A 56002-nucleotide genomic window follows, 5' to 3' on the forward strand; every position below is an offset into this window, starting at 1 on the left:
GAAGCCGACGACAATGCCCATCTATGGGAAATCCTGGAGCGGCTGTCATAGCGTCGGGCCTCCAGTTTTATCGTGCGCAATTCCGGACGGAAACGGCTACAACCTTTCCCCGGAGTTGCTTTGGGGAGATTTGATATGGCGACTTCAAGCGAACGCGCGGTGCTTGCCGGCGGCTGTTTCTGGGGCATGCAGGATCTGATCCGACGCATCCCGGGCGTCCTGTCCACGCGCGTCGGCTACAGCGGCGGCGACGTGCCTGATGCCACCTACCGAAACCACGGCACCCATGCCGAAGCCATCGAGATCAATTTCGATCCCGCCAGTGTGAGCTACCGTACGCTGCTGGAGTTCTTCTTCCAGATTCATGATCCGACGACACGCAACCGCCAGGGCAACGATGTGGGGATGAGCTACCGTTCGGCGATCTACTACACCAGCGATGAGCAGAAGCGCGTCGCCGAAGACACTATCGCCGACGTCGACGCCTCGGGCCTGTGGCCCGGCAAGGTGGTCACCGAGGTGGCTCCGGCCGGCGCGTTCTGGGAAGCCGAACCCGAGCATCAGGACTATCTGCAGAAATACCCGAACGGCTACACCTGTCATTTCGTCAGGCCGGGCTGGAAGCTGCCGGTTCGCGAAAAGGCTGTTTCGTAGACGGCGCCCGAACCGAGACGAAGGCCGATGGCGGTTTACGTCTCAGGCGCCTGCCTGTTCGGCGAGGGTGAAACATAAAGAGACGGAAACGCCACGGAACAGACGCCCCGTGGCGTTCTCCAGCAGTTTCGGCGAATGGCTACTTGCCGCAATGCTTGTCATTGACGGTCGGCGAAGCGGTGCCCGGAGCGGTGTGGCTGGCATCCGGCTGAGCACCTTGTGGGCTGGCCGGACAGTTCCGGTCCGCGTTCGAATTCATGCCGTCGGGCATGACGGTCGTGCTGCCGGTCGTGCCAGGATCCACCGTGTTCGGCGATGCCGGCGTGTTCGGGTCGACCGTGACCGACTGGCCGCTGCCGGGCCCATTATTGGCGCCGTTTCCGCCAGCACTTTGCGCCATCGCCGAAGTCGCGAGACCAATGGTAAGAGCCGAAGCTGCGAGGATTTTCATGAGCATGGTTTGTCTCCATTTCTGTGAAGTCTTCGCTCGTTTCCACGAAGTTCGTCGCGTTTGCGACTATAGGGACAACCACTCGTCGTGGCTAAGGTTCCGGACAAATTTCCCTCAAGACCGGGCCCGACGGAACCGCCCATAAATCAGGCCTGGCGCAATGCATTTCCGGCGATGGTCCTGAAAAAACAGCTTTCATAGCCGCCCGATTGGTGCTTTAACGCGTCCATCCACAGGGGTGCTCCGTACGGTCGGGGCTGAGACGGGGGCGGCAAGCCCACAGACCCTAGAAGCTGATCTGGGTAATACCAGCGGAGCGAGGCGGGCGATGTTTTCAGGCGCACAGATTTCCCTATATCCCATGTCCAGCGATTTTGTCGGCGTCATCCTTGGCGCGCTCGGGGCACTGGACCCTTATCGTGATCGACTGCGGATCGAGACCGACGATATCTCGACCTTGCTGGTCGGACCGCCCGAGGTGCTGTTTCCTGCCATGCGCGACCTGTTCGTGGCGGCAGCGCGCAGCGGCAAGCATTGCGTGCTTTCGGCCGCCATCTCGCGCGGCTGCCCGGGCGAGCCGGACGATCTGATCTGCCGCTCCGACGCGTTTGGCGGACCTGCCGGGCCGCTCGGCCCGCGCAAGGAAGCCGCTATCGCCGCCGTGCGCGGCGTGGCCGCCACCGGCCAGCCGGCGGCGGCGCAGTTCTCGCTTTATGTCATGGGCACCGACGACCACATGGACGAGATCTATGGCTGCATCGACTTCCTGAAGCAGTCGGGCGTATATGAGCGCTCCAAGCATTTCTGCACAAAGTTGCGCGGCGACGCAGGCGCCATTTTTACCGCACTCAACGAGGCCTTTTGCCGCTTCGGGCCGGGTGCCGGCCACGTAACGCTCGACGTCACCGTCTCGGCCAACAGCCCCACCGCCGTCTGACGGCGCGCCGCGCGCCATCCGCTCCGGGTACCTGCGTGTCCTCCCCGTCCGCCCCTTCGCGTCCGATCGTGGACCTCATCGCCAGAACCGCTCCGGCGATGCTTTCGGTGGGGCTGCTGCTAGCCGCGTGGGAACTCTATGCGCGCTTTGGTGGCATCAAGCCGACAATCCTCCCGGCGCCATCGCGCGTCTTCGCTCAGGCAATGCTCAACCGGCACGCGCTGGCCGATAACGCCGTGCCAACCCTCCGTGCCACGCTCGCAGGCTTTGCCTGTTCGCTCGGCGGTGCCTTTGCGCTGTCGATATTGATCGACTTCTCCCAGCCATTGCGGCGCGCCCTTTTTCCGGTCTTCGTGGTCAGCCAGACCTTGCCGCTGGTGGCGATTGCACCGCTGGTGGTGCTGTGGTTCGGCTTTGGGCTGATGCCCAAGATCATGCTGGTGGCGCTGGTCACCTTCTTTCCGATGTTGGTGGCTTTGGCCGAAGGATATGAGGCGACGGAGGCTGAGATCGGCCAAATGCTGCGCGCCATGGGGGCAGGGCGCTGGCGTGTCTTCGTCCTGGCGCGGCTGCCCTCGGCGCTGCCCTACTTCTTCGCCGGTGTCAGGATCTCGATCACCTATGCTGTCGTGGGCGCCATCTTCGCCGAATATGCGGGCGCGGCGAAGGGCCTCGGCATCTACATGCTCAACGCCAAGAACAACTTCCGCCCGGACCTGGTGCTGGCCGCCGTCGCCGTCAGCGCCGTGCTGACGCTCGTCCTGTTCGGGCTGACGATGCTGGTCCAGCGCCTTGCCATGCCATGGGAACGGACCGCCGGCGGGCGGGCCGCAGGAAAGGGGCCGTGGCGATGAACCGGCTCGAACTGCGACATGTGCGCAAGGCCTTCGAAGGACTCGACGTGCTTGCCGACATTTCGCTCAGCGTCGGCGCCGGCGAATTCGTCTCCATTCTGGGCCCCTCCGGCGCCGGCAAGTCGACGCTGTTCCAGTTTCTGACCGGCGCGCTTCACGGCGAGGGCGAGATATTCTTCGACGGCAAGCCGCTCGATGACCACGGCCGGCATTTCGCTTTCATGCCGCAGCGCGACGCGTTGATGCCTTGGCGGCGCATTCTTGACAACGCCACGCTCGGGCTTGAGGTGCAAGGTGTCAGGCGCAAGGCTGCCCGCGCTCGCGTTGCTCCGCTGTTCGAGGAATTCGGGCTTGCCGGTTTCGAACGGCATTTTCCGGCGCAGCTTTCCGGCGGCATGCGCCAGCGCGCGGCCTTGCTGCGCACCGTGGTGCAGGAACGCGATATGCTGCTGCTCGACGAGCCGTTCGGCGCACTCGATGCGCTGACCCGCGCCGCCATGCAACGCTGGTTGGAACAGATGTGGCGGCGCCACTGCTGGACGGCGCTGCTGATCACCCACGACGTGCGCGAAGCTGTGTTCCTGTCCGACCGCATCTATGTGCTTTCGGCGCGGCCGGCGCGCGTCGTCGCTGAGATCACCGTGCCGCTGCCGCGTCCACGCGAACTGGCCGGCGGCGCTGCACGGCAGGCCGGCACCCTCGAAGCCGAGATCCTCGACATCCTCCTCAACCCGAGCCACCAGAAGGACACGGACCATGACTGACCTGACGCGCCGGCAAGCCTTGCTGCTCACTGCCGCTGCCGGCCTTCCCCTTATAGCCCGGCCAGGCCGATCTCTTGCCCAGGCGGCCGCCCGGAAAGTAACGGTGGCGCTGGACTGGACGGTCAACACCAACCATATCGGCCTGTTCGTCGCTCGCGACAAAGGGTTTTACAGCGAGGCCGGCCTCGAGGTCGACATCCTGCCCTACAGCGATACCGGTGCAGGCACGCTGGTTGCCAACCGCGTTGCCGATTTCGGCATCAACGGCTCCATCGGCCTCTTCACCCAGAAAGCCGCCGGCGCCGATCTCAAGGCGGTCTATGCCGTGGTGCAGTCCGAAACCGGACGGCTGGTGTTCAATGCAGCGCGTGACGAGATCAAAACCCCCAGGGATCTTGACGGCCTGACCTATGGCGGTTTCGGCAGTGCCTGGGAAAACGCGCTGATCTCGACCATCATCCGTCACGACGGCGGCAAGGGGGCTTTCGAAACGGTGACGCTCGGCACGTCCGCCTATGAGGCGCTGGCCAACGGTTCGGTCGACTTCACGTTGGAGGTCTCGACCTGGGAAGGCGTCGAGGCAGAACTGAAAGGCGTTAAACAGCGAAGCTTCGTCTATGCCGACTACGGCGTGCCCGACGAGCACACCACGCTGATCTCCTCTAGCGATGCGTATCTGCGTGCAAATCCGGAATTGGCGTCGGGCTTCATACGGGCAACGCGGCGCGGCTACCAGTTCACCGTCGATCATCCCGAAGAAGCGGCCACACTGCTGATCGCCGCCAACAAGGACGCCCTGACCAATCCGGCATTGATCCACGCCTCGCTGAAGACGCTGATCGACGGGCACTATCTGCGCCGGCGAAACGGCGCCATAGGCAGCATGGACCCGGCCAAGATGGAAGCGATCGGTTCCTATCTCTTCGCCGCCGGCATCCTCCGGAACGGGGACGGCGAGCCCGTTGCCCGGCAACCGGATTTTGGCAACTATTTCAGTAACTTCTATTTGGGGTAGGGATCAAACCGCATCGGGCGCCAGCGCTGCTCAAGCTGATTGCCTTTCGTCAGCCTCGTCAGAGCTGCGCCCAAGGCAAAACCTTTACCGCAATAAAGCACAGAGCGGCGACTGCCATTACGCCCAAACCACTCCAACGCAAAATCCGCGCCCTCCCGAAAAGCCCGTCTAATCTACCCCAAGGCTCAGTGCCTTCTTGCGATCGGCCTGAGCACGCTTGCGGTTGCCCTTGGCTTCCCACGCCCGGCTCCGCGCCTCGTAAGCGGTTGCGAAATCCGGCTTAAGCCTTATCGCCTGGCTGAAATCCGCGATGGCCCCTTCATAGTCCGCTCTGCTGGTTCGGATCACGCCTCGACCGAAATAGCCAAAGGGGTTCTTGTGATCGAGGCTGATGGCCTTTTCGAAATCGTGCAGCGCGGCGACGTCCTCGTGCCCTCCCATCCATAGGAGGCCTCGATCGGCATAGACCCTTGCGTCCGCGGGGTTGAGATTGATGGCCTTTTCGAAGTCGGCAAACGCCCCGTCGTAGTTTTCCTGGAAACTGAGGTTCTGGCCGCGACTGTAGTAGGTCTCGGCTATATTCGGATTGATCGCGATCGCCTGCGTGTAATCGGCAACAGCATGAGCATAATCGTTCTTGGCCTCCCAAGCCATGGCCCGGGCCAGATAGGCGTCATGAAATGCCGGGACCAGTGCGATCGCCTTGCCATACAGGGCTATGGCGCCGTCATAGTCATTTTTCTCATGCAGCCTCCGACCCTTGGCGAAAAGCGCCTTGGCGGCCGAATCAGTATCGCTCGGTGCGGCCGAACCGGCGGCTGAACTGGCGGTGGCCGCCGCCGAGCTGACGGCGCCGAGCGTGGCGGCCGCCATATCGCCCTGTCCCTTCGCAGCCACAGCCGCCTTGCGGGCGACCGCGTAATCGCGATTGTCGGGATCGAGCTTGATCGCCTGGCCGAAGTCGGCGATTGCCTCGTCATAGTCCTTCCTGTCAGCACGCGCCATGCCGCGCCCGTAATGGCTGGCGTCGTCTTTCGGATCGATCTCGATGGCTACCGAATAGGCGGCAATCGCGCGCCCCGCGTCGCCCTTGGCGTGCCAGGCCATGCCCATGCAGAAGTAGGCGTCGCGCGCTTTTGGATCGAGTGTTGAAGCCCGGCTGCAATCGGCAAGAGCGCCTTCGGCATCGCCTGACGTGATCTTGGCGAGGCCCCGGCGAGAATGAGCCGCAGCAAAATTGGGGGCGAGCTGGATGACCGTGTCGTAATCGGCGATCGCTTGCTCGTAAACGCGTTTGGCGGCCTGGGCCTTGCCGCGGCCGTAATAGGCGAACCGGTTGTTCGGATCGAGCGCAATCGCTTTGTTGTAGGCGCCGATCGCCTGATCGTACTTGCCCATGTCCAGGAAGGCATCGCCGCCAAGGATCGCTTCGAGGGCGCGCGGATCGGTCGCCTCCAGAACCCTTGCGGCCAGCGTGTCTTGGGTAGCAGTGATATCCGGAACGACGGCTCGCTGCTTTTGCTGTTGGGTGTCCGGCAACGGTGCCGGCTTGCTTTGGTCGGCGGCGAGCTGAGCGCCGCAGCTTCCTGCCCGCGTCGGATCAAGCTCGATGGCGCGCAGGCAATCCGCCGCCGCTCCGGCGCTGTCTCCCTTGAGTGTCCTTGCGCGGCTGCGCCCGAGATAGGCGTCCGCATTGTCGGGATCGAGGCTGATCGCCTTGTCGAAATCGAGAAGCGCGCCTTCGAGGCCATATTTCGACAGCCGCATCCCCGCACGCTCGATCAAGGTCTTTGCGGCTGCGCGATTGCTGGTCGTATCCTTGGCGGCGGATAAGTCCTCGCCGGGCGCCTGTTCAGCATCGTCATCGGTGACAGTGGGATCGAACTCACTCTCGGCGGCGCGGGCGATACCGCGTTTGACATTGGCCAATATGTTGTTGGGATCGATACGGACCGCCTCGTCATACTCGGCCAGGGCCTGTTTCGGGTCGCCCATCCTGTCCCAGGCGATGCCCAGGCCCGCATGCGCCTTGCCATTCTGAGGGTCCGCCTCGATTGCCTGTTGGAAATCGATGATGGCCGCGTCGATCTTGCCCTTGTGCAGGAAGGCGAGGCCACGGTTGCTGTAGGCATCGCTGGAAGACGGCTCCAGGCTGATGGCGATGTTGAAGTCCGCGATCGCACGGTCGTCGTCTCCATTGCTGAACCAGTCGGCGCCGCGGTTGAGATACGCGGAAGCGTCGTTCGGATCGAGCGCGATCGCCTCGCTGTAGTCGGCGATCGATCGGTCGTATTGCTTCTGGTCGCCGAGAGCGACGCCCCGTTGGAAATAGGCTGTGGCGCGGCTGCGCGCCGGCTCTGCGGCGTCCTCCGCAATCGCGGAGCAGGCAACAATGCGCTTGTCCGGCTCGATGTCCTCGCCGAAGCAGGTTGCATAATCCTTCTCGGCTGCGAGCGCAGGCGTGTTCCGGGCGAGAGCGGCGCCAAGCCCGGCTGAGGGCCACCGGTCGGGCGCAAGGCTTGTCATCGCGATCGCGGCGGCGAGGAGCCGCGCATCCTTCCACCTCATCATATCGCTGGTCCCCCCAAAACTTTAATCCGCCTTGGCAGCTAGGTTCCCTACTGTTCCTTATTTGTTCCAGAAATGCAAGCATGAATTGCAAATCCGCTCTCACAGATCTGACGATGCAAGATCGAGATAAGTCGAAGTGGATCCGATCTTGACGCTCAACTGCCTGTTTTTGCTGTCGGCTTTTTCCTTCTACAATCTCGCCGTCCACGTCGTGATCACGTACCTTCAGCTGTATCGTATCCTGCGCGGTGGCCGGTCGGAAAGCCCGCCGTTGCGGCAAGACTGCTGCACGAATTGCGCCGTCGCCTTCTCGACGTCCTGCATTAGGTGGAACGCGAACGCGTTCAAAGCGTTGTCTGTGAGCAACATTCTCAACCCAGAAGTGCCGAACCGGCGCGCAAGTGCCTGCGGGAGTGGAAGCCATGAGTCTTGGAACCATCCTTATCATCATCCTTATCCTCGCCCTGCTCGGCGGCTTCAGCGGCCTCGGCGGCGGTCCGTTCTACGGAACCGGTTATTATGGTGGCGGCGGGCTGGGGCTTGTGTTGCTGATCGTCATTATTCTGGTCGTGCTCGGACGCATCTAAAGCGCGTCGTGCACGTCGTTCTCACAAGGCGAGAGCCCGCTTTTGGGCGACATGCATCGTTTGGGCGTCATGCATTGGTCGCTAATCGCGATCCCGTGACCAATGTCGATGCCGGTGCGCACCGGATCGTGATGCGGGCAAACAGGCTTGTGATCGGGCCTCTGGCGAAACTCCCGTAAGGTGATTTCGGTCCACACCCCCCGTGGAAAGCAAGAGGAGAGGTCCCACCCCTTGTCCTCCTCCAAGGCCCGCCCCGGTTCCCGGAGCGGGCTTTCGTTCTTCTGCCGGTAGGGTCACCGCAGCAGGATCGCGACACGGTGCGACGCGTCCAGCACTGGGGAAATTCCTTCTTCGTTGCCGCCTGCGGCCGGCGGATCGTCGAAAGCAGTGCATCGGGGTACATGACCCGTCCCATTGACAAGTCCGCTATACGAGGAGAGATTAAACAGGACTAGACAGGTTCACTATACAGGTACGAATATGAAGCGGAGCGCGATCAAACTGTCTCCCGGCACGGGCAAGCCCGAGCAGATCGCCACCGTTCTGGAACACGAGATCCGCTCCGGCGTGCTGGGTTTCGGCGACCGTCTGCAAAGCGAAAACGAACTCGTGCAGCGTTTCTCCGTCAGCCGCAACACGGTGCGCAAAGGCTTGGAGGAACTTTCCAGCCGCGGATTGATCACCACAAAGGTCGGTATCGGCTCCTTCGTCACCTTTGACGGCAAGCCGGTCGATGATGCGATCGGCTGGTCGCGCGCGCTGGCCAATGCCGGCGCCAACGCCGATACCCGGACGCTGCGACTGGAGGTGATCGAGGACCCCGAGCTTGCCGTGCTGTTAGGCATCGAAAGCCCCCTCTTCATCGCCGTCGACCGGGTTCGCACCAATGCCAGCGACGGCCATGCCATCTCCATCGAACGCAGCCGCCTGCCGCTGTCGCCCGAGCTGGAGGACGTGCCGCTGCGCGGCCTGCGCGAAGGCTCGCTGCACCAGACGCTGCGCGAAGCGGGGCTTGTACCCGACCATGGCGAGGAGTGGGTCGACATCGAGATGTTGAACGCCCATGACGCCGCTATCCTCGGCTGCGCGCAAGGCACACCCTTCCTGCGTGGCCGTCGCCTGACGCGCGCGGCCGATGAGCGGCCGGTCGAATATGTCACCAGCCTGCTCAATCCCGCCCATTTCGCGCTGCATATGAGGTTCTGAGCGATGCCGGAGAACGAGCTTGAGATGGACCGCGCCATGGGTGCGCTCGTCGGCGGGGCGCTGGGCGACGCGCTCGGCATGCCGACGCAGCTTCTGTCGCCTCAGCGCATCGCCGAACTCTACGGCCATGTCGAGGATTTCGTCGCGCCCTTTGCCGATCATCCGGTGTCGAAAGGGCTGCCGGCCGGGACTATCACCGACGATACCGAGCAGGCGCTGCTGCTCGGCCGCATCCTGGTTGCCTCAGGCGGCCGCTTTGAGCATGCGCGCTGGGTCAACGCGCTGCTCGACTGGGAGCGCGAGGTCAAGGCGCGCGGCAGCTACGATCTGTTGGGACCGTCGACCAAGCGTGCCATCGACGCCATCAACAAGGGCGTGCCGGCCGAGGAGGCTGGGCGCGGCGGCGACACCAACGGCGCGGCCATGCGCATCGCGCCGCTCGGCATCATGATGCAGCCGGAGCCGCTGGATGCGCTCGTCGACAAGGTGGCCGAAACCTGCCGGGCGACACACAACACCTCGATCGCCATTGCCTCCGCCGCGGCGGTCGCGGCCGCCGTCAGCCGCGGCATCGCCGGCGGCGACTGGCGCGCCGCGTCCGACAGCGCCGTCGCGGCGGCGAGGCGGGGGGCGACACACGGCCACTGGGTGACCGGCGGCGACATCGCCGCGCGCGTCGCCTGGGCGCAGGATCTGATCCGCGGCAAGGCGCCGCAAGATGCGGTCCGGCTGATCACCGATCTGGTCGGCACCGGCGTTGCCAGCCAGGAGTCCGTTCCGGCCGCTTTTGCTGTGCTGGAGGTCGCCGGCGGCGATGCTTGGCAAGCGGCGGTCATCAGCGCCAATCTCGGCGGCGACACCGACACGATCGGCGCCATCGCCGCAGGCATGGCCGGCGCCTGCACCGGCCTTTCACGATTGCCGCAGGACCGCATCGCCCGCCTCAAAGGCTTTGACATGGCGGGCGTTCGTGCGCTCGCCGCCGATCTCGTCGCGGCGCGGACTTCGAACAGTCGCCTGGAGCAGGCCGGCCCCGGCAAGGACGCGGCGGCATGAGCGCGCGTCTCGTCCATATCGGCAGCGCGGTGGTCGACTATGTCTACCGTATCGATGCCTTGCCGGCGCCGGGCACGGAGAAGACGGCTTCGAGCTACGCCCAGGTCGCCGGCGGCGGTTTCAACATGATGGTCGCGGCAATCCGCACCGGCATGAAGGTGGTATTCGCAGGCCAGCTCGGCAGCGGACCCAATGGCGACTTCCTGCGCGCCGCCTTCAGTGCCGAAGGCATCGAGACGCTGATCCAGCCATCGCCACTGATGGACAGCGGCAATTGCGTCGCCATGATCTCCAGCGATGCCGAACGCACTTTCGTGTCGTGGCCGGGGGCGGAGAGCGTGCTCAGCCTCGATCTGATGGCGCCGGTTCTGGTGGCACCCGAGGATTGGGTGTTCACGTCAGGCTACACGCTGAGCTATCCCGGCAGCCGCGAGGCGCTCACCGACTGGATCGAGACGCTGCCGGCGGACATTCCATTTGTCCTCGACCCGACGCCGGTCGTTTCGGACATTTCGCGCGCCACCCTGTCGCGGGTGCTCGCCCGCACGACATGGCTGAGCTGCAACGCGACGGAAGCCACCGACATTGCCGGCCCGGGCGATGCCGACGCCCTTGCGGCGCGATTGCTTGCCGATCATTGTCCCAACGCCGACGGCGTCGTCATCCGCTGCGGCGCCAAGGGCTGCCATATCCGACTGGCGGGCGGCTCCGCCCGAACCATTCCCGGTTTCAAGGTGGTGGCGGTCGACACCAACGGCGCCGGCGACACTCATATTGGCGCCTTCGTAAGTGCGCTCGCGCGTGGCATGCCGCCTTTCGAGGCGGCGCGCTACGCCAATGCGGCGGCGGCCATTTCGGTCACCCGCCATGGCGGTTCATCCGCGCCCGCCGACGCGGAAATCCAGACTTTCCTGAGTCGTGCCGACGGTCCCTCGACCGGCGCGCGAGGCCAGGACCGGAAGGCCCATCAGACAGCCTGACAAAGCCCGGGAAGCGGGCAAACAAAGAGAGGAACGAACATGCGCATGCCTGACCTGACTGCTCTTTTGACGGCGACGGCCGTCTTCACCTCCGCACTTACCTTTGCCGCCAAGGCCGATGAAGTGCATGTGCTCAACTGGAAGGGCTACGGCGCCGACGAGCCATGGGCGATCGCCGCCTTCGAGAAGGCGACCGGCCATAAGGTGGTCAACGACTTCTTCAATTCCGAACAGGAAATGCTGACCAAGATCCGCACCAATCCTGGTCTCTATGACGTCGTCATGATCAACGCCGCCTTCAACGACCAGGCAATGGCTGAAAAGCTGATCCAGCCGATCGACACCTCCAAGCTGCCCAACTATGCCGACATCAGCAAGGACAAGGCGAGCTCGCCGATGCTCGACCATGACGGCAAGGTCTATGGCGTGCCGTGGGTGTGGGGCCTGACCGCCCTTGCCATCAACGAAAAGTCCTTCGACAAGCCGCCGACGTCGATCGCCGAAATGTGGAACCCCGCCCACAAGGGCCGCGTCGTCATCCGCGACGACGCCGTCGAGGCGGTGCAGTTCGGCGCCATCGCGACGGGCCAGAACATCAACGACATCAAGGATATGGACGCGGTCAAGACGAAGCTCACCTCGCTAATGCCGCAGATCAAGACCTTCTGGAGCTCGGAGAACGACTGGAACCAGATGGTGGCTTCCAACCAGATCGACATCGGCACCTATTGGAGCGGTTCGGCCGACCGCGCCAAGACGCATTTCAAGCTGCCGGTCTCGCTCGTGATCCCGCAGGAAGGCGCCGTCGCCTGGCTGGACGCCTTCTCCATCCCGGTTGGCTCCAAGAATGTCGCGGGCGCCGAAGCCTTCATCAATTACATGATCGATCCGAAATTCTATGTCGAATGGGTCACCAAGGTCGGTGCACCGGTGTCGGCCAACACCAAGGCGGTGGAAGCGTTGCCCGAGGATTCGTTCAACCGCAAGGTGATGGGTGATCCCACAGTCGCCAAGCGCATCCAGTTCCAGGCTCCGATCACCGATGCGCAGCGCAAGGCCTATCTGGCGCTCTGGCAGCAGCTCAAGGTCGACGTGAAGTAAAACCCGCGCCAGGGCCAGCCGGCGTTCGCGCCGGTTGGTCCTTCCAATCCGGGGAGGAGGATAGCATGGCAGCAGAGGGTGCGGTCGCAGTGCGCGGCGGGCTGAGGTCGGCACTGCCGCTGCTGGCGCCCGCCTATCTCTGGCTGACGGTGGCGATCTTCCTGCCGTTGTCGGCCATGGTGTTCTTCTCGTTCATGACCGACCTGCCGCTGACGGGAAAGCCGTGGGCGTTCACGCTTGGCAACTACGCCGCCTTCTTCTCGCAAAGCCTGTACCTGACACTGCTGCTTGCCTCGCTGCGCCTCGGCCTCGAGGTGACCTTGTGGTGCATCGTCATCGGCTATCCCGCGGCTTATGTACTGGCCAAGGTGCTGAAGGGGCGCAGCCGCGAGGCGATCTTCCTGCTCGTCATCCTGCCGTTCTGGTCGAACGGGCTGGTGCGCATCTTCTCCTGGGCGATGGTTTTGCGCGAAGGCGGCATTCTCGACACCGCGCTCAACGCTGTGCTGCCGTTCAAGATCAACATCGACCTCATGTATTCCTATCCGGCGATCATCATCGGACTGGTGCACTCCTATGTGCCCTACATGGTGCTGACCTGCTATCTCACTTTGCAGGCGATCGACGATTCATTGCTCGAGGCCGGACGCTCGCTCGGCGCCTCGCGGCTGCAGGTGCTGAAGCGGGTCATTGTCCCGCTATCGATGCCGGGCCTGGTGGCGGGCGCGGCCCTCATATTCGTGCCCGTCGTCGGCTCCTTCATGGAGCCGCGGATCCTCGGCGGCCGCAGCGGCACCTTTTACGGCACGGTGATCGAGGACCAGTTCGTCGCCGTGTTCAACTGGCCGCTGGGGGCCGCACTCTCCTTCATTCTGCTGGCCGTCGTGCTGATCATTCTGGCGCTGGCCGCACCGGTGCTGCGGAGGGTGGCGTGATGGCGACGACGCGTATCCTGGAGTGGCTCGGCCGCCTCTATATCGCGGTGCTGCTCGCCTTCCTGTATTTGCCCATCATTATCATGGCGCTGATGTCGTTCAACGTCTCGCCATTCTACCAGCTGCCATTCGAGTGGACGACGGAATGGTACGCCTCGCTGTGGCAGAACGACCAGCTCATCGCCGCCACCTGGAACAGCATCGAGATCGCCGTCATCACCACGGTCATCTCGACCGTGCTCGGCTCGGCGGCGTCCCTGGCGCTCTACCGCAATGAATTCCGCGGCAAGAAATTCCTGCAGGCGCTGTTGTTCCCACCGATCGCCATTCCCTGGCTGATCACCGGCACGGCGATGCTGATCTTCTTCTTCGGCATCGGCATTGGACGCGGCCTGTTCGCCATCCTGCTCGGCCATGTCGCGCTGGCGCTGCCCTATGTCATCGTCGTCGTCTCGGCCCGGCTGCAAACCTTCGCGCCGGAGCTGGAAGAGGCGGCACGCTCGCTCGGGGCGAATCAGTGGCAGGTGACGAACCGGGTTACGCTGCCGTGGATCATGCCGGGTGTGATCGCGGGCGGCTTGTTTGCGTTCGCCGTGTCGTTCGACCAGTTCGTGGTGTCCTACTTCCTGGCGACGCCGGGGCAGACGACGCTGCCGGTCGAGATCTACGCCGCGATCCGCAAGGGTTTCACGCCCGAGATCAACGCGGTCTCCACCATCATCATCGTGGTGTCGATGGCGCTGATGCTGCTCACAGCGCGCTTCTTCAAATTCGGCGGAGAGAAATAATGGCGGGCGTCCAGGTATCAAACGTCTCGCGCAGCTTCGGCGCGCACAAGGCGTTGGACGACGTCTCGATCGATTTCGTCGATGGCGGCTTCTACGCGCTGCTTGGGCCATCAGGCAGCGGCAAGACCACGCTGCTCAGGCAAATCGCCGGCTTCGATTTTCCCGACAGCGGCCGCATCGCCATCGGCGGCGAGAGCGTCGAGCGGGTACCGGTCGAGAAGCGGCGCATCGGCATGGTGTTCCAGAACTACGCGCTGTTCCCCAATATGAGCGTCGCCGACAATGTCGCCTTCGGCCTGTCGGTGCGCGGCGAGGCCAAGGCGGCGATTGCCACCGAGGTGCAACGCGCGCTCGACCTCGTTCAGCTCGGCTCGCTCGGCGGTCGCAAGCCGCATCAGCTCTCCGGCGGCCAGCGCCAGCGGGTCGCGCTGGCGCGCGCCATCGTCACCAAGCCACGCGTGCTTTTGCTCGACGAGCCGCTCGGCGCCCTCGACAAGGCGCTGCGCGTCGACATGCAAATCGAGCTCAAGCGCATCCAGCGCGAGATCGGCATCACAACCATTTTCGTCACCCACGACCAGGAAGAGGCGCTGACGATGAGCGACCGCATCGGTATCTTGCGCGATGGCCGGCTGGTGCAGGAAGGGCCGCCGGAGGAGATCTACGACAGGCCGAAAAGCGAATTCGCCGCCATCTTCCTCGGGGATGCCAACATCTTTCGCGGCGATACCACCGGCAACGGCATCCGCTTAGCGGACGGCACGACGATCGCCGCCGGGGCCGGCGCCAGGCTTGCCGCCGGCGCAAAGGCAAGCTGCGCCGTGCGTCCGGAGCGTATTCGGATTGCCCTTGATGCCGGAACTTCGGAGGGCGATGCCAACATACTGAAGGGCCAGGTTTCCAAACGCATCTTCGCCGGCAACAACAGCACCTACTTTGTCGAGCGTGCCGGCCAGACGCTGAAGGTCATCGTCCAGAACACCGGCGCTGACAGGCTGGCGGAAGGTCAGCATGTCGTACTACGCTGGTCGCCGCAGAGCACGGTGTTGATCCCTGCGGGGTAGTTCACTGAACTGCTGGCGTTCCTTCGCGCCATAAGATCGAGTAGGGGCCAGAGCGGCAATGACGTTGGAATTGACTGCCGAGGACCAATCCATGCTCGACGGCGAGCAAGGGCCGTCGGCGGCCGCGGCCATGAAGATCCTCGTCGCCTTCTCCAAAGCCGTCGGAGCGGACAGCCTCCTCGACATTGCCGGCGCCCATATCGATGGCTGCCTCTACCATGGCACGGCAGGGCTCGATTTCGTCGAACGGCTGGTCGAGGGCGGCGGCCGCGTGCAGGTGCCGACGACGCTCAATGTCGGCTCATTCGATCTCATCCATCCCGGCATGGTGAAGATGCCGGCGGCGGAGGAAGCGCCGGCGCGGCGGCTGATGAAGGCGCATATCGAGCTCGGCTGCCAGGCGACCTTCACCTGCGCGCCCTACCAGACGCGGTTCCGGCCAGGTTTCGGGCAGCAGATCGCCTGGGGCGAATCCAATGCCATCGTGTTTGCAAATTCGGTGATCGGCGCGCGCACCAACCGCTATGGCGATTTCATCGACCTGTGCTGCGCCATGACGGGCCGCGCGCCGGCCTGGGGCCTGCATCTGAGCGAGAACCGGCGCGGCCGCATCCTGTTCGAGCTGAACTTTGCTGAGCCAGAGCCGAGCGACGCCCTGTTCGTCGGCGTCGGACTGATCATCGGGCAAGCCAGCGGCGATCGCGTTCCGGTTGTCACAGGTCTGCCACGGCCGCGCGACGAAGACCAGCTGAAGGCGCTGGGCGCGGCAGCAGCGACTACCGGCGCCGTGGCGCTGTTCCATGCGGTCGGCATCACGCCGGAAGCGGGAACGCTCGACGAGGCGTTCCATGGTCAAGCGCCGGAAGAGACGATCCGCATCACGCGCGCCGATATCGATCATGCACTGGCCAGGCTGTCGCGCGTACCCGACGGGGCGCCGCTGGCGGCCGTGTCGCTGGGCACTCCGCATTTCTCGCATGCGGAATGGATGCGCCTGCTGCCCTTGCTGCGTGCCATCGCGCCGGGCAGGGGCATCCCGATCTATGTCAACACCGGTCGCGCGACGCTGACGCGATTGCAGGAGGAGGGCGCGCTTGATGGCACACAGGCGTTCGGCCTGATCCCCGTCGCCGACACCTGCACCTATGTCACTGCGATTCTGGAACGGCTCGACGGCGTGGTGATGACCAATTCCGGCAAATGGGCGCATTACGCTCCGGGCAATATCGGCGTGACGGTTGCGTTTGCGGATATGGCGGATTGCATCCGCTCCGCCGCGGTGGGGCATGTCGTGCGGGGCGCGTCATGACCGCGCCGGTGGAACCGGGCGTCGTCCAGCGATCCGGCACCTTCCAACTGGCCGGGAGTGCCGAGGGCCGGGCGTTGGTATTCTCGAAACCGCTGAGCTTCTGGGGCGGCGTTGATGCCACGACAGGCGACATAATGGATCACTCGCATCCTGGCCTCGGCCAGAACGTCGCCGGGAAAATCCTGATCATGCCGAGCGGGCGCGGCTCCTCGTCCTCATCCTCGGTGCTGGCCGAGGCAATCCGCAGGGGCACGGCGCCGGCCGGCATCCTCCTGGAACGGCCTGACCCGATCCTGGCAGTGGGCGCCATCGTCGCGGAATTTCTCTACGGGATCAGCATGCCGCTGGTGGTCTGCGAGATTGACGGCATTGTTTCCGGCGAGCGGATCGCGATACGCGTCGGCGGGGATGACAGGGCAATTGTCCGCAAGGAAACCGTTTCCTGACCAAGCTCGACGCGGACGACGAAGGCAGTTGGCGCTTCGCTCCCCGCCAAATCTCATTTCTTTCAAAACGGCCTTCCGTTCGAACAAACTTTTCGCCCGGCCCGAAACATTGGCACGATATTCCAAGCGGCGCGGTTGACCGGAGGCGGGTTGTCTAGCCTATAATTCTACTAAATTCATAGACTAACTTCGTCCGGCGCTGCACGGCATGGTCCATCTGAGCGGCAGCAAGAAGGGAGCGCATCGATGCCGAAGACAGAATCCAACTCGATCGAGCTTGGCACCAAAGCGGCCGATTTCCTGCTGCCCGACGCACAAGGCGTGCTGCACCGGCTCGGCGATTTCGATGCAAAGCCTGCCTTGCTCGTCGCCTTCATCTCCAACCGCTGCCCTTTCGTCGTGCTGATCCGCGAGCAGCTTGCCGCTTTTGCCAGGGAATATGCGGGCAAGGGGCTGCAAGTGGTGGCCATCAATGCCAACGACCATGAGGCGCATCCCGAAGAGACGCTGGCCCGCATCGGCGAGGAAGTGGAGAAATTCGGCTATTCCTTCCCCTATCTCAAGGATGCCTCGCAGCAGACGGCGAAAGCCTATGGCGCGGCCTGTACACCCGACTTCTTCCTGTTCGGCGCCGACCGGCGGCTTGCCTATCATGGCCAGTTCGACGATGCGCGGCCGGGCAATGGCAAGGCGGTGACGGGTAACGACCTGCGCGCGGCGGTCGACGCGGTGCTGGAGGGCGGCAGGCCCGCCGCCGGCCAGGTGCCGTCGATCGGCTGCAACATCAAATGGAGCGCCGGCAATGAGCCGGCGTGGTTCTCGGGCGCTGCGCGCGCTGCTTAGCGCCTCGCACTCCTTCGCAGAGCATCCATGTCCATGCCTCAAAGATCCGCGTCCGACAGGCTGCAACTCCAGACCGACGTGCTCGTGCTGGGCGGAGGCCCGTCCGCAGCCTGGGCGGCGGTCGCCGCTGCCGAAAGCGGCGCGCAGGTGGTGCTGGCCGACAAGGGCTATCTCGGCACCAGCGGCGCCACCGCGCCGTCCAATACGGGTACCTGGTGCGTACCGCCGGGCGACAACAGGCATGCGGTGGTCGAGCGACGCTGGCAGCGCACCGGCGAGCTTGCGGACCAGCGCTGGATGCTGCGCTGCGTCGACACGGCCTATCGCAACCTGCTCAGGCTTTCCGAGTGGGGCTATCCGTTCCCGAGCGAGGATGACGGCCGGCTCTACATCGCCAATCTGCGCGGGCCCGACTACATGCGCTTCATGCGCCGCCGTGTGCTTCTGGCTGGCGTTACCGTGCTCGACCATCATCCGGCGCTGGAACTCCTGTCGGATGGCGATGCCGTCGTAGGCGCGGCCGGTATCGGCCGGCAGGCCGGCCAGGACTGGCGCGTCGACGCCAACGCAGTGGTGCTGGCGACCGGCGGCTGCGCTTTCCGTGAGCGCATCCTCGGCGGGACTGGACTGACCGGCGACGGCTATCTGATGGCGGCGGAGGCCGGTGCCAGCCTGTCGGGCATGGAGTTTACCGGCAAATACACGTTGGCGCCCTTTGGGTCTTCGCTGAACAAGGGGCTGCCGTTCCGCTGGGCCTCATTCCATCGCGAGGATGGATCGCCGATCCTGGGCCCTGCCGGTGAGCCGCTGCGCAACGGCATCGGCGACCGCGAGGACGAGGTGGCGCGCGCATTGATCGGGGGACCGGTCTATGCGCGGCTCGATCAGGCGGAGCCGGCGCTGCAAGGCTGGTTGCGCCAAGGGCAGCCGAACTGCTTCGTGCCTTATGACCGCGCCGGTGTCGATCCATTCACCGAGCTGTTCCGCATCACCCTGCGCGCCGAAGGCACGGTACGCGGTACCGGCGGCATCGACATCGTCTCCGACGACTGCGCCACCGGCGTGCCCGGCCTCTATGTCGCAGGCGACGCCGCCAGCCGCGAGATCATGACCGGAGCGGTATCGGGCGGCGGCGCCGTCAATTCCTCCTGGGCGCTGGCCAGCGGCTGGTGGGCGGGCAAGGGCGCCTCGACCCATTCGAAGCGTCGCGGCGGCAGGGCGTTCCGCGACACCGTCGAACCACTCGGTCAGGCCGGCCTGCGCCCGGCGGCCTCGCCGCGTGCCGACATCGCTGCAGGCGAGGTCATCGAGGCGGTGCGCAACGAGGTGACGCCGCTCGACAAAAATTTCTTCCGCAACGGCGAGAGCTTGGAGAAAAGCCGGGGGCGGCTGGAGAGTGTCTGGCGCGACGTGCGCGACCATCTGCGGGGCGAAGGGGTGGACCGGGTCCGCGCGCGCGAGGCGGCGTCGATCGCCGCCGCGGGGCGCTGGTCGGTGGCGGCCGCGCTGCATCGGACAGAAAGCCGCGGCATGCATCGGCGCACCGATCTGCAGGGCAAGAACCCGGCCCTCGCGCATCGGCTGGTCATCACCGGCGTCGACGACTTCCGCATTGCCGGGGCGCCGGAGCGCCTGGCGGAGCTGGCGTCATGATCGAGATCGTCTCGGCCGCGCGCTGCGTCGAATGCGACATCTGCGTCAAGGTGTGCCCGACCAATGTGTTCGACGCTACCAAGGACGGCGCGCCTGTGATCGCCCGTCAGGACGACTGCCAGACCTGCTTTCTCTGTGAAATCTACTGCCCGACCGACGCGCTTTACGTGGCCGAGTTCGCCGAGGGGCCGACCGGCATCACGGAAGCGCAGGTCGAGGCACGTCAACTGTTCGGCGGCTACGCCCGCGCGCTCGGCTGGAAGCGCGGCAAGGCCGGCGGCTCTGAATTCGACCCGACGCACCGCATCCGCGTGGCGCAATAGGAAGCGACAGGACATGGACCGCATCGTCGTCAGCGATATCAAGAAGACCTTTCTGCTCAAGCCGGGGCAGTTCGTCACCGTCGACGGCGAGGAGACCGACCGCGTCACCGTGCTCGACGGCGTCGATCTTTCGATCCGCAAAGGCGAGTTCATCACTTTGGTCGGCCCGAGCGGCTCGGGCAAATCTGTGCTGCTCGACATCATCGGCGGGCTGACGCAGGCGAGCGGCGGCGATGTCCAGCTCGACGGCCGGCGCATCACCAGGCCGGATCCCAAGACCGGCTATGTCTTCCAACAATATGCGCTGTTTCCCTGGCGCACGGCGCTGGCCAACATCGAATACGCGCTGGAGGTGCGTGGCGTCGCCAAGGCCGAGCGCACGGTGACGGCGCGCCATTTGTTGTCGTTGTTCGGTCTTGCCGGTTTCGAGGACCGTTTCCCCAACCAGCTCTCCGGGGGCATGCAGCAGCGCGTGGCGATCGCCCGCGCCTTGGCGAGCAACCCGGAAGTGCTTTTGATGGATGAACCCTTCGCCGCACTCGACCAGCAGACGCGCGAGCTCCTGCAGGGCGAGTTGCTGCGGATCTGGGGCAAGATCAAGACAACAGTGATCTTCGTTACCCATTCGATCGACGAGGCAATCTTCCTCGCTGACCGCGTGGTGGTGATGACGGCGCGGCCGGGCGCGGTGAAGGAGATCATAGACATCGACCTGCCACGGCCGCGCGACGGGGACATCCGCGCCAGCGCCGGATTCAACGGATATCGCGGCCGCGTCTGGGACGCGCTGCGCGATGAGGTCAACAAGGCGCAAAAGGACTGGACGCTGTCGCCAGCCTTCAGTCATTGAGGAGGTAGAGCCATGGCTTATCTTACCGAAAAGTTCGGCCCTGCCGGCGCTCTTCATCTGTTTGCCGGCGCCGGCGAGACGGCGGCCGCCGCAAGAGTCCCGGCCATCACCGCCCACAGTGCCAAGGTCCGGCGCAAAGGGACGAGCCACGGGACTTTCCTTTACGGCTTGCCGCTGCTCGGCCTGTTCTTTCTCGTGTGGGAAATCGCGCCACGGCTCGGCTGGCTGAACCGCATCTTCTTTCCGCCGCTGAGCGAGGTGCTGGTCGCTTGGTGGAACCTGCTCGCCTCGGGCGTTCTGGTCGAACATATCGGCATCAGCCTGCAGCGCGCTGCGATCGGCTTCGCTTTCGGCGTGGTGGTGGCCATTCCGCTCGGCCTGCTGATGGGGCGCTACTCGCTGTTCGAGAAGGTCTCTGACCTGCTTGTGCAGACGCTGCGCAACACCTCGCAATTCGCGCTGCTTCCGGTGTTCATCCTTTTGCTCGGCATCGGCGAGGAATCGAAGGTGGCGATCACCTTCTACTCCTCGGTCTTCTTTCTGCTGGTCAACACGATCAGCGGCGTCAAGTCGGTCGATCCGCTGCTGATCAAGGCGGCGCGCTCGATGGGTACGTCCGACTTCGACCTGTTCCGGAAGGTTATCCTGCCGGCCAGCATCCCCTCTGTTGTCGCCGGCGCAAGGCTGGCGGTGAAGTCGTCGCTGTTCGCGGTGATCGGCGCCGAGATGCTGGCGGCCAAATCCGGCCTCGGTTTCCTTATTCAGAACTCGCAGTTGATGATGGAAACGGCGGACATGTATGCCGGCATCCTGACGCTGACCGTCATCGGGCTCACCGTCAACTATTTGCTCGTCTGGTTCGAGCGCTGGGCGACCGCCTGGAAAGGCCAGTCCGAGTCCTCGCTCATCTGAGCCGTTCACTCATTCCAATCAGCAAGGATTTTCCTCATGTCCAACATTGCATTCGACGGATTTCGCCGGCTGTTCCTGAAGGGCGCCATTGCCGTCGTCATCGGCCTTGGCGGCATGCCCGCCTTCGCGCAGGACAAGCCCGAATTCATCCGCATCGGCAGCACCGCGCCGGGGCACCTCAAATTCGTCCTCGCACAGAAGGACGGCTGGTGGGAAAAGGAGTTCGCCAAGGACGGCATCAAGGTCGAACTTGTCACCTTCAATGGCGGCTCCGAGGCGACGACGGCGCTTGCGACAGGCGCCATCGAATTCACCTATACCGGCAACAATCCCGCGTTGCGCGTCGCCGCCTCCGGCGCCGATGTCAAGCTGATTGGCCTGTCGAGCTATGTGCGGTCGGGCGGCTCGTATATCGTGGTCAAATCCGACTCTCCACTGAAGACGCTGCAGGACCTCAAAGGCAAGAAGGTCGCCTATCTCACCGGTACGGTGCGGCACTCGAATTTCAGCAAGGCGCTGAACAGCGTCGGCCTGACGACCGGTGATGTCGAGGGATTGAACCTGCCTTTCGAGGCATCCGGCCCGGCACTGCTGCGCGGCGACATCGACGCCCTCGTCGAAACGGATTCGACCGCGGCCAAGCTGGTCGACACCGGCGAGGCACGGGTGCTCTTCGACACCAGCACCCATCCGGAATGGAACGTGCCGAACGTTATTTCGGTCAACGGTGCCTTCGCGGCGAAATATCCCGACCTGGTCAAGCGGCTGCTGAAGGTCGACATCGAGATTTCGCGCTGGGCCGATGCCCATCCCGACGAGACGATCAAGACATTCGTCGAGGCGACCAAGTCGTCGGAGAAATCGGTACGCAAGACCTATGCCGACGGCGTCTTCCACCAGGATCCGAGGCTGCCCGACGATGCGATCGAGGCGCTCAAGGGCGAAGAGAAATTCATGGCCGGTGCCGGGCTTTTGAAGGGCTCGATCGACTACGGCAAATGGATCGACAAGAGCTTTGTCGACGCGGCCGGCGCGGAAGTCGCGGCCGTCCAGTAGCGGGCGTGCTGAACGGGCAGGGGTTCCGGCGCCGCTCCATTTCAGAGAGTGTTAGATCTCCGGGATGTTCTCCTTGAAGATCACCTGGAGCCTCGGCTGGTGCAATTCGTAAGGCAGTCTCCGGACCGCATGGGTCAAGGTGTTGAGCGCTTCGCGCGCTTCGACGCGCGGGTTCTGGTCGATGACCGCGTCGAGCGTGCCGTCGAGCAGAAGCTCCTTGGTGCCTTCGGTTACCTCATGGCCGAGGAAAACCATCGATATCGCACGGCCGCGCTCCTTGAGCGCGCGGGCAATGCCGGTGTTGCCCGCGCCGACATTGTAGATCGCGGCCAGGTCGGGGTGCCGCTCCAGAAGGGCTGATGCCTCCGAATAGGCCTTTTCGCGGTCGTCAAGCATCTCGCGCATTTCGACAATCTCCAGATTGGGCGATTCCTCGGCCAATATGTGCCGGAATCCCATCTCGCGTTCCTCATGGCCGCGATAGGAGAGCGAGCCGGCGAACAGCGCCACCTTGCCAGGACGTTCCGAGCCCATGAAACGGTTGAGCAGATAGCCGGCCAGGCGCCCGGCGGCGCGGTTGTCGATGCCGATATACGCGACCCTTGGCACATGCAGAATGTCGGAGGCGATGGTCACCACCTTGACGTCGTTGGCCGACAGCGAGCGGATCGCCTCGCGCACCGTTGGATGGTCGAGCGCGATGACGCCAACGCCCTGCGTCTGGCCGCGCAGATCCTGCAAAAGGCGTGCGAGCCGGTCGGGATTGAAGCCCTCTATGGTGGCGATATGGACATCGAGATCCGGCCGCGCCAAAGCTTGGGTTTCGATGTGGCGATGCAGCATCTTGATGAAGGAATTGGTGCCGGCCGGCAGCGCGAAGTCGAGCCGGATGACATCGCCGGACAAGGGCTTGAGAGGTGCCCCGTTCGCGCCTTCGGCGATGTAGCCAAGACGCTGCGCCATTTCGAGCACGATTTCGCGCGTGCGCGCCCGCACCCCCGGACGGTTGTTGAGAACACGGTCGACGGTGGCGGCGGAAACGCCGGCTTCCCGGGCTATGTCAGTCAGGGTGGAACGCACCGTCTTTCATCTCCTCAATGCATCAGGATCACGCAATGCCGACCGCCGGCCGGGTGGCGACTGCTCTTCGCCATCCGCGATTCTGATGGGAAATGATGTATCCGGCCTTGGCCGATGCGCAAGCAGCCAGGCTAAATCAGATCGCCCGGCAGGATCGCGTCGGCATGGGAAAATAGATTTCCCATCAAATCGAGGCATCATGAGCGCTAGATGGATCTCCGTATGACGCATTTCCCTGCCTTGTTGCGATGTTATGAGGTGTTTTGATTATTTATGATGTTGACAGCCTTCCGTGACTGCCGTCAATATCCCTCATGGGCTGTGGAGGAAACATTGGCCCTGAGGGAGGAATTCCAATGCCTGATCCGATCCGCATGCCGCGGCTCCGGTTGCTAGCATCTGGAAGCGCGTTGGCGAGATGACGACGGCCGCGAAGACAGATTCTGGGAGGAAGAGATGGCAGGCAAAGGCTTCGAGCCGGACGTGAAGGTTCGCACCAGGGAATTCAAGATCGGCTGCGTCGGCGCCGGCATGATCATGGCCGAATGCCATCTCGCGGCCTATAAGGAAGCAGGCTTTCCTGTCGTGGCGATCGCTTCGCGCACAAGGGCGAATGCGCAGAAGGTCGCCACGCGCTGGGGCATTCCGACCGTCCACGACACGCCGGAACGACTGATCGAGGATCCGCAAGTCGAGATCATCGACCTGGCTTTCCCACCGGACCAGCAGCCGGCGCTGATCCGCCACGCGCTGGAGCAGAAGCACATCAAGGCGATCCTGGCGCAGAAGCCGCTGGCGCTGTCGGTCGAGGAAGCGGTGAAGCTGCGCGACGAGGCGGCGAAGGCTGGCAAGATCCTCTCGGTCAACCAGAACATGCGCTACGACCAGTCGATGCGCGTGCTGAAGCAGATCATCGACAGCGGCGCGCTCGGCGACGTCGTCTTCGCGCAGATCGACATGCATGCGATCCCGCACTGGCAAGGCTTCCTCGAGGAGTACGACCGGCTGACGCTTGCCAATATGAGCGTGCATCATCTCGACGTGCTGCGTTTCCTGTTCGGCGATCCCGATGAGATCACCACGCTGACGCGCAAGGATCCGCGCACGACTTTCGAACACACCGACGGCATCACCGTCTCGACGCTGCGCTTCCCGTCCGGCGTGCTTGCCGTGTCGCTCGAGGATGTCTGGTCCGGCCCACGCCAGGAAGGCTACAAGGACGACCAGCACATCAACTGGCGCGTCGACGGCACCAAGGGCGTCGCCAAGGGCACGATCGGCTGGCCGACCGGTGCGGCCTCCACGCTCACCTATGCCTCGGCCGAGACGACGGATGGCGAGTGGGTGAGCCCAAGCTGGGACACGATGTGGTTCCCGCATGCTTTCATCGGCGTGATGGAACAACTCCAGCACGCGGTGAAGACAGGCACGCCACCGGCGCTTTCCGTCGCCGACAACGTCAAGACCATGGCGCTGGTAGAGGCGGGTTACCGCTCGATCGCTTCGGGCCGCACGGTCAAGCTTTCCGAAATCTCGACAAACCCGATCAATTGAAATCACTGGTAACTGAATCGCTTACAGGGAGGAATTCACACCATGATGCAGGCAGGTATTTTCACGGGCTATTTCCCGTACGGCCTCGAAGAGACGGCGAAGAAGATCCGCGGGCTCGGTTTCAACACGGTGCAGCTCGATCTGCATTTCAGGGATATCGACCTGTCGGCCGGGCAGATCACCAAAGACAAGGCCAAGACCGTGCGCGATGTCTTCCGCGACCACAACCTGCCGGTCTGCTGCGTGTCGGGCTACACCAACATCATCCATCCCGACAAGGCAGAGCGCGACAAGCGCGTCGGCTACCTCAAGGAAATCATCCGCAACGCCCGCCATTTCGGCTCGCCCTACGTGATCTCGGAAACCGGCACCTACAACACCGAATCCGACTGGGTGCACCACCCCAAGAACAAGACCGAGGAGGGGTTCGAGGAATGCCGCAAGGTGATCGCTGATCTTGCGCAAACCGCCTATGACCATGGCGCGGTCTTCCTGCTCGAAACCTATGTCAACAACGTCGTCGGCTCGGTCGAGGAAACGGTCAAGATGTTCGCGCAGGTCGACCATCCCGGCCTGGGCCTCTTGATGGACCCGACCAACTACTTCGAGACGCACAACATCGACAGGATGGACCAGATCCTGAACCAGGTGTTCGACACGTTGACGGACAAAATCAAGATAGCGCATGCCAAGGACGTCAAGCGCTCGGGCAGCGACAAGTCGGAAAAGCACGCCGACATCGGCGATGAGGATGCCATGGAAAGCCACACCTTCCGCGGCGTCGGCGAGATCGAACTGCCGGCGCCCGGCCTCGGCTCGCTCAACTACGACCTTTATCTTCAGCGGCTTGCCGAGAAGCACCCGAACATTCCGGTCATCATCGAGCACCTGTCGGAAGACGACGTGCCGCGCGCCAAGACATTCCTCGACGGGAAGTTCCGCGCCAACGGCCTGTGACGGCCGGCCGCGCCGCCTGTGCATGGCGGCACGGCTCCAAACAAGGAGGAAAGCAATGTTGAAATTTGCATTGAAATTGGCGGCCGCCGCGACTGTGCTTGCCGGCATCGCGTTCGGGTCGGCCGCGCAGGCACAGGACGGCCAGAAGACCTTTTATCTACTGTCGCATGGCGGCCCGTCGGATGCGTTCTGGATCGACTGGAACGCCGGCGCCACAAAGGCCTGCGACCAGCTCAAGGTGACCTGCAAGATCTCCTTCAGCGGCGGCGACATGGCGGCGCAGAAGGAAGCCTTCAATTCCGCGCTTGCCGCCAAGCCCGATGGCATCGCCACCACCTCGGCGCAGCCTGGCCTGTGGACCGAGGAGGTCAAGGCGGCGAAGGCCGCCGGCATCCCGATCGTGTTCTTCAACACCGACGATCCGGCGACGGGGCGGCAGGCCTATGTCGGCGCCGACCTGAAGGAGGCCGGCACGATCTGGGCAAAGTATCTTGTCGACCACAAAATGGTGAAGCAGGGTGACAAGGTCTTTCTGCCGGTCGAAGTCCCCGGCGCAAGCTACCAGCAGCTCGAGACCGAAGGCATCGCCAGCGTCTTCGATCCGCTCGGCATCAAATATGACGTGGTCGATTGCGGCACCGATCCGGCCGGCATCATCGCCAAGATGACCGACTATATGGTTGCCAACAATCCGCCGGCGATCATCGCGCTCGGCGATTCCGTGGCGGCCAGCGTCAAGCGGGTCTTCGACGGCGCCGGCGTGCCGGCAGGCAAAATCCCGGTCGTCGGCTGGGGCAATTCGAAGGAGACGGCGCAAGCCGTCCAGGACGGTTTCGTCAACGCTGCGGCCTGGCAGTACCCATCGGCGCAGGGCTTCATGCCGGTAGCACTGCTCGGGCTTGCCGCCTCGGGCGAGCCAATCGGCTACGACATCCACACTTTCGGTCTCTACGACGCGTCGAGCGTCGAGCCGATCCTCAAACTCTACGACAAGAAGTGAAAATGGACGCCCGCCGCGCCGGCGGCGGGCGCCTGCAAACAGCATGGTTCAGAACGTCATGGCAGTCACCGCGGAAGAGGGCGCAGCAAGCGCCAGGAGCAGGTCGAGGCTGATGCGCTCGCCGCAATTTTCCTCGTTCATCATCCTCGTCGTCCTTCTCGTGGTATTCGCGATCGCGGACGGCAATTTCCTGTCGCCGCTCAACATCTCCAACATGATGGCGTTCCTGCCCGAGCTCGGCATCATCGCGCTCGGCATGACGCTGCTTCTGACGGCCGGCGAGTTCGACCTGTCGGTCGGTGCCGTATTCGGCCTGGCGCCAGTGGTCGTGATGCTTCTGGTGCAGAACGGCGGGGTGGATATCGGCGTCGCCCTTCTGGCTGGACTTTTACTGTGCATCGCGATTGGGGCGATCAATGGGGTGATCGTCACCAAGATCGGCATCTCGTCATTCCTGGTGACCCTGTCCATGCTGCTGATCGTGCGCGGCGCGGCCCTCTACATCACGCAGGGTTTCCCGCTGAAGTCGTGGGACCAGCCTGGCTTCTTCGTGACGCTGCTTGCCGGCAGCTTCAATATCGGCTCGTTCCGCTTCTACACCTCGCTGTGGTGGTTCGTCGGCCTGTCGTTGCTGGCAATCTACGTCCTGCGCTATGCCAAGCTCGGCAACTGGATCAGCGCCATCGGTTCCAACCGCAACGCGGCAGTGGCCCGCGGCGTGCCGGCGGACGCCGTCAAGATATGGCTGTTCATCGCCACCTCGGTGCTGGCCGGGCTTGCCGGCATGATCAGCGCCTTTCGTATTTCGGCCGCTTCGCCGGTGGCCGGCACAGGCTATGAGCTCGAAGTGATCGCCATGGTGGTGGTTGGCGGCACGGCGCTGACCGGCGGACGCGGCACCATCCTGGGCACCATCGTCGGCGCGCTGATGCTGCGCGCCATCCGTAACGGCATCGTGCTCGTCGGCGTGCCCGGCCTCGCCTACAACATCTTCGTCGGCGTGATCATCCTCGCCATGCTCATCCTGCATGCTTTGCTGCAGAAAAACGCGGCAAGGAGCTGACTATGATGCAAGAAGTGCTTCGGCTGCAGAACCTGCAAAAATCCTTCGGCAGCGTGCGCGCGCTGAAGAATGCCTCGCTGACGCTGAGAGAAGGCGAGATAGTGGCCCTGCTCGGCGACAATGGCGCCGGCAAATCGACGCTGATCAAGGCGATCTCCGGCGTCTTCCCGGTCGATCGCGGTGACATCTATGTGCGCGGGCAGAAGGTTTCGATCCGCTCGACGCGCGACGCGATGGATCTCGGCATCGAGACCATCCACCAGGATACGTCGCTGGCGCCGGATCTCAGTATCGCGCGCAACCTCTTCCTCGGCCGCGAACCGGTCAATTTCAAATGGTTGGGCGTGTTTGCGCCGCTCGATCTCGCCAAGCTGCGCGATGCTGCCTCCTCCCTGCTGAAGCGCGTCGGCATCTCGAAGAAACTCGACGCCGACGCGCTGGTCTCAACGCTGTCGGGCGGCGAGCGCCAGTCGATCGCCATTTCGCGGGCCATGCAGTTCGCCGCCAAGGTGATCATCCTCGACGAGCCGACCAACAATCTCGGCGTCGAGGAAACCCATGGCGTGCTGCGCTTCGTCAAGGAGATGCGTCAGGCCGGCCATTCGGTGCTGCTCATCACCCACAACATCCATCACGTGTTCGAGGTTGCCGACCGCATCATCGTCATGCGCCGCGGCGAGATCGTTGCCGAGCAGACGGTCGCCGATACCGATCTGCTGACCGTGGAAAGCATCATCACCGGCGCCGACCTGTCGGCTCTGATGAAGAGGGCGCAGTGACGGCATGGTAGAGCTTTACGGCAAGACGCTCTCGCGCCGGCAGGTCTCGGAACGCTCCGGCATGCTGTCGCAGTTCGCCGGCGTGCGGCTGATGACGCTCGGCGACGGGGTGGAGCGCGGTGTCCGCATGCTGGAGTTCCGCACCGGCTCCGGCCTGCGCTTCACCGCACTCGTCGACCGCGCGCTCGACATCGCCGATTGCGACTTCAAGGGCCAGGCGATCGGCTGGCACTCGCCGGGCGGTTTTCGCAACCCCGGTCTTCACGACTATGAGGGGGAAGGGGGGCTGGCCTGGGCGCGCTCCTTTTCCGGTTTGCTGGTCACCTGCGGCCTCGACCATATACTGGGTCGGGAAGAGGTGCCGGCCGAGAACTACAACTATCCCGGCAAGAAGACCGTGATCCATTCGCTGCATGGCCGTGTCGGCACCATCCCGGCGCGGCTGACCGGCTACGGTGAGGCGTGGGACGGCGACCGCTGCGTGCTGTGGGCCGAAGGCATCGTCCAGCAATCGGCGGTATTCGGCGAGGATCTGCATCTGATCCGGCGGATCGAGGCGGATGTCGGCGGCAACGAGATCCGGCTGTCCGACCGCGTCGTGAACCATGGCTTCAATCGCACGCCGCATATGTATTTCTACCATGTGAATGTCAGTCATCCCCTGCTTGACGAGGGCTCACGCTACCTCGCGCCAATCCGCGACGTGGTGTGGGCCGGCCATGCCGGCGAGCGCTATGAGGCGCAGAAGGTCGGCTACCGCACCGTGCCGGAACCGCGAATGGGGTTCAGCGAACAGGTCTGGCAGCATGAAATGGACGCCGATGGAAAGGGCGAGGTACCAGTGGCGGTGGTCAACGACCGGCTCGGCCTCGGCTTCGAAATGGTGACGCGGAAAGACCAGCTGCCTTGCGCCTATCAATGGCAGAATTTCCAGGCCGGACACTATGCGCTGGGCATCGAGCCATCGACGCATCATGTGCTCGGCGATCTCGCCGCGCGCGAACGCGGCGAGATGATCTGGCTGGAGCATGACGAAGGCCGCGCCTACGATGCCGTGTTCCGGGTCCTGGACGGCAGGGAAGCGATCGCCGGCGCCGAAGCCAGGATTGCGGCGATCGCCCGCCAGCCCGAACAGGATTATCCTCGGCCTTCCGGCAATTTCCGGAGACTGGCGGGCCCGGCATGAGCGCGACATGTATTCAAAGCAAGCCCTCCGGCCGGCGGACCGGATTGCGAGCGGTGCGAGAAGTTTGGAGGCCCGTGTGAAGACGATGGCAAAAAAGCGGGATTACAGCCTGGTCGGTGAAAGCACCAGAGCCGCGATCGAGACCGGCCTGGCCTCCGCCGAATGGTACCACACCGATGTCCCCCGCAAGGTGATGAAGGAGCTGATGCAGCGTTCCGACGGGCCGGCGATCCGCGACACCATCATCTGGATTGTTGCGATCCTGGCCTCGGCCGCCGGCATCATATGGTTCTGGGGCTCATGGTGGGTGGTGCCGTTCCTATTCATCTACGGCGTGCTCTACGGCTCGTCTAGCGACTCGCGCTGGCACGAATGCGGCCATGGCACGGCCTTCCGCACGCGCTGGATGAACGATGTCGTGTACCACATCGCCTCCTTCATGCTGATGCGCAATCCAGTGCAGTGGCGCTGGAGCCATGCCCGCCACCACACCGACACCATCATCGTCGGCCGCGATGCCGAGATCGCCGTCATGCGGCCGCCGGACCTGTTGAAGGCGGCGTTGGCCTTCACCGGCATCCTCGATTTCCGCTACTCGCTGCCGACGCTCGTGCGCCAGGCGTTCGGCAAGCTGTCCGACGAGGAAAAGAGCTATGTTCCGGAAATGGAATGGGCAAAGGCCGTGACGGCCGCGCGGTGGCATGTTGCCGTGTACATTGCGACGATCGCTGTCGCGGTCGTCCTCAGGTCATGGATACCGGTGGTGCTGATTGGGTTGCCGCGCCTCTACGGCACCTGGCACATGGTGACCACCGGCCTGCTGCAGCATATCGGGCTGGCCGACAATGTCGTCGACCACCGGCTCAACACGCGCACCGTCTACATGAACCCGATCAGCCGGTTCATCTACTGGAACATGAACTATCATGTGGAGCACCACATGTTCCCGATGGTGCCCTATCATGCGCTGCCCAGGCTGCATGAGCTGATCAAGCACGACCTGCCCGTGCCGAACCCGTCGATGTGGCATGCCTATCGCGAGGTCTGGCCGGTCCTGCTCAGGCAGCTGAAATACGAGGACTACTACCTCAAGCGCGAGCTGCCGCCGACGGCCAGGCCCTATCGCGGCGAATTCCATGAGTTCGACATGTCGGCGGCGGCTGAATAAGGATCGCGAATGCTTGCGGGAGACAGAGATGGTCGATTGGATTGAAGCGTGTGCGGTGGACGATGTCGAGGAAGAGGATGTCATCCGCTTCGACCACGGTGGCCGAACCTTCGCGATCTATCGCTCCCCGGACAATGAATTCTTCGCCACCGACGGTTTCTGCACGCATGAGAAGGCACATCTCGCCGACGGGCTGGTGATGGACGACATCATCGAATGTCCCAAGCACAATGGCCGCTTCAACTATAAGACCGGCCAGGCCAAGGGCGCGCCGGTCTGCGTCAATCTTGCGACCTATCCGGTGAAGATCGAAGCTGGCAAGGTGATGATCGAGATCTGAAGCGCGGCACACCGATCCGGCACCGCGGCAAGCAAAAGAGGAACGTTTAATGAGCCGAAAGAGACCGACCGTCGCCGACCTGCGCGCCATGAAAGGCAAGCGTCAGCTGACCATGCTGCGCGTGCTGACCCTGGACGAAGCGGAAGCTGCCGAGCGGGCAGGGGTCGATATCGTCTCCGTGCCGCCGGAACTCGTGCTCAACCCGCAATACCGCGATGCGGCACCGAGCCTGTTCACCATGCCGGGAGACAATTTCTACGAAATCGGCACATCGGATGATTTCCTGCGTTGGGCTTTCCGGCTCTACAAGGCCGGCGCCGACGCGGTCTATTGCAGCGCGGGCTACGCCACCATCAAGCGCATGGCGGACGATGCCATCCCCGTCATCGGCCATGTCGGCCTCATTCCATCCCGCGCGACGTGGACCGGCGGCTTCAAGGCGGTAGGCAAGACCGCCGGCGCCGCCATGCAGGTGTTCGAAGCGGTGAAACAGCTCGAGGCCGCCGGCGCCATCGGCGCCGAAATCGAAGTGGTGCCGGTCGAGGTCGCCAAGGCGATCTCCGAGCGTACCTCGCTGATCATGCTGTCGATGGGCGCGGGCACCGGTTGCGACGCGCAATATCTGTTCGCCGAAGATATCCTCGGGCAGAATCGGGGCCACATGCCACGACACTCCAAGGTCTATCGCAACTTCGCCGCTGAATATGATCGGTTGCAGGCGGAGCGGGTGGCTGCATTCTCCGAATATGTCGCCGACGTCAACAGCGGCGTCTATCCCGAGGACAGGCATGTGGTGCACATGGACCCGGCCGAGCTACGCCTGTTCCTGGACAAGGTCGGTCGGGGCTAAGGTCGGCTGCCATCTGTCGCTGGCAAGCGCTGTATGCAGCGCTTCGGCTTCGATGCCGAGCGGCCGATCCTCCTTCAGCGCCGGCACCAGCGCGCGTATCGCCGTATGGATAGCGGCTATGCGCGGCGCCAGCGTCTGCCCGTCGCGCAGGTCGACGGCCTGGGCGGCCGCCATCAGTTCGAAGGCGATCAACCGGCGCCACAGTGCGATCATGGCGGCGCATTTCGAAACGGCCAGAGGCGTTTGCGTGGCATGGTCCTCGAGGTCCTAGGAGACGGGCAGGAAATCGAGCATCACCGGATTGGCCTTGTGGCGGATGGCGGCCAGGATCGATGTTACCGCCTTCTGCAGCGGCACGAAGCCGGCCGATGCGCCGCCGACCGGCGACAGGTATTTCGACCGCGCTCATCGTGCCGTAGGGCAGGACCAGCGCGCCACGCTTGATCCACTCGGTCTTCAGCAGCGGCTGCGGTTCCGGCAGCCGCGAGGCCTCGACGACGATGTCGGCGCCCTCGACGCAACTTTGCCAATCGGCCACCGCCTTGACCGGCTTGCCGAGATCGGTGGAGAGCCTGGCGGCAAAGCCGTCGCGGCTTTCCGGCCGGCGCGAATGGACACGGATCTCGTCGAAGTCGAAGAGGTGGTCGAGCAGCCGCACGTTCCAGTAGGCCGTGCCGCGCGCGCCGATATGGGCAAGCACCTTCGAATTCCTGCGCGCCAGATGCCTGGCGCCGATCGCGGTGACGGCGCCGGTGCGCATGTCGGTGATAACGGTGGCGTCTAGGATGGCGCGCGGCGCGCCGGTGCGCGGATCGAACAGATTGAGGATGCCGAATTCGGAGGGCAGGCCGTGCAGGTAGTTATCGACATAGTCGCCAACGATCTTCACGCCCGCCGCATCGAGCGGCGCCACGTAGCCGCGCAAGACATTGAAATGGCCGTGGAAAGAGGGATCAGGCTCTAGATGAACGCGCGGCTCGATCACCGTCTGGCCGTTGCCTTGTGCCACCAGGCCGGTCTTCATGCGTGCGCGTTCCTCGGCCGCCCCGTTCATCCATAACAGGCCGCGCCGCGACACGAAAGTTTGTTGGCCCTTGCCTGGACGTCGCCGGCCAAATGCTGTTCAAAGCGGTCCGTCATGACTGCCATCCCCGAGACTGAAGTTTTAGCCGACCCAGCCAGCAGTTCGCGGCGTGTGGCGCTGATCGTCGCCATTGCCTTCTTCATGCAGCTCTTGGATTCGACGATCATCTCGACGTCGCTGCCGCAGATGGGCGCCTCCTTCGGCGTGCCGGCGGTGGCGATGAGCATCGGCATCACCATCTATATGCTGACCATGGCGGTGTTCGTGCCGCTGTCGGGCTGGCTCGCCGACCGGTTCGGCGCGCGCAACATCTTCCTGATGGCGATCGCACTGTTCACGCTGGCTTCGCTCGCCTGCGGCTTCTCCGAGAATCTCACCGAGTTCGTCGCGGCGCGCGCCGCGCAAGGGCTGGGCAGCGCATTGATGACGCCGGTCGGCCGCATCCTGGTGCTGCGCAACGCGTCAAAATCGGAACTGCTCAACGCAACCGCGCTCATCACCTGGCCGGCGCTGTTCGCGCCTGTCGTTGGTCCGGTGCTTGGCGGTTTCATCACCACCTATCTCTCCTGGCACTGGAATTTCTTCATCAACATCCCGCTTGGGCTGATCGGGCTGGCGCTGGTCGCCCGCTTCATCCCCGGTGACCGTGAAGCCGATCCCAAGCCACTCGACTGGCCGGGTTTCTTCCTGACATCGGCGGGACTTGCTTGCCTTCTCTGCGGCCTCGAGCGTATCGCGCATCCCGACGACGGCGTGCTGCCGACGGTGCTGCTGGTCGCGGCAGGGATCGTCATCGGCTGGTTGGCGGTGCGGCATCTCCGGCGCGCGCCCCATCCGCTGCTCGACCTGTCCTCGTTCAAGGTGCTGACCTTCGCCATCTCGACGCTTGCGGCCGGCACCATATTCCGCGTCGCGATCAACGCCACGCCGTTCCTGCTGCCGCTTTTGTTCCAGGTCGGCTTTGGCATGAGTCCGGTCGATGCCGGCATGATGATCCTGGCCTATTTCCTCGGCAATCTCGGGATGAAGACGGTGACGACGCCGATGCTGCGCCACTTCGGCTTTCGTTCGGTGATGGTCGTCAACGGCGTCATTGCGTCCGCATCGATCATGGCCTGCGCGGCGATCTCGCCGCAGACGCCGCAGGCGCTCGTGGTGGGGCTGATGCTGATCGCCGGCCTGTCGCGTTCCATGCAGTTCACGGCGCTGAACACGCTGGCCTTCGCCGATGTCGCCGCGGCGCAGCGCAGCTCGGCGGCGACGCTGTCCTCGATGCTGCAGCAGGTGGCAATGCTGTTCGGTGTGGCGATAGCTGCGGCGATCCTCAACCTGTCGCAGATCACCAGGGCCCAGCCGGCGCTGGACCTCGTCGATTTTCGAGTCACCTTTCTGGTGATCGGCGTTATCGGGCTGGTGGCGTCGTTCCGTTTCCTGGTGTTGCCGAGGACCGCCGGCGCCGAGGTTTCCGGCCACATGGCCGGGAACTGAAATCGAATTTTCCCATCCACCGCAGGGTTAAATTCCATCTTCGCCTTGCGCCTTGGTGTCGTGCTTGCGCAAGACGCAGGGATGGCGCAAACAATTGCCAAAAGTGCTGAAGTTTCCGGGCATTGCGCCAGCATCAGCAATCAATGCGTCCACATCGCGAGTCTCGTCGGCAGTCCGTGTTTTGAACGCGGATTCATTTGACGAACCGACGTTGAGCCGATTAGCTTTCTTCCCAGGGGCGGCCGCGCGGCCGCCGGGGTGAAGACAGACAATGAACGCGATCGGTCGGCCGAGTTTCAAGAGCCTGAACCAGGAAGGTATTGTCTTTGCCATAGCGGTGATGCTGTTCATTGCCGCGGCCATAGGCCTGCCGGGCTTCATCGCTCCGAACAATCTCGTTGCCATCGTTCGTTCGGTCTCGGTACTGGGCATATTGGCATTGGGCATGGCGGTCGTCATCATTGGCCGTGGCATCGACCTCTCGGCGGTGGCGATCATGGCGATGTCGGTCGCCTGGTATCTGCAATTGATGAATTCAGGAACGCCTGACGGGCTCGCCTTCGCCTATGTGCTGGCCGGCGTGCTCGCCATCGGCCTGCTCAACGGCTTTCTCGTCGCTTACGCCGACGTGCCGGCGATCTTCGTGACGCTTGCCACCGGCTCCTTCGTCTTCGGCTATGTGCGCTCGCAACTGATCACGCAGGATGCGGTTCCGGTGCCGCAGGGCCATTGGGTGGAACTGCTTGGCGGCCTGCGCTTCCTCGACATTCCCATCGAGGTGTTCGTCTTCGCTGCACTGGCTTTCCTGTTCTTCCTGTTCCTGCGCTACACCAAATGGGGCCGCTACATCTATTTCGCCGGCGATAATCCGGTCGCCGCGCGCAACATCGGTATTCCAGTGCGGCCGATGCTGGTGCTGCGCTATGTGCTTTCCGCCTTCGTGGCGCTGATCGCCGGCCTGCTGACAGCGGCCAGCCTGCATTCGATCAACACCCGCGTCGTCAACTCGACGCTGCTCTACGACATCGTGCTGGTGGCGGTGATCGGGGGCATCGGGCTTTCGGGCGGACGAGGCGGGGTGCGAAACGTGCTGGTCGGAGCGGCGCTGATCGGCATCCTGCTCAATGCGATGACCATCATCGACATTCCGCTGCTCTACCAAAACCTGATCAAGGCGGCGATCCTGCTCGGTGCCATCATCGTCGACGGCATCATCAATCCGCGTGACGAACAGACGGCGCAGCAGGGCGACATCTAGAGCATGATCCCGAAAAGTGGGAACTTTTCGGAAAAGATCATGCTCAAACAGGAAGACTAAACCAAAGCGGACGGTTGGGGCCGGCCGTAAATAACAACGACCAACCAGAGGATGTGACATGAAACTGATCAAAACATTGATGGCCGCCGCGGCGGCGCTTGCGGTCACCGCGTTCGTGGCGCCGAGCTTCGCTGCCGACGATCCGGGCCCCGCTGCCTATGCGCAGGCACTCAAGAGCAAACGCGTCATGCTGGTGCCGCTGGCGATGGGCTTCGACCTGGCGCAGGGCTGGGCGCACTATCTGAAGACCGAAGTCGAGGCCTGGGGCGGCACGTTCGAGACGCGCGATCCGAACTGGGTCGTCGATGCCGGCGCGCAGGCGATCACCGATGCCATCTCCTCCGACACCAGGCCTGACGTGCTGATCATCCACGCGCCCGACCTCAATTCCTACTCCAAGCTGATGAAGAAGGCGCAGGCAGCCGGCACCTACGTGATCCTGGTCGACAATCCCGCCAATTTCCCGGCCGATGCCTTTGTCGGCAGCGATTGGGACCGGCTCGGCCAACTCGAGGCGGAAGCCGCGATCAAGGGCTGCGGCGAGAACTCGTCCAAAAAGATCGGCCTTGTGCAGGGCGATCAAGCGAACTCCTCCAGCCTTTATCAGTACGCCGGCATCATGAAGGTACTGGAAAAGCATCCCGAGTTTCAGGTCGTGGCCAAGCCCGACTCCAACTGGGATGCGACCACCTCGCGCAATGTCACGACGACGATGCTGCAGCAGAACCCCGACATCTGCTCGATCATCGACTTCTGGGATGGTGATGCTACTGGCGCGTCGGCCGCGATCCGTGATGCCAAGCTCGAGGGCAAGGTTTTCCTGGTCACCACCGGAGGCGGCGAAAAGGCGGCCGACTGCGACAAGCTGCAGGACGGCACTTATGGCGCGGTTGTCATGACCGACCTTGCCCGGCAGTCGGGGGACATGAACGCCATCATAAAGTTCCTGCTGCAGAGCGGCCAGCCGGCCGGCACGTCGCACACCTACATCTACACGCTGGAGAAGGCGACGACCAAGGCCGACCTCAAGCCCGACAGCTGCTGGGACCTGAAGGCGCTGCAAGCGGAAGCTGCGGCGAAGTAGGTCGCGAGTTTACGCCTGATATCAACATGGCGGCCGGGTTGTACGTGGACAATCTCCAACCTCGGCGCTGCCCCTCACCTTACCCTCTCTTCGTGAAAACGGGGAGAGGGGGGTGTCGACGCTGGAGCCTATCCCTTCTCCCCGTTCTTCACGGGGAGAAGGTGCCGGCAGGCGGATGAGGGGCAGCGGCGAAGTTGAGAATTGCTCCGGAGCGATTACCCGGCCACCTTTTTCTCTTCTCTCGCAATAGCAGTGACCTGATGTCCTTTCGCGAACGCCTCCAGGCCTGGCGCTACAATCTCGTGCCCGACCATCTGGTCGGCGAGATACTGACCAAGCGCTGGACCGACAATGCCATTCCCTTCCTGGCACTGGTGGCAACACTCGGCGTGTTCGGTTCGATCATTCCGGGCTTCTTCAAACTGACCTCGCTGCAGGAATCGACCCGCCAGCTCGGTGAATTCTCGATGGTCGTCACCGGCATGACGGTGGTGATGCTTGGCGGCGGCATCGACCTGTCGGTCGGCTCGATCTTTGCGCTGTCCTGCTTTTCGGCCGTCTATGTCTTCTTCATCCTCGAACAGTCGATCTGGCTGGCGCTGGCCGCTTCGCTTGCCGCCGGCCTCGTCTTCGGCGCCGTCAACGGCTATCTCGTCGGATACCTCAGGCTGCGCGCCTTCCTCACCACGCTGGTGACCTTCATTTTCGGGCGGGCGCTGTTCGACATCCTGGTCACCACCTATGCCGCCGATGTGCAGCTGTCCCAAGCCACCTCCGATGTGCTCGACTTCATCGGCGACGGCACCTTCTGGGGCCTGTCGGTCTCGGTGTGGTTGGCCATTATCCTCGCCATCGTCACTCATATCGCGCTGACGCGCTCGCGGCCCGGCTGGCATGTGCTGGCGGTTGGCGGCTCCCGGCGCTCTGCCCACAATGCCGGCATCCGTGTGCGCCGCACCGTGTTCATGACTTATGTCTTCTCAGGCTTCTGCGCCTCGATCGGCGGCTTCCTCATAGCTTGCCGGCTGAGCGGAGCAGGGCCGGGCACCGGCCTCAACCTCGAGATCATGGCGCTGACCGCGGCGGTGGTCGGCGGTGTCAGCCTCGGAGGCGGGCGCGGCTCGGTGATCAAGGGGCTGATGGGCGCCATCATCGTTTTGACCATGACCAACGGCCTGATCAGGCTGGGCTACGGCACCGGCACCAACCAGATGGTGCTGGGCATCATGCTGGCGGTGGCGGTGACGATCGACATCCGCTGGCTGAAGAACCGCCACAAGGTGCTGAACGAGGTCTATGTCGCGCCGGTCTATCTCAGGATGGGCGAGACGCAGTCGGCGGCGCCCGGCTCCGGCACATCCTACGAACTCGACGACAGGCTGTCGGGCGCCGACCATATCGGGCTCGGCGAACTGGAAGGACCGGAAGATGTCATTCTCGACCGTGACGACCACCTCTATTGCGGCACGCGCCATGGCGAGATCGTCCGCTTCTTCGCGCCGGGCTATGTGAAGTCGGAAGTGTTCGCTCATATCGGCGGCTTTCCGCTCGGCCTTGCCTTCGACAAATCAGGCAATCTGATCAGTTGTGTCGGCGCCATGGGGCTCTATTCCGTCTCGCCCGATCGTGAGGTCAAACGCCTGTCGGCCGAAACGTCGCGCTCCTGGACATCGGTCGTCGACGACGCACGGCTGCGCGATCCCAACGACTGCGACATAGCACCGGACGGCCGCATCTATTTCACCGACTCGACCAAGCGCTATGACGCGCATGACTGGGCGCTGGATTCGATCGAGAACCGCGCCACCGGCCGTCTTCTGGTCTATGACCCGAAGGACGGATCGACCAGGACGCTGCTCGACGGCTACCGCTACACCAACGGCGTGTGCATGGCGCATGACGGCAAGTCGCTGTTCTTCGCCGAGAGCTGGGCCTGCCGCGTGCATCGCTACTGGCTGGAAGGGCCGAAGGCCGGCACCGCCGAATGCGTCATCCGGGACATGCCGGGCTACCCCGACAACATCAACCGCGCTTCCGACGGCAATTACTGGATGGCGTGGCTCGGCATGCGCACCCCGAGTTTTGATCTCTCGCTGCGCCACCCCGACATGCGCAAGCGCATGACACGCCGGCTGCCGCAGGACGAATGGCTGTTCCCCAACATCAACACCGGCGGCGTGGTGAAATTCACGGAGAAGGGCGACATCGTCGAGGCGTTGGGCGACCTTACCGGCAGCGCGCATCCGATGGTCACCTCGATGCGCGAGCACAAGGGATATCTCTTCGTCGGCGGCATCCTCAACAACCGCATCGGCCGCTACAAGATTGCTGGCGCCGACCCGAATTGGACCAGCCCGGCTTCCTATTGGGGAGCAAAGCGATGATCCTCGATCCCATCCTGGATTTATTTCGCGGCAAGGCGGTGACGATCCCGCCGCTGGATGGCGCTTTCCGACCCAACACGCAGCTTGACGATGCGCCGGCGTTTGCCGAACTGACCGAGCCGGACAATCTGCTGATCTCTGGCGACAAGCTGCTCGCTTCCAGCGGCAACGCCGTCTATTCGATTGCCGCCGGTACCGCGCCCAAGTTGGTCGAGACCTTTGCGTCCACCGTTACCGCGCTGGCGTTCTCGCCATCGGGTGAGCTGACGGTCGGATTGGAAAGCGGCAGGCTCCTGGTCGGCGGTAGGGATGTTTCGCTACCGGCTGGTGTCAGCTGCATCACCGCGCTCGCCTATCCCGGTGACGGCGCTCTGTGGCTGGCCAATGGTTCGGCCGAATTCGCACCATCACAATGGGCGGCCGACCTGATGAAGAAAGGCACGTCCGGATCGCTTTGGAAGCAGGATGCGGCAGGCGGGACCTTCCGCAAGGTGGCCGGCGCCATCGCCTTTCCCTATGGGCTCCATCCCATCGGCAGGGATGTGCTGGTGAGCGAGAGCTGGCGCCATCAGCTCATCCGCTTCGAGGCGGCAAGCGGCAGCCGCTCAACGGTGTTGACCCATCTGCCCGGCTATCCCGCGCGGCTGTCGCCGGCAGCCGATGGCGGCGCCTGGCTGACCCTGTTTGCGCCGCGCAACCGGCTGATCGAATTCGTGCTGCAGGAGACGCATTACCGTCAGGACATGATCGAGCAGGTGCCGCCGGCCTATTGGATCGCACCGGCTCTGGCCTCAAGCCGCAGCTTCCTCGAACCGCTGCAATGCGGCGGCATCCGCACGATGGGCATCCACAAGCCCTGGTCGCCGAGCCGCTCCTACGGTCTGGTGGTCAGGCTCGACCAGAAGATGCAGCCTCGGTTCAGCCTGCACAGCCGCGCCAACGGCATACGTCACGGCATTTGCAGCGTGGTTGAAAAAGATGGCGAACTGTTCGTCGCCTCGAAGGGCGGCGACTGCGTGTTGGCTGTCGATGCCGGGGGGTTTTGATGGAACCAATCGTGCGCCTGGAGAATGTCACCAAAAATTATCGCGGCGTGCCCGCGGTCAAGAATGTCAGCTTCGAATTGCGCAAGGGCGAGATCCACGCGCTGCTCGGCGAAAACGGCGCCGGCAAGTCGACGCTGACCAAGATCATCGCCGGAGTGGTCGACGCCAGTTCGGGCAAGATGTTCCACAAGGGACGCGAGATCGCTTACGCCTCGCCGCATGCGGCGCTCGAGGCGGGCATCGCAATGGTGTTCCAGGAGACCAGCCTGGTGCCGTCGATGACGGTGGCGCAGAACCTCTATCTCGGCACCGAGAAATTCCTCAACCGGCTGCGCGGCACCTACATTTCGGCGCAGCAGTTCCTGCAGTCGCTGAATTTTCCGGTCGACCCGAACGCCATGGTGGCGACGCTTGGCGCGGCCAAGCGCCAGATGGTCGAGATCGCGCGCGCCGTGCACCACAATGCCGAGATCATTATCTTCGACGAGCCGACCGCGACGTTGACGCCGGAGGAGAAGCGGCACTTCTTCGCGCTGATTCGGCGGCTCAAGGCGCGCGGCGTCTCCATCGTCTTCATCAGCCATGCGTTGGAGGAGGCGCTGCTGATTGCCGACCGCATCACCATCCTGCGCGATGGCGAGTTGGTCATCACCGACGACACGTCGGCCTTCGATCGCGACCGGATCGTTGCCGCCATGGTCGGGCGCACGCTATCGGGGCAGATCTATCGCCAGCGCGACGAGGCCAAGCTGCGCAAGGCGGGCAAGAAAGTGCTGTCGGTGCAGGATATCTCAATGAGCAATGTCGTGCGCAACAATTCGTTCTCGATCTTCGAAGGCCAGATCACCGGCGTCTTCGGGCTGATCGGCTCCGGCCGCACCGAGACGTTCAAGATCGTGTCCGGCATTTACAAACGCGATTTCCTGCGCGGCGGGGCGATCGAGCTGGACGACAGGCCGGTGCGCTATCTCGTGCCGAGCGAAGCGGTGGCCGACGGCATCGTCTACGTCACGGAGGACCGCAAGAGCGAAGGTATTTTCGAGACGATGGGCATTGCCGAGAACCTGTTCGGCGGGCTGCTGGCGGCCGGCCGCGAAAAAGGCTGGGTGATCAATCAGCAGGAGATGCGCGCGCTCTCCGCCGAATGGACCAAGACGCTGAACATCAGGGCGATCAACGACAATGCGCGCGTGGTCGAGCTTTCCGGCGGCAACCAGCAGAAGGTGGTGATCGGCAAGGGGCTGGTGCAGAAGCCGCGCGTCGTCATCTTCGATGAGCCGACGCGCGGCGTCGATGTCGGCGCCATCGCCGAGATCCACCAGATCATCAACCGGCTGGCCGACCAGGGTCTGGCCGTCGTCGTCATCTCGTCCTACCTGCCGGAGATCATGAACCTGTCCGACCGGATCCTGGTCTGCCGCCAGGGCCGTATCGTCGAGGAGTTTTCGCCGGCCGAGGCGACGGAGGAGAAGATTATGTATGCGGCGGTGCATTAGAGAGTGTGTCGGTATTCAGGTGAGGCCGGCCTGCAAACGCCGACTTCCTGCGCTTCCGGCGCTCACGTACTTCAAGTACGCTCCGCTCCGGTTCTCGGAACCCGTCGTTTTCGACTCGGCCTGACCTGAATCTCGACACACCCTCGCGGTGCTGTTTGCGTCGCAAAAGGCGAATAGGCGAATGAAGTGAATGGATTGGCGGCGGCTGTTCAGCGTCCGATTCAAACGTTCGGCATTGAAAAAACGAAAGGAAACACCATGGCCACCACCAGACTCCTGAGCGATGCCGAGGTGGAGAAAATCCCGGCCTTAAAGGCGGTGTTCGACGACATCCGCGCGACGCGCAAATCCGATTTCGTCAATAATTTCTGGCGCGGGCTGGCCAATGATCCTGCGGCGCTGAAGCGTATCTGGGAACAGCTCAAGGCGGTGATGGTTGCAGACAGTGCGATCGATCCGTTGACCAAGGAGATGATCTACATCGCGGTGTCGACCGCCAATGGCTGCTCCTATTGCGTCCATTCGCACACCGCGGCGGCGCGCGCCAAGGGCATGACAGACGCACAGCATGGCGAACTGGTGTCGATCATCGGGTTGGCGGGACAGACCAACCATCTGGTGACGGCAATGCAGATCCCGGTCGATCCACAGTTCGAGGTGAAGTGAGGAAAGACGCGCTACACCGGCCTGTAAACCTTCTCCGCCGCGTTCCAGAAAATGTCGGCTTCCGCCGCCGTGCCATGCTTCTCCACCGCATCGCGGTGCGCCTTGATCAGTTCGGCGTGGCCGGTCCAGAGCTTCTCGATCGGGAAGTTCGAGCCGAACATCAGATGGTCGCTGCCAAGAATATCGATCGCATTGTCGATGATGTAGGCGATCAGCGCCGGGTCGTTGCGGTGAACGAAGGTGCCGAGGCCAGACAGCTTGGCGTAGAGATTGGGCGCCGCCGACAGTGTGCGCAGGCCGGCCTTCCAGGCTTCGGTGGTTTCCGGTTCCATGCCGGTCAGCATGCCGGCGTGGGTCAGGATGAAATTCGTCTCCGGGTTTTCGCCGACCAGCGTCAGCCCGTCCTTCATCTGGGCGGGGAAGAGCTGCAGGTCGAAGGACAGGCCGTAATCCTTCAGCCGCGCGACGTTGGCGCGGACCTTGGGGTCGATCACCTGGTCGGCCGAGGCGGCGAAGCGGAAGGCCGGGATCTCGTGCCAGTGCAGTTGCATGCGCACGCCGCGCAGCAGCCTGTATTTCATCAACCGGTCGATCTGCGGCCTGACATCGTCCACCGTCATGTCGGCATAGCCGACGATGGCGTGCGGCCAGCCGGTCTCGTCAGCGGTCTTCTGCAGGAAGGCGACCTCCTTCTCGAAATCCTCCTTGGCCCAATTGGTCTGGACATAGACGGCTTTTTCGACGCCCGAACCTTTTTGGTCGGCCAAAAATTCATCGATCGGATAGTCGCGGCGGATCGGTTCGTAAGGGCCGAAGATGCGCGGCACCATCGGGCCGACCAGCCATGGTTGGTCCTTCTGGCGCCAGATGTGGAAATGCGCGTCGATGGCTTTCTGCATCACGATACCCTTTTCCAGATGGTCGCGGCCGCCGGGGCGGGGCGTGCGAGCGACAGGATGAAATCGGTGAGGCCGGCCAGCGACGAGCCGTCGACCAGATCGTCGAGGTCGGGCAGGATGGCGCGCAGCGCCGCTGTCGCCGGCTGGAAGCGCGGATCGCCGGCCAGCGGGGTCGCCAGCGACAGCCGGAAGGCGCGGGCGCTAAGCCTGCGCATGGCAATCTCCAGTTCGGCATGGTCGCCGCGCTCCAGCGCGTCGGAGAGAATGACGACCGCGGCGCCGCGCGTGAACGACGAAAAGCGCGGCACCGAGAGGAATGCCAGCAGGGTCGGTCCCATGCGGGTGCCGCCATCCCAATCGTTGACCTGGGCCGCCGCGCGCGCCAGCGCCTGATCGCGGTCGCGGATACGCAATGCCGAGGTGATGCGGGTGAGCCGCGTGCCGAAGGTAAAGATCTCGGCGCGGTCCGCGCCCTGGACGGCGGCATGCGCCAGCTTGAGATAGTCGGCGGTGTGCAGCTTCATCGAGCCGGAGACATCGATCAAGAGCAGCAGTTTGCGCGGCACGGTCTGGCGGCGGCGCAGCAGCGGCGAGGGGACATCGCCATCTGCGCCGACGATTTCCCTGAGCGAGCGGCGCAGGTCGAGCTTGCCGCGCGAATGGGTACGCACGGTGCGGAAGGAACATCGGGCGGGCAGGGCCGATGACAGCTTTCGGCGAAACGCGGTCAGACTGTCGTCGTCGCGCTGGAAGTCGCGCGAGCTCAACTGCTCCAGGGCGGAAGACAACTCGCCGCCTTCCTGTTTCTGCTCGGCCTCGATCCGTTCGTCGTCGGCACCGCCATCATCCTTGATGCGCGTTTCCTCGTCTGCATCGCCTTCGATCACAGCTGACGCGTTGCCATAGAAATGGCTCTGGAAATGCGCTTCGAATTCGTCGCGGCGGTCAGGCGGCGGCGCTAGTGTGGCCAGGGCCGCCTCACGGATGTCCGCCATCGAGCGCGGCCCCAGCAGGGTCACGGCCTGCATGAAACGGGAGACTTGTTCCGGGGCAATAGCGAAGCCGTAGCGGCGCAGCAGGCGAGCGAAGCTGAGCAAGGGCGTTGCGGCGCGGGGGAGATGTCCGGCAGGACAGAGGGGGGCGCTGTCCCGCCCGCGTTGCTGAATGACGTCGCGGCTCACGCCAGCACCTCGTCGACGATCCGGCCGAGCTCGGGCGCGATGTAGGACAGATCCTCCTCGTCCTTGATCAGCACGCCGATGGCGCGGCGGAAGGCTTCCGGCCATGGACTGCCGCCTTTTTCGAGAATGGTCGCGGCATTGGCCCATTCGACCGCCTCGGCGATGCCGGGCGGTTTGGCGAGTGGACGCGCGCGGATGGTCTGCACGGCTGTGGCCACGGCGCGTGCCGTTGCCTCTGCGACATCGCCGGCGCGCAGCATGATGATGGCCGCCTCACGCTCGGCATCGGGATAGCCAATCCAGTGATAGACGCAACGCCGCCGGAGCGCTTCGGCGAGTTCGCGGGTGCGGTTGGAGGTCAGGATGACGATCGGCTGTGCGGTGGCGCGGATGGTGCCGCGCTCGGGAATGCTGATCTGGAAGTCGGAAAGAAACTCCAACAGCAGCGCCTCGAATTCGTGGTCGGAACGGTCGATCTCGTCGACCAGCAGGATGCGCTGCTCCGGCGCCTTCAGGACCTGCAGCAGCGGGCGGGCGATCAGAAAGCGGTCGTCGTAGATATCGACTTCTTGCTCGCCGGCATGGCGGATGGCGAGCAGCTGGCGCTGGTAGTTCCACTCATAGAGCGCATGCGCGGCGTCTATGCCTTCATAGCATTGCAACCGCACCAGATCGCGGCCGAGCAGCCCGGCGATTGCCTTGGCCGCTTCCGTCTTGCCGACGCCCGGAGCGCCTTCGAGCAGCAGCGGCTTGCCCAGCCGGATCGCCAGGAAGATGGCCGTCGCCAGGCTTTCATCAGCCAGATAATGCGAGGCAGCGAGGCGCTCGGCGACCGCTTCTGGCGAAGTCGCGACCGTTTCGGCGTTTACCTCGGGCATGTCGGTCCTCAGGTCGTCGCTTGCGCCTTGAGCGCACGCAAAATGCGTTCCGGCGTGATCGGTAGCGTGTCGATGCGCACGCCGACAGCGTCGAAAACGGCATTGGCGACCGCCGGAATCTGTGGATTGGCGCACATTTCGCCGGGCCCCTTGGCGCCGTAAGGACCATCTGCCGAGGGCCGCTCCAGCACGATGACCTCGGTTTCGGCCAGATCGCCGGGACCTGGCATCAGATACTGATTGAAGTCGGTGCCGCCGTGGTCACGGCTGGGATAATAGGGCTCGGTCGTTTCGTAGAGCGCGTGGCTGATGCCCATCCAGGAGCCGCCGACCAGCTGCTGCTCGACCATTTTGGGGTTCAGCGCACGGCCGATCTCGAAGACGTTCTTCACTGTCAGCACCGTCACCTCGCCAGTCTCGTCATCGACCTCGACCTCGGCCACCGTGCAGGCATGCGCGTAGCAGGTCGATGGCTTCATCGCGCCGGTCTCCTTCTCCGGATAGGAGCGCGGGATGAGGAACATGCCGCGTCCCGAGATCGAGCGGCCGCGCTTGAAATGCGCCGACAGAGCGACGTCGAAGATCGAGATCGATTTCTGCGGCGCCCCTTTCACCAGGATGTTGCCCTGGCCGTCGGTCTCGAGGTCGGAGGCGTTCACCTCCAATTCCTCCGCCGCCACTTCCAGCATCACCTGGCGGGCTTCCCTCGCCGCCTGGATGACGGCGTTGCCGGCGCGGTGCGTGCCGCGCGAGGCGAAAGTGCCCATGCAGTGCGGGCCGGTGTCGGTATCGGCGGTGTCGACGACGACGCGGTCGGTCGGCACGCCGATTGTCTCGGCGCAGATCTGCGCCATGATCTGCTTCATGCCCTGGCCGAGATCGACCGATGATAGGGTCACCATGAAATTGCCGGTTGGGGTCGAATGCACCAGCGCCTGGGTGGGATCGCCGCCAAGGTTCATGCCCGTGGGATAATTGATCGCGGCAACGCCGCGTCCACGCCTGATCGCCATTTCAAGCTCCCTTCGCGTAGGAGGACATTGCCATGTATTTCTCAGCCACGGGCCAGTTGGCCGCGCGCGAGGCCTCCTGCATGCACTCTATGAGAGCCGCCCCTTCGGTCGGCTGGCGATGCGCCTTCATATCGCCGTCGCGATAGGCGTTGATGAAGCGGAATTCGAGCGGATCCATGCCGATCAGCCGCGCCAGCTTGTCCATCTGCACCTCCAGCGCGAAGTCACCGATGGTGACGCCGAAGCCGCGCATGGCGGAGGAGGGGGTGCGGTTGGTGTAGACGCAGTACGTGTCGATCCAGACATTGGGGATGGTGTAGGGGCCGGGATAGTGCCCCGCGCCCTTCTGGGCGCCATAGGGCGAATGGCGGGAGTAGGCGCCGGCGTCGGTGTAGCCGGTGACTTTGCGCGCGACGATGCGGCCGTCCTTCATCACGCCGTCCTTGATGACGACCTTTTCGGCCGCGCGAGGTGACGAGATCTGCATCTCCTCCTCGCGGCTGTAGGTAAAACAGACCGGTCGCCCTGTTAGCTTGGCGCCGAGGATCGCGATCGGTTCGACGATGACATCGACCTTGCCGCCAAAGCCGCCGCCGACCGTGCCGCCGACGAAATGCAGCTTGCTGCCCGGCATCTGCAAAATGATCGACGTGTTGTCGAGGGTGAAGAACATCGCCTGCGTGTTGGTATAGCAGGTGAAGCGGTCATTGCCCTCCGGTGCCACGATACAGCCGGTGGTCTCGGTCGGCGCATGCTCTATCGGCGAGGACTGGTAGCTTTGTTCGAGGACGTAGTCGGCCTCGGCAAAGCCCGCCTCGACATCGCCGAAGCGCACCTTGCGGCACTCGCCGCTGTCATAGAGATAGTAGTTCTGGCCGTGATACTCGTTGACGAGAGGCGCGCCGGGCTTCAGCGCTTCCTCCATGTCGAAGACGGCCGGCAGCACCTCGTAGTCGACCTTGACCTTGGCCGCCGCTTCCTGGGCGGCGCGCTCGGTCTCGGCCAGCACCGCCACCACGGCCTCGCCCTTCCAGCGCACCTTGCCGTCGGCCAGAACCGTCTCGTCCTCCGGCCCGATCTGGATCAGGATCAGGATGGTGTAGACATTGTGCGGGACGTCCGTGGCGGTGAGAATTTTCACCACGCCCGGATGTTTTTCCGCTTCGGACGTATCGATCGATCGGATGCGGGCATGATGGTGCGGGCTGCGCACCATCTTCAGATGCAGCATGCCGGGAAAGTTGCGGTCGGCGAAATAGGCGGTTTTGCCGGTGACATGGCCGGGCGAATCCGAGCGGGGCCTCGGCTGGCCGATCTCGTTGAGGTCATCCTTGCGGACGTCCGAAAAATAGCTTTTGCGCAGTTCCATCTTGCTTCCCTCAGGCCGCGTTCTGCGAGTTGGCGCGAGCGGCGGTGAGCACCGCCTGGATGATAGGCTCGTAGCCTGTACAGCGGCATATGTTGCCCGACAGCGCTTCGACGACATCGTCGCGGCTGGGATCGGGCGTGTGGTCGAGCAACACCTTGGCCGCCATGAGCATGCCCGGCGTGCAGAAGCCGCATTGGGTGGCGAAGGCGTCGAGAAAGGCGCGCTGCAGCGGATGCAGGACGCCGCCTTCGGCAAGACCCGATGTGGTGGTGATGGCAGCGCCGTTGCAGGTTTCGGCGAGCGTCAGACAGGACAGCCGGAGCTCACCGTCGACGATCACCGAGCAGGCGCCACAGGTGCCTTGATGGCAGCCGCCCTTCGGCGAAGTGTCGCCGATCTTGTCGCGCAAGGCGTTGAGCAGCGTGGTGCCGCTTTCGACGAATTCGGCCTTCTCAGAACCGTTGAGCGTGAACTGGACGGGAACCTTTGCCATTCTTCCTCCTTGCGCGCCTGCCCCGCAGGGCAAGCGCGCGCCCCGAATGTGACTAGCTGAGCAGCAGCCGACCGAGATGAACCGGCAGCACTTGCGCGCGATACCAGGCGCTGGCGATCGGGTCGGTGATTGGTGCGGTGCCGTCGCCCGCGGCGGCCAGTGCCGAAGCGATGCCGTCCGCGTCCAGTGTCCTGCCGAGCAGCGCTTTTTCGGCTGTCTTGGCTCGCATCGGCCGGTCGGCCATACAACCGAGCGCGATGCGCGCCGAGGATATCGTGCCGTCGCCGGCTTGTTCCAGGATAGCGGCGATACTGAGCACCGAGACGCCCTTGGGCTTTACCCGCGAGACCTTCACGAATCGAAAGCTTCCTTGCGCCGGCCGCGTGAAGCTGACCGAGGTGACGATCGCGCGGCTCCCGCCCCGCTTGGCCAGAAACGCTTCCATCGGCATTTCGCCGTCATTGGTGCTCACCATGGCGTCCAGCGCCAGCAGGGCGACTGCGAAATCGCCATAGGGGCTTGGCGCAAACAGATTGCCGCCGACGGTCGCCATGTTGCGGATCGCCGGACCGCCAACGGCACGCGCGGCCTTGGCAAGCTGGCCGAGCTCGGGATGGCGGGCGATCGCCGCCATGGTCACCGAAGCGCCGATGCGGATCGTGCCGCCGGAGACCGTGATGACCGACAAGGCCGGGTCGGTCGACCTGACAAGGCCGGAGACCGAAACGTCGCCCTCATTGGCGGCGCGCAAGACGAGCGTGCCACCGCCGAGATAGCGCGTGCCGGCGGCTTTCAGCGCCGCGCTGGCGTCTTTCACCGTTGCAAAACTCTGCAATGCCAGCGCCATGGCCCGCTCCTCAACCCTGGCCGGCGAAATGGCTCTTCAGGGCGTTGAAGCCGCCCTGGAAGACATTGGCGCCCATGCCCTCGGCCAGCTTGTCGGCTTCTTCGGGTGCTGCGTCGAAGCTGGCGGTCCATTCGGCATAGGTGCGGTCGCCGTCGGTGACGCGCCGCAATTGCAGCGTAGCCCTGTGGTTGGTGAGCGGTTGCGGCGTTTCCAGGATCGAATAGCTGACGAGGAAATTCTCATCGGAGAAATCGAGCAGCTTTTCGCGCAGCCGCGCGCCGCTGGCCAGCTGGAAGTTGCGCACGCAGCCGATCGTGGTGGCGTCCTTGCCGTCCTCGATATGGCTTTCGACCATGCGCGGATGCCAATTCGGCAGTCCGTTGAAGTCGCGGATGCGCGCCCAGACCTTTTCGACCGGCGCGTCGATGACGGTGGAGATGGTGACATCAGCCATATGCTCTTTCCCTTGCAAACGTTCTGCTTGGGACGGTAGGCCGATCGTGGTCGCGGTGCTTATCAATGCGTCTTGGGCACGTATCAATCAGTCTGAAAATAGCCGCTTTCCGGCCCGTCAGGACACTGCTCGCGCCGCTTCGCGATAGAGCGTCGGCGGCACGCCGACATGGTCGCGGAAGAAACGCGAGAAATTGCCCTGGGTGGTGAAGCCGAGATTGCAGGCGACCGATATCAGCGGCTCATGCGACCACTGGAGCTGGCGCACCGCTTCCTCCATGCGCAGCGTGTTCCAGTAGACGTTGGGCGTCAAACTGGTCTGTTCCTTGAACAGGGCGAAGAAATGCGGCCGCGACAGGCCGACGCTGCGCGCCACGTCATCGAAGGAGATACGCTCGCAGACATTGGCTTTCATCAGCTGGATCGCCTTGCGGACGCGGAAATCCTGCATGGTGTTCACGCGGCCACGCGGCTCCTGCGGAGCTGAAGCGTCGGCGGCATCGAGCACCGAGTCGATGAAGCGCTCGATCTCGTAATTGGCGACATCGTCGATGCTCTCATTGTCGGTCAGATGATCGAGCAGGCCGGCAGCAGCCTGGTGCAGCCAGGGTTCGAGCGTGATTGCCGCCTGCGCGAAAAGCGGCGCGGACGAGGGCAGGTCACGGCGCCGCCGTGCCCAGTCCGGGTCGATGTAAAAGGCGAGGAACAGGCCTGGGGTGCCGTCGTGCGACAGCACATGGCTATGCGGCTGCAGCGAGTTGATGCCGGCAGCCGTGCCAGGTCCAAGCAGGACCGTCTCACGGCCGATGGTCATCTCGCCGGCGGTGCCTTCCAGCCAGATGATGAGATGTGCCTCGACATGGGCATGGGTGACGAAGTCGCTCGCGACATTCAGGACAGAAACATGTCCGAACCGGCCCCAGTAGAGCCTGATCGCTTCCGTCATGGGTATATCCTCCCGCAGGCGACTGGCCTCCCTTCGCCTGCTTGGGGATTGTGCGGCCGGTTTTCCGTGTCCGTCAAGGCATAGCCGCACGCCCGGTATTCGCGGCAGGCCGCTTCAGCCGATTTTCAGACTGAGCGATAGGACCGAAATGAACGCCGCTTCGGCGAAGACAGGCTTTTAGTCGCTTCGCCTGAAGTTGCGGACGCGGTCGAACAGCACCGCCAGCAGGATGGCGCCGCCGATGAAGGTGCCCTGCCAGAAGGCGTTAATACCGAGCAGGCCGAGGCTGTTGCGGATCACCTCGATGAGGGCGGCACCCACGATGGCGCCAAAGGCGGTGCCGACGCCGCCGGCGAGATTGGCGCCGCCGATGACGGTGGCGGCGATGACCTGCAGCTCCATGCCGTTGCCGAGATTGGTGGTGACGGCGCCCAGCCAGCCGGTCTGGATGATGCCGGCTATTCCCGCCGACAACGCCGAGATCATGTAGACGGCGACCTTGATCTGGCGCACCGGAACGCCGGTCAACGTCGCAGCATGCTCGTTACCGCCAATGGCGAAGATGTGCCGGCCGAACTTGGTCCAGCGCAGGACGAAGCCGGTGATCAGCGCCAAAAGGATCATGTAGAGCACCGGATTGGCGATCCCAAACAGCCAGGCGCCGCCGCCCAGCGCCAGCAGCTTGTCGTGATCGGGCCCGAACTGGAAGACGACGGTGTTGTTGGAGGCGACCATGGCGAGGCTGCGGGCGATCGACAGCATGCCGAGCGTCACCACGAAGGGCGGAAAACCGAGATAGGCGATCAGAATGCCGTTGAAGCCGCCGATGACGAGTGCGGTGGCGATCGAGGCCAGGATGCCGACTTCGATCGAAAACCCTGCATGCATGGTAACGGCCAGCACCATCGAGCAGAGGCACAGCACCGAACCGACCGAGAGGTCGATGCCGCCGGTGATGATGACGAAGGTCATGCCCAGCGCGACAATGGCGACGAAGGTGACGTTGCGGGTGATGTTGAAGAGGTTCTTCGGGGTGGCGAAGGCATCGGTGGCAAAGGACAGGAAGATACAGGCGAGGATGACGGCGATCACCACCCAGAACGTCTGGCTGGAGAGCAGCCGCGACAGAAAACTGTGCTGTTTCTGCGCGATCGTCTGATCAAGGGTGACTGCCATTATCGACCTTTCCTGCCGGCAGCGAAACGCGCCAGCGCAATGAAATCCGGTTTTGCCGCTCTCACACCACCTGCTCGATGGCGCCGGTGATCAGCCCTGTCACTTCCTCGGGCGAACTCGAGGCGATCGCCTTGTCGGCGACTTTCCTGCCGCGCCGCATGACGATGACGCGGTCGGCGACGTCGAAAACGTCGGGCATGCGGTGGCTGATCAGCACCACGGCGATGCCCTGGTCGCGCAAATGGCGAATCAGGTTGAGGACCTCCGCCACCTGGCGGACCGAAATCGCCGCTGTCGGCTCGTCCATCAGCACGATCTTGGCCTGTGACAGCATGGTGCGGGCGATCGCCACCGCCTGGCGCTGACCGCCGGACATCTGCTTGACGAGGTCGCGCGGGCGCGTCTCGGATTTGAGCTCGGCGAATATCTGGCCGGCGCGCTTGTACATGGCGGCATAGTCGAGGATACGGAAGGGCCCGACGCCGCGGCGCAGTTCGCGGCCGAGATAGACATTGGCCGCCGCCGTCAAATTATTGCACAGCGCCAGATCCTGGTGGACGATCTCGATGCCGTGCTGGCGGGCCTCGACCGGCTTGTGCAGGATCAGATCCTTGCCGTCCATCTGCATGGTGCCGTGGCTCGGGCGGAAATTGCCGGCGATCATCTTGACCAGCGTCGACTTGCCGGCGCCGTTGTCACCCATCAGGCCGACGACCTGGCCGGGCTCGATCGACAGCGACACGTCGTTCACCGCCTGGATGGCGCCGAAATGCTTCGAGATGTTGGTGAGTTCGAGAACCGCCACCAGCCTTTTGCCTCCCATGTCTGGCCGTCTGTCCCGGAAGGGGCGACGGCTTCGGTTCGCTACCCCAGCTCCTCCCGGAAGCAGCGACGCGGTCATTTACGCAAATGCCTGCATGGACGTCAATTGTCTGACGAATAAGATTTGGGCAATTGTCGGACGAATGAGATCCCGCCTTTCGGGAAAAATCCGTTTTGTAGGACAAATAGCAATTGACGTTGGCGGCAAGCCGTTATTAGTTGAGCGTCGGAGGAAGATATGCCGGCTTTGACGACGTTGTTTGGCGGCGCAACCGGTAGAGGATTATCGACCGTGCCGGCATCGTTGCCGGGCTGGTCGCATCTGAAAATACTTATCGGCCTGGCCTGACGGCACGAGCGCTTGCTTCTGTCATCTCGCATTCGGCCGATCTGTGTGGCGGGCACGCCGTGTCCGTCTGTTTCCAAGGGAGGACTGACATGAGGAAAACAGTTTTGCTCGCCGCCGTCGCCGCCATGGCGTTGGGCGCCGGGCCGGCTTTGGCCAAGAAGCAGCTCGTCATCGTGGTGAAAGGTCTCGACAATCCGTTCTTCGAGGCGATCCACCAGGGCTGCGAGAAATGGAACAAGGAAAACGCCAGCTCGGAATATGAGTGCTTCTACACCGGTCCGGCGTCGACTTCCGACGAGGCCGGCGAGGCGCAGATCGTGCAGGATATGCTGAGCAAGCCGGACACGGTGGCGATGGCGATTTCGCCGTCCAACGCGCCGCTGATCGCGCAAACGATCAAAAGCGCCAACCCGTCGATCCCGATCATGACCGTCGATGCCGATCTTGCCAAGGAAGACGCAGCACTTCGCAAGACTTATCTCGGCACCGACAACTATCTGATGGGCAAGAAGATCGGCGAATACATAAAGAAGGCCAAGCCGAAGGGCGGCACGATCTGCACCATCGAGGGCAATCCGGCGGCCGACAACATCCTTCGCCGCGCGCAAGGCATGCGTGATGCGCTGTCGGGCAAGGAAGGACTTGCAGCCCTTGCCGGCGAAGGCGGCTGGACGGAAGTGGCGGGCTGTCCGGTGTTCACCAATGACGACGGCGCCAAGGGCGTGCAGGCGATGACCGACATCCTTGCCGCCAACCCCAAGCTCGATGCGTTCGGCATCATGGGCGGCTGGCCGCTGTTCGGCGCGCCGCAGCCCTATCGCGATCTGGTTGGACCGCTGAAGGACAAGCTGGCCAGCAACGACTTCGTCATCGGCGCCGCCGACACGATCGGCGACGAGGTGGCGATCGCGCGGGATGGCCTTGTCACCGCGCTGGTCGGCCAGCGGCCGTTCGAGATGGGCTACAAGGCGCCGTCCGTGATGATCGACCTGGTCGAAGGCAAGAAGGTCGACGATCCGGTGTTCACCGGCCTCGACGAATGCACCAAGGATACGGTCGACACCTGCATCCAGAAGTAGGCGTCTCGATCGGGGCGCCCGTCAACGGGCGCCCCGCCACCTCTGCTGACGAACAGGGACACGCATTTCAGGGGCAGCGGCTCCGGCTTTGGCGCGCCCGAGGTTCGAATTTTTCGGCAATGGCATCGGCGGACCGACAGTTCCTGACCGGAACAGGTACGGCCGACGCATTGGAACGTGGATGCCGGACGAAAAGTCAAACAAGCGAGCCATTCGGACCAAGGCACAGGCCGGCCGCCGTCCGGCCGCCATGCGCCGGCCCGATGCGGCGCACTTTCCCGGTGCCAGCGTGCACGCCTCGCTGGCCAGCGAGATCGGGCTCAGGATCGTGCGCGGCGACTATCCGCCAGGCACCATCCTGCCCAACGAAGCCCAATGGTCGCAAACGTTCAACGTCAGCCGCTCGGCGGTGCGCGAGGCGATCAAGATGCTGATGGCCAAAAGCCTGCTCGCTTCGCGCCCCAAGATCGGCAGCTGGGTCGAACCGAAGGAGCGCTGGAACCTGCTCGACCGCGACGTGCTCGCCTGGTACGCGACCGCGCCGGACCGTGAGGTGTTCCTGCGGACGGTACAGGAGTTCCGCCATATCATCGAGCCGGAAGCGAGCGCCTTTGCCGCGGTGCGGCGGACCGACGAGCAGATGGCCGAGATCAGCCAGGCCTGCCGCGAGATGGGCGAGGCGGCAAGCCTTCAGGAGCGCATCCGGGCCGACACGCGCTTTCATCTCGCCATCCTGCGGGCCTCCGGCAACGACCTGCTGGTGCCGCTCGGCGTGCTCATCGAGTCGGCGCTTGACCATCTCTTCGTCTTCACGACTCAGCAGGTCGGCGACCAACGGCGGGCCCAGAGGCTGCACGAGGCGATCGAGAAGAATATTCGTTTGCAGCGCCCCTCAGCGGCGCGCAACGCCGTGCACAAGCTACTCGCCGATACCGATGAAGGGATCGGAAGAGGGCGAGGGTGATCGACGCTCGCGCTTGGTGATCACCTTTCTATGGACGATGCGTAGCCTTCTGCGGCCTTTCGCAGGCTCCCGGCGTTCGAAGCTCGAAAAGCCAAGCTATTGGCTTTCATCCGGTGCGCGGACCGCTTCTCACCCTTAAATCGTCTGTTTCTTTCCATCTTTCATCGGCATCAGATCGACACCGTTGACCTTGCCGATATGGGTGGCCAGCATCGGCACGTACTGCTCGGCCGGTCCGGTGGCGTGTGCTCCGGCGAAAGCGTTCTTGGTGGCGTTGCCGAGGGGGTTGGCAATGCCGGCAGAACCCGCCATCGATTCGAGGTAGGTCAAGTCCTTGAAGGCGTTGGCAATAGTGAATTTGTGGGCGTCGCGGTCGCCCTCCAACGTCCAGCGCATGAAGGTCTGGTAGAAGCCGCAATCCATGCGGCCGTTGCGGATGACGCTGTCGAAGCGCTGCGGCGAGATGCCGACCTTCTCGGCCAAGGCCAATGCCTCGGAATAGATCGCCGCATAGCCCAGCGAGACGAAATTGTTGAGCAATTTCATGCGGTGGCCGTCGCCGGTGTCGCCGATATGGACGATACGGCCGGCCCAGGTTTCGATCACCGGTTTGACCCTGGCAAAGACGGCGTCGG

Annotated in this window: 54 protein-coding genes, 2 pseudogenes and 1 riboswitch (1 of these 57 running past the window's edge); of the genes and pseudogenes, 39 read left to right on the forward strand and 17 right to left on the reverse strand. The window is 63.6% G+C overall.

The genetic code is table 11. From position 1 onward, the window contains the following. The first annotated feature begins 135 nt into the window (after window positions 1-135). Window positions 136-654 carry a peptide-methionine (S)-S-oxide reductase MsrA gene (gene msrA, locus LB547_RS28525; protein ID WP_140759857.1) on the forward strand — a complete coding sequence of 173 codons (519 nt, stop codon included), beginning with the start codon at window positions 136-138 and terminating at the stop codon, window positions 652-654. 139 nt (window positions 655-793) lie between these two features. Here the strand turns inward: msrA and LB547_RS28530 are convergent, their stop codons facing one another. Continuing rightward, window positions 794-1111 carry a hypothetical protein gene (locus LB547_RS28530; protein WP_140515911.1) on the reverse strand — a complete coding sequence of 106 codons (318 nt, stop codon included), beginning with the start codon at window positions 1109-1111 and terminating at the stop codon, window positions 794-796. Between the two features lie 218 nt (window positions 1112-1329). Continuing rightward, window positions 1330-1443, forward strand: a riboswitch (TPP riboswitch). On the opposite strand from LB547_RS28530, the gene LB547_RS28535 reads away from it, so the two are divergent. The 4 genes from LB547_RS28535 to LB547_RS28550 all read left to right on the forward strand — a co-directional run bounded on the left by LB547_RS28535 (window position 1434) and on the right by LB547_RS28550 (window position 4675). After that, a complete protein-coding gene (locus LB547_RS28535; RefSeq protein ID WP_140515909.1) occupies window positions 1434-2042 on the forward strand; it encodes a YkoF family thiamine/hydroxymethylpyrimidine-binding protein in 609 nt (202 codons plus the stop codon). It overlaps the preceding riboswitch by 10 nt. Window positions 2043-2140: 98 nt before the next feature. Beyond that, window positions 2141-2896 carry an ABC transporter permease gene (locus tag LB547_RS28540; RefSeq protein ID WP_140500165.1) on the forward strand — a complete coding sequence of 252 codons (756 nt, stop codon included), beginning with the start codon at window positions 2141-2143 and terminating at the stop codon, window positions 2894-2896. Continuing rightward, on the forward strand, window positions 2893-3660 hold the full coding sequence (locus tag LB547_RS28545; protein ID WP_140515907.1) for an ABC transporter ATP-binding protein: 768 nt from the start codon (window positions 2893-2895) through the stop codon (window positions 3658-3660). The genes LB547_RS28540 and LB547_RS28545 overlap by 4 nt, the downstream gene beginning before the upstream one ends. After that, window positions 3653-4675 carry an ABC transporter substrate-binding protein gene (locus LB547_RS28550; RefSeq protein WP_140515905.1) on the forward strand — a complete coding sequence of 341 codons (1023 nt, stop codon included), beginning with the start codon at window positions 3653-3655 and terminating at the stop codon, window positions 4673-4675. The genes LB547_RS28545 and LB547_RS28550 overlap by 8 nt, the downstream gene beginning before the upstream one ends. A 168-nt stretch (window positions 4676-4843) precedes the next feature. On the opposite strand, the gene LB547_RS28555 is transcribed toward LB547_RS28550, so the two are convergent. Then, a complete protein-coding gene (locus LB547_RS28555) occupies window positions 4844-7246 on the reverse strand; it encodes a tetratricopeptide repeat protein (RefSeq protein ID WP_140672460.1) in 2403 nt (800 codons plus the stop codon). A 422-nt stretch (window positions 7247-7668) separates the two neighbouring features. Here LB547_RS28555 and LB547_RS28560 point away from each other — a divergent pair, with 422 nt between their 5' ends. From LB547_RS28560 to LB547_RS28635, 16 genes are all read left to right on the forward strand, one after another. Beyond that, the gene (locus tag LB547_RS28560; protein WP_023757858.1) at window positions 7669-7833 is read left to right on the forward strand and encodes a DUF3309 family protein; all 165 of its coding nucleotides are present in this window, start codon (window positions 7669-7671) and stop codon (window positions 7831-7833) included. Window positions 7834-8313: 480 nt separating this feature from the next. Further along, window positions 8314-9039 carry a GntR family transcriptional regulator gene (locus tag LB547_RS28565; protein WP_140561063.1) on the forward strand — a complete coding sequence of 242 codons (726 nt, stop codon included), beginning with the start codon at window positions 8314-8316 and terminating at the stop codon, window positions 9037-9039. A 3-nt stretch (window positions 9040-9042) separates the two neighbouring features. Continuing rightward, window positions 9043-10095: an ADP-ribosylglycohydrolase family protein gene (locus LB547_RS28570; protein WP_140759860.1), complete on the forward strand. Its 1053-nt coding sequence runs from the start codon at window positions 9043-9045 to the stop codon at window positions 10093-10095. After that, window positions 10092-11075, forward strand: a complete 984-nt coding sequence (locus LB547_RS28575) for a PfkB family carbohydrate kinase (protein WP_140759863.1) — start codon at window positions 10092-10094, stop codon at window positions 11073-11075. Before LB547_RS28570 ends, LB547_RS28575 begins: the two co-directional genes overlap by 4 nt. Before the next feature lie 39 nt (window positions 11076-11114). Next, window positions 11115-12176 carry an ABC transporter substrate-binding protein gene (locus tag LB547_RS28580; protein ID WP_140623050.1) on the forward strand — a complete coding sequence of 354 codons (1062 nt, stop codon included), beginning with the start codon at window positions 11115-11117 and terminating at the stop codon, window positions 12174-12176. 65 nt (window positions 12177-12241) lie between these two features. After that, complete coding sequence (locus LB547_RS28585) at window positions 12242-13111, forward strand: ABC transporter permease (protein WP_140515893.1); 870 nt, start codon at window positions 12242-12244, stop codon at window positions 13109-13111. Then, window positions 13111-13899, forward strand: coding sequence for an ABC transporter permease (locus LB547_RS28590; protein WP_140499911.1), 789 nt, complete (start codon window positions 13111-13113; stop codon window positions 13897-13899). Before LB547_RS28585 ends, LB547_RS28590 begins: the two co-directional genes overlap by 1 nt. Further along, complete coding sequence (locus LB547_RS28595) at window positions 13899-14963, forward strand: ABC transporter ATP-binding protein (RefSeq protein WP_140515891.1); 1065 nt, start codon at window positions 13899-13901, stop codon at window positions 14961-14963. Before LB547_RS28590 ends, LB547_RS28595 begins: the two co-directional genes overlap by 1 nt. Window positions 14964-15021: 58 nt before the next feature. Continuing rightward, window positions 15022-16272 carry an aconitase X gene (locus tag LB547_RS28600; RefSeq protein ID WP_140630765.1) on the forward strand — a complete coding sequence of 417 codons (1251 nt, stop codon included), beginning with the start codon at window positions 15022-15024 and terminating at the stop codon, window positions 16270-16272. After that, window positions 16269-16718 (forward strand): aconitase X swivel domain-containing protein, encoded by a 450-nt coding sequence (locus LB547_RS28605; protein ID WP_140557923.1) that lies wholly within the window; start codon window positions 16269-16271, stop codon window positions 16716-16718. The genes LB547_RS28600 and LB547_RS28605 overlap by 4 nt, the downstream gene beginning before the upstream one ends. A 246-nt stretch (window positions 16719-16964) precedes the next feature. After that, on the forward strand, window positions 16965-17561 hold the full coding sequence (locus tag LB547_RS28610) for a thioredoxin family protein (RefSeq protein ID WP_140515885.1): 597 nt from the start codon (window positions 16965-16967) through the stop codon (window positions 17559-17561). A 27-nt stretch (window positions 17562-17588) separates the two neighbouring features. Beyond that, window positions 17589-19214, forward strand: coding sequence for an FAD-binding protein (locus tag LB547_RS28615; RefSeq protein WP_140657752.1), 1626 nt, complete (start codon window positions 17589-17591; stop codon window positions 19212-19214). Then, window positions 19211-19537 (forward strand): ferredoxin family protein, encoded by a 327-nt coding sequence (locus LB547_RS28620; RefSeq protein ID WP_140499901.1) that lies wholly within the window; start codon window positions 19211-19213, stop codon window positions 19535-19537. The genes LB547_RS28615 and LB547_RS28620 overlap by 4 nt, the downstream gene beginning before the upstream one ends. Before the next feature lie 13 nt (window positions 19538-19550). Next, on the forward strand, window positions 19551-20387 hold the full coding sequence (locus LB547_RS28625) for an ABC transporter ATP-binding protein (RefSeq protein WP_140499899.1): 837 nt from the start codon (window positions 19551-19553) through the stop codon (window positions 20385-20387). A gap of 12 nt (window positions 20388-20399) precedes the next feature. Beyond that, on the forward strand, window positions 20400-21299 hold the full coding sequence (locus LB547_RS28630) for an ABC transporter permease (protein ID WP_140561053.1): 900 nt from the start codon (window positions 20400-20402) through the stop codon (window positions 21297-21299). Window positions 21300-21335: 36 nt separating this feature from the next. Continuing rightward, on the forward strand, window positions 21336-22355 hold the full coding sequence (locus tag LB547_RS28635) for an aliphatic sulfonate ABC transporter substrate-binding protein (protein WP_140521552.1): 1020 nt from the start codon (window positions 21336-21338) through the stop codon (window positions 22353-22355). Between the two features lie 51 nt (window positions 22356-22406). Here LB547_RS28635 and LB547_RS28640 read toward each other — a convergent pair whose 3' ends face one another. Continuing rightward, window positions 22407-23435 (reverse strand): LacI family DNA-binding transcriptional regulator, encoded by a 1029-nt coding sequence (locus tag LB547_RS28640; RefSeq protein ID WP_140759867.1) that lies wholly within the window; start codon window positions 23433-23435, stop codon window positions 22407-22409. Between the two features lie 456 nt (window positions 23436-23891). Between LB547_RS28640 and LB547_RS28645 the strand changes: the two genes are divergently transcribed. The 9 genes from LB547_RS28645 (at window position 23892) to LB547_RS28685 (ending at window position 32332) form a co-directional block, all read left to right on the forward strand. Then, on the forward strand, window positions 23892-24989 hold the full coding sequence (locus tag LB547_RS28645) for a Gfo/Idh/MocA family protein (protein ID WP_140499892.1): 1098 nt from the start codon (window positions 23892-23894) through the stop codon (window positions 24987-24989). 42 nt (window positions 24990-25031) lie between these two features. Next, a complete protein-coding gene (locus LB547_RS28650) occupies window positions 25032-25946 on the forward strand; it encodes a sugar phosphate isomerase/epimerase family protein (protein ID WP_140567567.1) in 915 nt (304 codons plus the stop codon). Between the two features lie 55 nt (window positions 25947-26001). Continuing rightward, window positions 26002-26946 carry a substrate-binding domain-containing protein gene (locus LB547_RS28655; protein ID WP_140499889.1) on the forward strand — a complete coding sequence of 315 codons (945 nt, stop codon included), beginning with the start codon at window positions 26002-26004 and terminating at the stop codon, window positions 26944-26946. Between the two features lie 58 nt (window positions 26947-27004). Further along, the gene (locus tag LB547_RS28660; RefSeq protein ID WP_140500161.1) at window positions 27005-28009 is read left to right on the forward strand and encodes an ABC transporter permease; all 1005 of its coding nucleotides are present in this window, start codon (window positions 27005-27007) and stop codon (window positions 28007-28009) included. Between the two features lie 2 nt (window positions 28010-28011). Next, window positions 28012-28788, forward strand: coding sequence for an ATP-binding cassette domain-containing protein (locus tag LB547_RS28665; RefSeq protein ID WP_140499887.1), 777 nt, complete (start codon window positions 28012-28014; stop codon window positions 28786-28788). A gap of 4 nt (window positions 28789-28792) precedes the next feature. Continuing rightward, window positions 28793-29974 (forward strand): aldose 1-epimerase family protein, encoded by a 1182-nt coding sequence (locus LB547_RS28670; protein WP_140499885.1) that lies wholly within the window; start codon window positions 28793-28795, stop codon window positions 29972-29974. A gap of 85 nt (window positions 29975-30059) precedes the next feature. Then, complete coding sequence (locus LB547_RS28675; protein ID WP_140500160.1) at window positions 30060-31142, forward strand: fatty acid desaturase family protein; 1083 nt, start codon at window positions 30060-30062, stop codon at window positions 31140-31142. Window positions 31143-31170: 28 nt separating this feature from the next. Beyond that, the gene (locus LB547_RS28680) at window positions 31171-31482 is read left to right on the forward strand and encodes a MocE family 2Fe-2S type ferredoxin (protein WP_140515869.1); all 312 of its coding nucleotides are present in this window, start codon (window positions 31171-31173) and stop codon (window positions 31480-31482) included. Window positions 31483-31531: 49 nt separating this feature from the next. Continuing rightward, on the forward strand, window positions 31532-32332 hold the full coding sequence (locus LB547_RS28685) for a 3-methyl-2-oxobutanoate hydroxymethyltransferase (protein WP_140557936.1): 801 nt from the start codon (window positions 31532-31534) through the stop codon (window positions 32330-32332). On the opposite strand, the pseudogene LB547_RS28690 reads toward LB547_RS28685, so the two are convergent. Together LB547_RS28690 and LB547_RS28695 are read right to left on the reverse strand one after the other, a co-directional pair. Then, a pseudogene (locus tag LB547_RS28690) lies at window positions 32297-32728 on the reverse strand (aromatic amino acid lyase); the annotation flags it as partial. The gene LB547_RS28685 and the pseudogene LB547_RS28690 sit on opposite strands and share 36 nt — an antisense overlap. After that, a pseudogene (locus LB547_RS28695) lies at window positions 32727-33344 on the reverse strand (ornithine cyclodeaminase family protein); the annotation flags it as partial. The pseudogenes LB547_RS28690 and LB547_RS28695, both read right to left, overlap by 2 nt. Before the next feature lie 126 nt (window positions 33345-33470). Between LB547_RS28695 and LB547_RS28700 the strand changes: the two are divergent. From LB547_RS28700 to LB547_RS28730, 7 genes are all read left to right on the forward strand, one after another. Next, window positions 33471-34904 (forward strand): DHA2 family efflux MFS transporter permease subunit, encoded by a 1434-nt coding sequence (locus LB547_RS28700; protein ID WP_140499879.1) that lies wholly within the window; start codon window positions 33471-33473, stop codon window positions 34902-34904. A 271-nt stretch (window positions 34905-35175) separates the two neighbouring features. After that, window positions 35176-36162, forward strand: coding sequence for an ABC transporter permease (locus tag LB547_RS28705; RefSeq protein ID WP_140499878.1), 987 nt, complete (start codon window positions 35176-35178; stop codon window positions 36160-36162). Window positions 36163-36280: 118 nt separating this feature from the next. Continuing rightward, window positions 36281-37306, forward strand: a complete 1026-nt coding sequence (locus LB547_RS28710; protein WP_140567564.1) for a sugar ABC transporter substrate-binding protein — start codon at window positions 36281-36283, stop codon at window positions 37304-37306. Window positions 37307-37566: 260 nt separating this feature from the next. Continuing rightward, the gene (locus LB547_RS28715) at window positions 37567-39690 is read left to right on the forward strand and encodes an ABC transporter permease (RefSeq protein ID WP_140651072.1); all 2124 of its coding nucleotides are present in this window, start codon (window positions 37567-37569) and stop codon (window positions 39688-39690) included. Further along, on the forward strand, window positions 39687-40736 hold the full coding sequence (locus LB547_RS28720; protein ID WP_140759872.1) for a hypothetical protein: 1050 nt from the start codon (window positions 39687-39689) through the stop codon (window positions 40734-40736). Before LB547_RS28715 ends, LB547_RS28720 begins: the two co-directional genes overlap by 4 nt. Next, window positions 40736-42232, forward strand: coding sequence for a sugar ABC transporter ATP-binding protein (locus tag LB547_RS28725; protein ID WP_140567554.1), 1497 nt, complete (start codon window positions 40736-40738; stop codon window positions 42230-42232). Before LB547_RS28720 ends, LB547_RS28725 begins: the two co-directional genes overlap by 1 nt. Window positions 42233-42490: 258 nt before the next feature. After that, window positions 42491-42898, forward strand: coding sequence for a carboxymuconolactone decarboxylase family protein (locus tag LB547_RS28730; protein WP_140499869.1), 408 nt, complete (start codon window positions 42491-42493; stop codon window positions 42896-42898). A gap of 11 nt (window positions 42899-42909) precedes the next feature. Here LB547_RS28730 and LB547_RS28735 read toward each other — a convergent pair whose 3' ends face one another. The 11 genes from LB547_RS28735 to LB547_RS28780 all read right to left on the reverse strand — a co-directional run bounded on the left by LB547_RS28735 (window position 42910) and on the right by LB547_RS28780 (window position 52958). Then, the gene (locus tag LB547_RS28735) at window positions 42910-43797 is read right to left on the reverse strand and encodes an amidohydrolase family protein (RefSeq protein WP_181167664.1); all 888 of its coding nucleotides are present in this window, start codon (window positions 43795-43797) and stop codon (window positions 42910-42912) included. After that, entirely contained in the window at window positions 43797-44873 is a 1077-nt protein-coding gene (locus LB547_RS28740; protein WP_181177975.1) for a vWA domain-containing protein, read from the reverse strand. The genes LB547_RS28735 and LB547_RS28740 overlap by 1 nt, the downstream gene beginning before the upstream one ends. A 101-nt stretch (window positions 44874-44974) precedes the next feature. After that, window positions 44975-45856 (reverse strand): AAA family ATPase, encoded by an 882-nt coding sequence (locus LB547_RS28745; protein WP_140515853.1) that lies wholly within the window; start codon window positions 45854-45856, stop codon window positions 44975-44977. Window positions 45857-45864: 8 nt separating this feature from the next. Then, window positions 45865-46869, reverse strand: coding sequence for a xanthine dehydrogenase family protein molybdopterin-binding subunit (locus LB547_RS32435; RefSeq protein ID WP_140567550.1), 1005 nt, complete (start codon window positions 46867-46869; stop codon window positions 45865-45867). A gap of 1 nt (window position 46870) precedes the next feature. Continuing rightward, window positions 46871-48238, reverse strand: coding sequence for a xanthine dehydrogenase family protein molybdopterin-binding subunit (locus LB547_RS32440; protein WP_140759876.1), 1368 nt, complete (start codon window positions 48236-48238; stop codon window positions 46871-46873). Window positions 48239-48248: 10 nt separating this feature from the next. Next, the gene (locus LB547_RS28755; RefSeq protein ID WP_140499861.1) at window positions 48249-48731 is read right to left on the reverse strand and encodes a (2Fe-2S)-binding protein; all 483 of its coding nucleotides are present in this window, start codon (window positions 48729-48731) and stop codon (window positions 48249-48251) included. Between the two features lie 52 nt (window positions 48732-48783). Further along, a complete protein-coding gene (locus LB547_RS28760) occupies window positions 48784-49578 on the reverse strand; it encodes an FAD binding domain-containing protein (protein ID WP_140499860.1) in 795 nt (264 codons plus the stop codon). A gap of 10 nt (window positions 49579-49588) precedes the next feature. Continuing rightward, the gene (locus tag LB547_RS28765; RefSeq protein WP_140515847.1) at window positions 49589-50032 is read right to left on the reverse strand and encodes an SRPBCC family protein; all 444 of its coding nucleotides are present in this window, start codon (window positions 50030-50032) and stop codon (window positions 49589-49591) included. A gap of 117 nt (window positions 50033-50149) precedes the next feature. After that, window positions 50150-50977 carry a helix-turn-helix domain-containing protein gene (locus LB547_RS28770; RefSeq protein ID WP_140630792.1) on the reverse strand — a complete coding sequence of 276 codons (828 nt, stop codon included), beginning with the start codon at window positions 50975-50977 and terminating at the stop codon, window positions 50150-50152. Window positions 50978-51154: 177 nt separating this feature from the next. Then, window positions 51155-52153, reverse strand: a complete 999-nt coding sequence (locus tag LB547_RS28775) for an ABC transporter permease (protein ID WP_140759879.1) — start codon at window positions 52151-52153, stop codon at window positions 51155-51157. 61 nt (window positions 52154-52214) lie between these two features. Continuing rightward, entirely contained in the window at window positions 52215-52958 is a 744-nt protein-coding gene (locus tag LB547_RS28780) for an ATP-binding cassette domain-containing protein (protein WP_140500157.1), read from the reverse strand. 455 nt (window positions 52959-53413) lie between these two features. On the opposite strand from LB547_RS28780, the gene LB547_RS28785 reads away from it, so the two are divergent. Together LB547_RS28785 and LB547_RS28790 are read left to right on the forward strand one after the other, a co-directional pair. Further along, window positions 53414-54403 carry a sugar-binding protein gene (locus LB547_RS28785; protein ID WP_140499854.1) on the forward strand — a complete coding sequence of 330 codons (990 nt, stop codon included), beginning with the start codon at window positions 53414-53416 and terminating at the stop codon, window positions 54401-54403. 181 nt (window positions 54404-54584) lie between these two features. After that, window positions 54585-55367 (forward strand): FadR/GntR family transcriptional regulator, encoded by a 783-nt coding sequence (locus tag LB547_RS28790; protein WP_140515839.1) that lies wholly within the window; start codon window positions 54585-54587, stop codon window positions 55365-55367. Window positions 55368-55502: 135 nt separating this feature from the next. Here LB547_RS28790 and LB547_RS28795 read toward each other — a convergent pair whose 3' ends face one another. Continuing rightward, window positions 55503-56002, reverse strand: the 3' portion of a protein-coding gene (locus LB547_RS28795) for an NAD(P)-dependent oxidoreductase (RefSeq protein ID WP_140557958.1). Its footprint extends 439 nt past the window's final position; only the last 500 of its 939 coding nucleotides appear in the window; its start codon lies beyond the right edge, outside the window; its stop codon occupies window positions 55503-55505.

Source organism: Mesorhizobium sp. B264B1B (genome assembly GCF_020165765.1).
In the GTDB taxonomy this organism is placed as follows: domain Bacteria; phylum Pseudomonadota; class Alphaproteobacteria; order Rhizobiales; family Rhizobiaceae; genus Mesorhizobium.

Excerpts from the sequence above, each read along its gene's own strand:
- LB547_RS28680 (WP_140515869.1), top strand. The coding sequence starts at position 31,171 with ATGGTCGATTGGATTGAAGCGTGTGCGGTGGACGATGTCGAGGAAGAG.
- LB547_RS28720 (WP_140759872.1), top strand. The coding sequence starts at position 39,687 with ATGATCCTCGATCCCATCCTGGATTTATTTCGCGGCAAGGCGGTGACG.
- LB547_RS28665 (WP_140499887.1), top strand. The coding sequence starts at position 28,012 with ATGATGCAAGAAGTGCTTCGGCTGCAGAACCTGCAAAAATCCTTCGGC.
- LB547_RS28685 (WP_140557936.1), top strand. The coding sequence starts at position 31,532 with ATGAGCCGAAAGAGACCGACCGTCGCCGACCTGCGCGCCATGAAAGGC.
- LB547_RS28620 (WP_140499901.1), top strand. The coding sequence starts at position 19,211 with ATGATCGAGATCGTCTCGGCCGCGCGCTGCGTCGAATGCGACATCTGC.
- LB547_RS28570 (WP_140759860.1), top strand. The coding sequence starts at position 9,043 with ATGCCGGAGAACGAGCTTGAGATGGACCGCGCCATGGGTGCGCTCGTC.
- LB547_RS32435 (WP_140567550.1), bottom strand. The coding sequence starts at position 46,869 with ATGGCGATCAGGCGTGGACGCGGCGTTGCCGCGATCAATTATCCCACG.
- LB547_RS28645 (WP_140499892.1), top strand. The coding sequence starts at position 23,892 with ATGGCAGGCAAAGGCTTCGAGCCGGACGTGAAGGTTCGCACCAGGGAA.
- LB547_RS28775 (WP_140759879.1), bottom strand. The coding sequence starts at position 52,153 with ATGGCAGTCACCCTTGATCAGACGATCGCGCAGAAACAGCACAGTTTT.
- LB547_RS28585 (WP_140515893.1), top strand. The coding sequence starts at position 12,242 with ATGGCAGCAGAGGGTGCGGTCGCAGTGCGCGGCGGGCTGAGGTCGGCA.
- LB547_RS28600 (WP_140630765.1), top strand. The coding sequence starts at position 15,022 with ATGACGTTGGAATTGACTGCCGAGGACCAATCCATGCTCGACGGCGAG.
- LB547_RS28595 (WP_140515891.1), top strand. The coding sequence starts at position 13,899 with ATGGCGGGCGTCCAGGTATCAAACGTCTCGCGCAGCTTCGGCGCGCAC.
- LB547_RS28725 (WP_140567554.1), top strand. The coding sequence starts at position 40,736 with ATGGAACCAATCGTGCGCCTGGAGAATGTCACCAAAAATTATCGCGGC.
- LB547_RS28555 (WP_140672460.1), bottom strand. The coding sequence starts at position 7,246 with ATGATGAGGTGGAAGGATGCGCGGCTCCTCGCCGCCGCGATCGCGATG.
- LB547_RS28565 (WP_140561063.1), top strand. The coding sequence starts at position 8,314 with ATGAAGCGGAGCGCGATCAAACTGTCTCCCGGCACGGGCAAGCCCGAG.
- LB547_RS28580 (WP_140623050.1), top strand. The coding sequence starts at position 11,115 with ATGCGCATGCCTGACCTGACTGCTCTTTTGACGGCGACGGCCGTCTTC.
- LB547_RS28675 (WP_140500160.1), top strand. The coding sequence starts at position 30,060 with ATGGCAAAAAAGCGGGATTACAGCCTGGTCGGTGAAAGCACCAGAGCC.
- LB547_RS28535 (WP_140515909.1), top strand. The coding sequence starts at position 1,434 with ATGTTTTCAGGCGCACAGATTTCCCTATATCCCATGTCCAGCGATTTT.
- LB547_RS28745 (WP_140515853.1), bottom strand. The coding sequence starts at position 45,856 with ATGCCCGAGGTAAACGCCGAAACGGTCGCGACTTCGCCAGAAGCGGTC.
- LB547_RS28735 (WP_181167664.1), bottom strand. The coding sequence starts at position 43,797 with ATGCAGAAAGCCATCGACGCGCATTTCCACATCTGGCGCCAGAAGGAC.
- LB547_RS28550 (WP_140515905.1), top strand. The coding sequence starts at position 3,653 with ATGACTGACCTGACGCGCCGGCAAGCCTTGCTGCTCACTGCCGCTGCC.
- LB547_RS28765 (WP_140515847.1), bottom strand. The coding sequence starts at position 50,032 with ATGGCTGATGTCACCATCTCCACCGTCATCGACGCGCCGGTCGAAAAG.
- msrA (WP_140759857.1), top strand. The coding sequence starts at position 136 with ATGGCGACTTCAAGCGAACGCGCGGTGCTTGCCGGCGGCTGTTTCTGG.
- LB547_RS28540 (WP_140500165.1), top strand. The coding sequence starts at position 2,141 with ATGCTTTCGGTGGGGCTGCTGCTAGCCGCGTGGGAACTCTATGCGCGC.
- LB547_RS28560 (WP_023757858.1), top strand. The coding sequence starts at position 7,669 with ATGAGTCTTGGAACCATCCTTATCATCATCCTTATCCTCGCCCTGCTC.
- LB547_RS28650 (WP_140567567.1), top strand. The coding sequence starts at position 25,032 with ATGATGCAGGCAGGTATTTTCACGGGCTATTTCCCGTACGGCCTCGAA.
- LB547_RS32440 (WP_140759876.1), bottom strand. The coding sequence starts at position 48,238 with ATGGAACTGCGCAAAAGCTATTTTTCGGACGTCCGCAAGGATGACCTC.
- LB547_RS28610 (WP_140515885.1), top strand. The coding sequence starts at position 16,965 with ATGCCGAAGACAGAATCCAACTCGATCGAGCTTGGCACCAAAGCGGCC.
- LB547_RS28755 (WP_140499861.1), bottom strand. The coding sequence starts at position 48,731 with ATGGCAAAGGTTCCCGTCCAGTTCACGCTCAACGGTTCTGAGAAGGCC.
- LB547_RS28635 (WP_140521552.1), top strand. The coding sequence starts at position 21,336 with ATGTCCAACATTGCATTCGACGGATTTCGCCGGCTGTTCCTGAAGGGC.
- LB547_RS28770 (WP_140630792.1), bottom strand. The coding sequence starts at position 50,977 with ATGACGGAAGCGATCAGGCTCTACTGGGGCCGGTTCGGACATGTTTCT.
- LB547_RS28705 (WP_140499878.1), top strand. The coding sequence starts at position 35,176 with ATGAACGCGATCGGTCGGCCGAGTTTCAAGAGCCTGAACCAGGAAGGT.
- LB547_RS28670 (WP_140499885.1), top strand. The coding sequence starts at position 28,793 with ATGGTAGAGCTTTACGGCAAGACGCTCTCGCGCCGGCAGGTCTCGGAA.
- LB547_RS28630 (WP_140561053.1), top strand. The coding sequence starts at position 20,400 with ATGGCTTATCTTACCGAAAAGTTCGGCCCTGCCGGCGCTCTTCATCTG.
- LB547_RS28790 (WP_140515839.1), top strand. The coding sequence starts at position 54,585 with ATGCCGGACGAAAAGTCAAACAAGCGAGCCATTCGGACCAAGGCACAG.
- LB547_RS28730 (WP_140499869.1), top strand. The coding sequence starts at position 42,491 with ATGGCCACCACCAGACTCCTGAGCGATGCCGAGGTGGAGAAAATCCCG.
- LB547_RS28590 (WP_140499911.1), top strand. The coding sequence starts at position 13,111 with ATGGCGACGACGCGTATCCTGGAGTGGCTCGGCCGCCTCTATATCGCG.
- LB547_RS28715 (WP_140651072.1), top strand. The coding sequence starts at position 37,567 with ATGTCCTTTCGCGAACGCCTCCAGGCCTGGCGCTACAATCTCGTGCCC.
- LB547_RS28700 (WP_140499879.1), top strand. The coding sequence starts at position 33,471 with ATGACTGCCATCCCCGAGACTGAAGTTTTAGCCGACCCAGCCAGCAGT.
- LB547_RS28760 (WP_140499860.1), bottom strand. The coding sequence starts at position 49,578 with ATGGCGCTGGCATTGCAGAGTTTTGCAACGGTGAAAGACGCCAGCGCG.
- LB547_RS28545 (WP_140515907.1), top strand. The coding sequence starts at position 2,893 with ATGAACCGGCTCGAACTGCGACATGTGCGCAAGGCCTTCGAAGGACTC.
- LB547_RS28655 (WP_140499889.1), top strand. The coding sequence starts at position 26,002 with ATGTTGAAATTTGCATTGAAATTGGCGGCCGCCGCGACTGTGCTTGCC.
- LB547_RS28575 (WP_140759863.1), top strand. The coding sequence starts at position 10,092 with ATGAGCGCGCGTCTCGTCCATATCGGCAGCGCGGTGGTCGACTATGTC.
- LB547_RS28615 (WP_140657752.1), top strand. The coding sequence starts at position 17,589 with ATGTCCATGCCTCAAAGATCCGCGTCCGACAGGCTGCAACTCCAGACC.
- LB547_RS28660 (WP_140500161.1), top strand. The coding sequence starts at position 27,005 with ATGGCAGTCACCGCGGAAGAGGGCGCAGCAAGCGCCAGGAGCAGGTCG.
- LB547_RS28530 (WP_140515911.1), bottom strand. The coding sequence starts at position 1,111 with ATGCTCATGAAAATCCTCGCAGCTTCGGCTCTTACCATTGGTCTCGCG.
- LB547_RS28625 (WP_140499899.1), top strand. The coding sequence starts at position 19,551 with ATGGACCGCATCGTCGTCAGCGATATCAAGAAGACCTTTCTGCTCAAG.
- LB547_RS28605 (WP_140557923.1), top strand. The coding sequence starts at position 16,269 with ATGACCGCGCCGGTGGAACCGGGCGTCGTCCAGCGATCCGGCACCTTC.
- LB547_RS28710 (WP_140567564.1), top strand. The coding sequence starts at position 36,281 with ATGAAACTGATCAAAACATTGATGGCCGCCGCGGCGGCGCTTGCGGTC.
- LB547_RS28785 (WP_140499854.1), top strand. The coding sequence starts at position 53,414 with ATGAGGAAAACAGTTTTGCTCGCCGCCGTCGCCGCCATGGCGTTGGGC.